We start from the raw sequence: 57,671 nt of genomic DNA on the forward strand, positions 1-57,671 counted from the left end.
TATATTTGGCGCGATGAATGATAGAGTTAAAATTATTGAATGCCCTAGAGATGCAATGCAAGGAATTAAGAGTCATTTTATTTCTACAGATTCTAAGGCAAAATATATAAACTCTTTACTTAAAGTAGGTTTTGACACTATTGATTTTGGTAGTTTTGTTTCACCTAAGGCAATACCACAAATGCGTGATACTGCTGATGTTTTATCAAAATTAAATCTAGCAGATACAGAAAGTAAATTGCTAGCTATTGTTGCTAATGTTAGAGGAGCTAATGATGCATCATGTTTTGACGAAATTGATTACTTAGGATACCCTTTTTCTATATCTGAAAATTTTCAAATGCGTAATACGCACAAAACAATTGAACAATCTATAGATACATTAAAAGAAGTTTTGTCAATTGCCACAAGAACGAATAAAGAAGTAGTTGCTTATTTATCAATGGGGTTTGGGAATCCTTATGGAGATCCTTGGGATGTTGATATTGTTGGAGAATGGACAGAAAAACTTTGTAATTTAGGAGTGAAAGTGTTATCTTTATCTGACACAATAGGTAGCTCAACCCCACAAGTAATTGAGTATCTGTTTACTAATTTAATTCCTCAATACCCTGAAATAGAATTTGGAGCACATTTACATACAACTCCTGACACTTGGTTTGAAAAAGTTGATAGTGCATACAGGTCTGGTTGTAAACGTTTTGATGGAGCTATAAAAGGTTATGGTGGTTGTCCTATGGCTAAAGATGATTTAACAGGTAATATGCCAACAGAGAAATTGTTGTCTTATTTTACCTCTAATAAAGTTAATACCAATATTAAACCAATGAGTTTTGAAAGTGCATATAACAAGGCACTAGAAGTTTTTTAGAATTATGAAGTTTATAGTTGTTACTTTTTTTATTACTTTTTCTTTTTTTCATTATTCTTCAGATGATGAAAACATAGGGACGTGGAATATAAGGAATGGTAGATTTATTAAAAACTATTCTAAAAATGACAAGTTAGCTGCTCTTCATTGGCAAACTTTTTACGAGATTTTCCCTAAATCAATCACAAAAAAATACATTAAAAAATTAGTGCTTATTTCTGATGGTTTAGATGAAAAAACTGGTGCATTGGGAGCTTTAAGTTCTAAAAATGATAAATGGCAATTAGTTATTGATACTTTAGATGTTAATTTTAAATCAAAAAACAAAAAAAGACTACAAGAATCAGTTTATACTTTAGTTCATGAGTTTGGGCATTTATTAACACTTAACAATACTCAGATAAAACCAACCAACAAAATACTTCAAGATGAGGGAGGTTTATATCTTACTTTAGAAGGTGAAGCGTACAAAAATAGTTATTTAAATAGGTTTGTGTCTTTGTTTTGGAAGGGGAGATTGTTAGAGAAATGGGATGTTATAAAGGAAAGGCATTGTTTTACAGAAGAAAGTTGTGTAGAAAAATTAAATGGACTGTATTTTGATAATCTTGCAGATTTTGTTACAGATTATGCAGCAGAAAGTCCTGAAGAAGATATAGTTGAAAGTTGGACATATTTTGTTTTAAAGAAAAAAGTAAAAAATCCAAAAACAATCGCACAAAAGAAAATAAATTTCTTCTACCAATTTCCAGAATTAGTCGCTTACAGAAAATTAATACGATATAATACACGTTATTATGTTCATTAATATTGTAATTTTGGCTTTTTAAAATTAGCCTTAATGAAACTTAAAAAGCAATTATTTTTCTTTTTACCATTACTACTACTTTATTTTAGTTGTAGTACACAAAATAAAGCATCTAAAGCTTTACTAAAACAATCAAACTACTCATTTAAAAAAGCACCAAACAAAACTTATTTTTCAATAGTACAACTCAATGACGTATATGAAATAGCTCCAATTCAAAATGGAAAATTTGGAGGTATGGCAAGAGTTGAAACTATTCATCAAGAAGTGCTAAAAGAGAATAAAAATTCAATGTTAGTTCTAGCTGGTGATTTTTTAAATCCTTCTTTACTTGGTACATTAAAAATAAATGGAGAACGTGTTAGAGGTAAGCAAATGGTTGAAGTAATGAATGCTATGAATTTTGATTTAGTAGCTTTTGGTAACCATGAATTTGATTTAAGTTATACTAATTTACAAAAAAGGTTAAACGAAAGTAATTTTGATTGGATTTCTGCAAATGTTCTTCATAAAGAAGTTGAAAGTAAAAAGTATTTTTATAAAATTAAAAATCAAAAAAAACAAATACTTAAAGATTCTTATATAAAAGAATTTAAAAACTCAGATGGATCTATTTTAAGAGTTGGTTTTATTAGTGTTTGTATACCTTCTAACCCTAAAAACTATGTTTTTTATGGTGATATGTTTGAAGAAATAAAGAGGGCTTATAATGAAATTAAACCCAAAGTTGATATTGTTTTAGGTTTAACACATGTAAAAGTTGAACAGGATAGAATAATTGCAAAATTACTACCTGATTTAGCATTAATAATGGGAGGGCATGAACATACTAATAGTTATGAGAATATAAATAATGTTATAATAGCGAAAGCTGATGCAAATGCGAAAACAGTTTATATTCATAGATTTGAATATGATAGATTAACAAAAAAAGTAAAAGTTAAATCTGAATTAAAAGAAGTCAATAAATCAATTATTCCAAATAAAAAAATAGAAAATATTGTTAGTAAGTGGGAAGGGATTTTAAACACTAAAATTAAAGAAGTAGTAGCAAGCCCTAATGAAGTTATTTTTAATACAAAAGAACCTTTAGAAGCTCGTGATACACCTGTACGCAGTATTCAAACTAATATGGGTAATATGATAACTAAAGCTATGAGTTATGCTTATAATGATAAAGTAGACTGTGCTTTGGTTAATGGAGGTTCAATTAGAATTGATGATGTACTTGAAGGGAAAATTACTGCTGTAGATGTTTTTAGAGTGTTGCCATATGGTGGGGCAATATTGAAAGTTGAAATAAAAGGAAGTTTGCTTAAAAAAGTTTTAGATTTTGGATTATCAGCTTCCGGAACAGGTGCATTTTTACAACGTTTTAATGTATCAAAGAAATCTGGTAATTGGTATGTAAAGGCTAAAAAAATTGATGAAAATAAAGTATATAAAGTAGCTTTTTCTGATTACCTTTTAAAAGGGTTTGATATTCCTTTTTTATCAAATAAAAACCCTGAAGTTTTATCTATCTATAAGCCAAAATCCATAGAAAAAGCATTTGATATTAGAAAGGCTATTATTGATTATATGAAAAAACTATAATTTTTTTACTAAAAAAAGAAGATAAAGTAAATTTAGTTATTTAAAATAAGCTTTTGATTTTTCCCAGTAAACATCCATTTCACTTAAAGTCATGTCAGATAATTCTTTGCCTTCTTTTTTTACTGCCTTTTCTAAAAACTGGAATCTATTTATAAATTTTTTATTAGTTTTTTCAAGAGCATTTTCAGGGTTAACACCAATAAAACGAGCGTAATTTATCATTGAAAATAATACATCACCAAACTCTTTTTCAGTTTTTTCTTGGTTCTTATTTTTAATTTCTTCATTAAGTTCAGATATTTCTTCCTGTACCTTTTCCCAAACTTGATGTGGTTCTTCCCAGTCAAAACCAACTCCAGCAACTTTATCCTGAATTCTACTTGCTTTTATTAAGGCAGGTAAACTTTTAGGAACTCCTTCTAACACAGAGTTTTTACCTTCTTTAAGCTTAAGTTTTTCCCAATTTTGCTTTACTTCTTCTTCATTGTTAACCTTAATATCACCATAAATATGAGGATGTCTATTAATTAACTTGTCAGAAATAGAATTTGCTATATCTGCAATATCAAAAGCACCTTTTTCACTTCCTATTTTAGCATAAAAAACGATGTGCAAAAGCACATCGCCTAATTCTTTTTTTATCTCTTCTAAATCATTATCTAAAATAGCATCAGCTAACTCATAGGTTTCTTCAATAGTTAAATGACGTAAACTTTCTAAGGTTTGTTTTTTATCCCATGGACACTTCTCTCGAAGTTCATCCATAATATCTAACAAACGATTAAAAGCTTCTAATTGATTTTTTCGAGTATACATGTTTTATTCTTCTTCTTCAGAAACTACTTCTTTTTCAATTAAAGAACTAAAATCAAATCCAGCTTTAACTAAAGAATTATACCATTGAATTACTTTCTTAATGTTTGAAGCATACACACGTTCTTCATCAAAGTTTGGTAAAACTTCACTAAAATAAGCAACTAGTTTATTAGAACTTTCTTTGTGAGAAATTGTTTCTTTTCCGTCTTCTTTATCGGCTATGTTTTTTATAACTTTAGCTAATGGAACCTCTTCTTCATATGTATAAATAGCAATATTCTCTAATAAACTTACGTTATGAGTAGCTGTAATAGGAAAACGTTTACCGTCAGTAATTGACTTAACAATCACACCAGTTTTTGTTTGTGATAAGATTTCAAATAAACCAGGTTTTCCAGTTACAGATATAATTTTGTTAAACTCCATATATTTATATTATTAATGTCTTGTTTTTTATTTTCTCTTAGCATTAGGAAAACGCATTCTATAATCAGCGTTTACCTTTCCTTTTGAAATGTTTTCTAATTTTTTCTTAATTAATCGTTTTTTTAATGATGATAATTTATCAGTAAATAAAACTCCTTCAATATGATCATATTCATGTTGAAAAACTCTTGCAGCCAACCCACTTAGTACTTCAGTATGCTTTTTGAAGTTTTCATCTTGATATTCTATTGTAATTGTTTCTTGTCTCCACACATCTTCATTTACTGACGGAATACTTAAACAACCTTCATTAAAAGCCCATTCATCTCCTTCTTCTTTTATAATTTTAGCATTGATAAAAACACGATTAAAATTACCTAAAATTTCACGTTCCTCTTCATCAAGTTCTTCATTATCTTTAAAAGGAGATGCATCAATAAGAAACAAACGAATATCTTTTCCAATTTGTGGAGCAGCTAAACCTAAACCATTAGCGTTATACATAGTTTCCTTCATATTAGTAATTAATTTACTTAATTCAGGATAGTCAGCATCAATATCTTTTCCTACTTTACGTAAAACAGGATCACCGTATGCAACAATTGGTAAAATCATTTATTTATTTTTTAGTGTCGGCAAAAATACAAAGAAAGGAGTTTGTATAAAATTATTTATTGTATAAATAAGATTGAAGAATGATTGTAGCACTAATTTCATCAACTAAAGCTTTATTTTGGCGTTGCTTCTTCTTAAGTCCGCTATCAATCATTGTTTGAAAAGCCATTTTTGAAGTAAATCGTTCATCAATACGTTTTATTGGAATATTAGGGATTGCTTTCGAAATTTTCTCTAGAAAAGGAGTAATTAAAACTTCACTTTCGCTATCAGTATTATTTAACTGTTTTGGTTTACCAACAAGAAACAAATCAACAGTTTCTTTAGTGATATAATCTTTTAAAAAAGAAATCAGATTATTAGTATCAATAGTAGTTAAACCAGAAGCTATAATTTGCAGCTCATCTGTTACTGCAATACCAGTTCTTTTCTTTCCAAAATCAATAGCTAAAACACGGCCCATACTTTCTGTTTTAGGCAAAAGTAATGATTTTTAACAAGAGTAAATTATCTGTTTAAAAAATGTATCTTCGTGCTTAATTCATGAACACAAATTATATTTGTAGCAAATTAATTAAAGATGACAGAGTTACAATCTATTATAGAAAAAGCTTGGGATAACCGAGATTTATTAAAGGAAGAAGAAACAATAAGTGCTATTAGAAAAGTAGTTGATTTATTGGATGCAGGTGATTTAAGAGTAGCCGAACCAATAGAAAATGGTTGGCAAGTAAATGAATGGGTAAAAAAGGCTGTAGTATTATATTTCCCTATTCAAAAAATGGAAACATTAGAAGCAGGTATTTTTGAATATCATGATAAAATTCCATTAAAGAGAAATTATAAAGAAAGAGGAATTAGAGTTGTTCCTAATGCAGTAGCTCGTCATGGAGCATATATTTCTTCAGGAACAATCTTAATGCCAAGTTATGTAAATATTGGTGCTTATGTTGATGAAGGAACAATGGTAGATACATGGGCAACTGTTGGTTCATGTGCACAAATAGGTAAAAATGTTCATTTATCAGGAGGAGTTGGTATAGGTGGTGTTTTAGAGCCTTTACAAGCTGCACCAGTAATTATTGAAGATGGTGCTTTTATAGGATCTCGCTGTATTGTAGTTGAAGGTGTAAAAGTAGAAAAAGAAGCTGTTTTAGGAGCCAATGTTGTATTAACAATGAGCACAAAAATTATCGATGTTACAGGAAATGAGCCAATTGAAATGAAAGGTGTAGTTCCTGCTCGTTCTGTTGTAATTCCTGGAAGTTATACTAAAAAGTTTGCAGCTGGTGAATATCAAGTACCTTGTGCATTAATTATAGGTAAACGTAAAGAAAGTACTAATAAAAAAACATCATTAAATGATGCTTTACGTGAGTATGATGTTGCAGTTTAGAAATAAATTTCAGTATTTGGGAAATATATATGCTATATCTAAGTTTTTAAAATAATATATTTGACAAAAAATAGATAATTGACCAAATTAACAGTAATAATACCTACATTAAATGAAGAATCCAACATTCAAAGAGCGTTGGATTCTGTTTTTTTTGCAGATGAAATTATTGTAATTGATTCATATAGTTCAGATAAAACAGTTACCATTGTTAAAAAGAACAATGTAACTTTACTTCAAAGGAAGTTTGATGATTTTTCATCACAAAAAAATTATGCAATACAAAAAGCTTCAAACGATTGGGTTTTGATTGTTGATGCTGATGAGGAAGTTACAGATGAGTTGAGCAAAGAAATTAAAGAGATATTTTCTAAGGAGTTAAACTATGTAGGCTTTTATATAAGAAGAAACAGCTACGTTGAGAATAAAAGACTTCAGTTTGGAGGCTATTCTAGTAAAATAGTTCGTCTTTTTAACAAAAAATATTGTTTTTACGAAGGAATTGTACATGAAACAATAAAAACAACAGGGAAATTAGAAAATTTAGTAGGTAGATTAAATCATTATACGTACAAAGATTATACACACTTTAAGAAAAAAATGAATTATTATGCAAAACTTAGAGCACAGGAGTTATTTGCTAAAGAAAAAAAAGTAACAATATTCCATTTATATATAAAGCCTTTTATTAGATTTTTAATTCATTACATTTTTAAATTAGGCTTTTTAGATGGGAAAGAGGGAATTATATTTTCATACTTAATGGCGTATGGAGTTGCAAAAAGATATAAAGAATTAACACTATTAAATAATAAATAAATGAAGATAGGGTTTGATGCTAAACGTGTTTTTCATAATACTACTGGTTTAGGGAATTATAGCAGAGATTTGATAAGAATTTTAGCAAAATTTTATCCTAAGAGTACTTATTATTTATACAACCCAAAGCCAAAAAAAGTATATAGATTAGAACTAACTCAATCAATGCATGAGGTTTTACCAAATACAAAATTCTGGAAAAAGTATTCTTCTTTATGGCGTCAAACAGCTGTATTAAAACAAATTAAAAGTGATGGAGTAGATGTGTTTCATGGCTTATCTGGGGAAATACCAAGAGGATTAACAAAAAATAAAATTAAATCGGTAGTAACAATTCATGATTTAATATTTATGCGTTATCCTAAATTATATTCATTTTTTGATAGAAAAATTCATTTTAAAAAGTTTAAATATGCTGCGAAAAATGCCAATAAAGTAATTGCGATTAGCGAGCAAACTAAAAAAGATATTATTACTTTTTTAAAAATTGATCCGTCAAAAATTGAAGTTGTCTATCAAGGCTGTAACAACGTTTTTAAAGAGGAAAGAAGTGTTATAGAAAAAAAAGAGTTTCTTGATAAATATAAGATACCTGATACCTTTTTATTAAATGTAGGAACAATTGAAGAAAGAAAAAATGCGTTGAGTATTGTAAAAGCTGTAAAAGAAATTGATATTCCTTTAGTTATTGTAGGAAGAAAAACAAAATATTACACTCAAATTGAAAATTATATTCAGAAAAATAATTTAGAAAACAAAATCTATTTTCTAGAAGGATTAACGTTAAAAGAACTATCTACAGTATATCAATTAGCCGAAGTTTTTATTTATCCAAGTATTTTTGAAGGATTCGGTATTCCTATAATAGAGGCTTTATTTTCAAAAACGCCAGTTATAACATCAAAAGAGGGAGTGTTTCCAGAAGCAGGTGGACCAAACTCTTTATATGTTGATCCTTATAATATAAAGGAAATGATAGAAGCTATAGAATTATTATTAAAATCAAAAAATAAAAAGGAAGAGATGGTGAATAAAGGGTTTGATTTTGTACAACAATTTAATGACGAAATTATAGCAAAGAAAATTAAAGCAATATATAAAGAGCTATAATCTATATATAGTATATTTGTTGGTAATAAGGTTAAATTAATCTATGAAAACAAATTTTAAAACGTCTTTAATAATAGCTACTTATAATTGGCCAGAAGCGTTAACACTTACTTTAAATAGTGTATTATTACAAAAGGAGTTACCTGATGAAATATTAATAGCTGATGATGGTTCAAAAGAAGAAACTAGAGTTTTAATAGAAGAATATAAACGAAGAATTAAAGTCCCTTTTATTCATGTTTGGCATGAAGATAAAGGTTTTCGATTAGCTGAAATTAGAAATAAAGCAATAGCTAAAGCTACAGGAGATTATATAGTACAAATTGATGGAGATGTAATAATGCATCCTTACTTCATTAAAGATCATAATAGGTTTGCAAAAAGAAATACATTCGTAAGAGCAAGTAGAATTTATTTAGATACTGAACTTTCAAAAAAAAAGTTAGATACTAAAGATGCTTCAATAAATATTTTCGCCAAAGGAGTAAGTAATTTTTTTAGTTCATTTAGATTTCCATTGGTTTGGAAATATTTCGAAAAAAACTATAAAGTTAATGGGGATGAAAGATGGGAAATTCATGGATGTAATATGGCATTTTGGAGAGCAGATGCCATTAAAGTTAATGGGTATAATGAATCGTTTTATGGTTGGGGGCCTGAAGACAAGGAATTTGTTGCTCGCCTTTTGAATTCAGGAGTAGAGAAAAGGTTTTTAAAACTTGGTGGTGTTATTTTTCATATAGATCATCCAATTAACGAAAAAGAATTTTTAGGAGAGAATTTAGCAGTATTTGAAAGCACAAAAACTGATGGAGTTAAGTTTTGTGAAAAAGGAATTAATAAGTATTTATAGAAAATGGATATAGCGTTATTGATTTCAACATATAATTGGCCTAAAGCGCTTCATATGGTTTTAAGTACAGTACATAATCAAACAGTACTACCAAATGAAATATTAATAGCGGACGATGGATCTACTGAAGATACCAAAAAAGTAATAGAAGAATGGAAAGAAAAATTAACTATTCCAATTAAGCACCTATGGCATGAGGATAAAGGGTTTCGAAAGACTATAATAATGAACAAAGCTGTAGCTTCCTCTTCTTCTGATTATATTGTTCAAATAGATGGAGATATATTATTAGAAAAACACTTTATACAAGATCATATAAAAAATGCTAAAAAGGGATTCTTTATTAAAGGAAGTCGAGCTTTAATATTAAAAGACAGAACAGAAAACATATTAAATAACCAGATTTTTGTTTTAAAAGAAGAAGTAAAGTATGTAAAAAATACAATTAATGCTACTAGGATGCCACTTTTTGCTCCTATTTTTAGAAAGGATAAATTTAAATCGAATAACGTAAAAGGATGTAATTTTGCTTTTTGGAAAAAAGATTTTATAGCTGTGAATGGTTACGATAATGATATGGATGGGTGGGGACATGAAGATATTGAACTTGCAGCTAGACTAACAAATCTAGGGATAAAACAACGACAACTAAAAATGGTTGCTATTTGCTTTCATTTACACCATAAGTTTAATGACAGAGGTAATGAAAATATTAATTATAGTAAATATTTAGATGTTGTTAAAAATGGGGTTGTAAGATGTAAAAATGGATTTAATTAATAGTTTATATGAAACATGTTTTTTGGATACATAGTCACATAACTTTTTTAGTTTCTGAAATGGTAATAAGTCAATTAAAATTAAAAAAAGAAGACTTAGTTTTTTTGACTTATAGAAATTATAAATTACCTAGACCAATTGAGGGGGTAACTTTATATGAAATACCTACTTATGATCCAATTTTAAAAGAATCAGAAGATGGTATAAAAATAAAGTGGTCAGAAATTTTAAATTTTGATTTTGAATTTTATATTCCTCAATCAAGAGAAAAATTAATACACTTAATCCTTAGTATTGATAATTGTAAATCTTATAATTATATAGAAGAAGGATTGTTAGCGTATAATTATAAAGACAGTAAATTTAAAATAGCATCACATGTCCTTTTAAGAAGAACAGGGTTACGTAAAAGAATGAGAATGCTAGATTATACAAATAAGAAGTTTAAAAAAGCTTTTTGTATTAATGATAAAGCATTCAAAAACTGTAAAGAAAAAAAAGTTTTACAAGCCTCTTATACTAAACCAAATTATGAAGATAAAGACTTGTTTGGTACTTGTATAATATTAGTTTTTGATGCTATTGTTCCTTATAATATGGTTTCTCAAGAGGAAAGCATAAAATTATTAGAAATAATTATTAAACATTTAATAATTACTAATCAAACTAAGGTGTTTTTTAAATTTCATCCTGAGCAATTAAGAATTAAAAATCAAGCAGAAATTTTAGAAATAAAGAATGTATTTTCTAAAAATAGTGATATAGAATTTAAAGAGTTAGGTAGTAATGTAATTTTAGAAGAGTTGTTGTTCTTTAATAAAAACATTACGATATATAATTATGTTTCATCAACAGGTTTATATGCAAATTTACTTGGAAATGAAGTAGTTTCAGTTAGTGATAGAATAGATGTTAAAATAGCAAACTCAATAAAGAAAGATTGGAAACAAATATAGAGTACACATATATTAATAAAGTAAGTGAAATTCTTTTAGAAGGAAAAACTATTTTATATCCAACTGATACTGTTTGGGGGTTAGGTTGTGATGCAACAAATGACAAAGCAGTAAGTGAAATTTATAAAATAAAAAAAAGAAAAGAATCTAAGAGTTTAATAGTACTTGTCAATTCTTTAGAAATGTTAAAAGAGTATGTTTTTGTTCCTGAGGAAGTTATAAAAATTATAAAAAATTCTACAAAACCAACAACTATAATTTATCAGGATTCAAAAGGAATTTCAGAGAAGATAATTAACAAAGAAGATAACTCAGTAGCTATAAGAATTGTAAAAGATGAATTTTGCCATAAGTTAATTAGTCAATTTGGTAAACCAATTGTATCTACTTCAGCTAATATTAGTGGAGAAAATACACCTAAAGTTTTCAAAGATATTTCTGAAGAGGTTAAACTAAAAACTGATTTTATAGTTAGCCATTTATATGAGAAACAAAAGGATACCAAACCATCTACTATTTTAAAAATAGGAAAAGATGGTTCGGTAATAACTTTAAGAGCTTAGTTTTTTTCTATATGGTTTAGATCTAAAGGAGTTCCCTTTTCAAGATCGAATAAAAGTTTTTTTCCTAAAATATCATTATAGTATTTTGGATGTAGTCCAAAACCAGGTCGAATAGACCTTACGTTTTCTTCAGAAATAAATTCTCCCTTTTTAACATCTTTACAAATATATAATGAACGAGAAAACTCTCTACCATTTTTCATTTTTTCTGTTAATTGGTAACTTATTTTTCCACTAGCTTTTTCAGCAGCTCTAACAGCACTTACCATTTGAGTAAACTCTGTTTCATCTAAAGAAAATGAAGCATCAGGACCTCCAATTTCTTTGTTTAAAATAAAATGTTTTTCAATAACCGTAGCACCTAAAGTTACAGCAACTACAGGAGTAACAATACCCATTGTATGATCAGAAAGCCCAGATTTTACATTAAAACGTTTTTTTAAATTTTTAATCATTACAAGATTAGCTTCTTCAATAGGAGCTGGATAAGATGATGTACATTTTAATAAGGTAATATCATTATTTCCAACATCTCTACATGTTTTAACAGCTAGTTCAATATCTTCATCTGTTGCTATTCCAGTTGAAATAATGATAGGCTTCATTGTTTTTGCACAATATTCAATTAATGGAATATCAGTAATTTCAAAAGAAGCAATTTTATAAATAGGATTATCTAAAGACTCTAATAAATCAACTGCTGTTTTATCAAAAGGAGACGAAAAGACTATCAAACCTTCTTCTCTAGCAACTTTGTATAGATCTTCAAACCATTCCCATGGAGTATAGGCTTGTTTATATAAATCATGTAAAAACATTCCGTCCCAAATGGTTCCTTGTTTTAATTTGAAATCATCTTTTTTAGAATTTAAAGTAATTGTATCTGCTGTATAAGTTTGAAACTTAATAGCATCTGCACCAGTTCTTTTAGCTGCTCTAATAGTTTCTATTGCAATTTCTTTACTACCATTATGGTTTGCTGATAATTCAGCAATTATAAAACATTTATCTGATGGAATCATTTTTTTCTAATTTATATATAAAACTATTTATTCCGTTATATTGTTCTTCTTTATAAGATTTATAACCAGATTTTTCAAAAGATTTAACGGAAGCAATATTTTCTTTTTTTATGTGAGCAAGAATAGGTTTTTTTAATACTTTGAAGTACTCTTTAGCCGATTTTTTTAAAAATAAATGAGCTAGTTTTTTCCCTCTATATTTTTTTGCTATTGTAATTCCTACAACTGTGTATTCTTCTTTAACTTCATATCGAACCATACCAGCAGGAGAGGAGTTGTATTCTATAATATGGAAGATGTTATTCTTATCATTTATTTTAGATTCGAACCATTTTTCATGATTTTCTAAAGTTATAGGATTAGAATTATAAGAGTTTTTTCTTACTAATGGATCATTTGACCAATTATAAACATTTAGCTTATCATCTTTTGAAGCTTTTCTAGTTGATATTTGAACATAGTTTAATAATTCAAAAAAGCGGTTACTAATTTTACTGTCAAATAATTTTTGTTGAATTTTTAAGGAAGAATTATAATCATTAGTTTTAAGAATTTTTTCAATAGCTTTAAAAAAGTTTTCTTCTTCATATTTTGAAAAATCTCCTCCAGGATATACCGCTTTTTTATTAGTAAATGAATTATAAATATTTAATTGATTATCTACAAAATAACCTGATAAAATTGGCATTTGAATAGCACATAATTCATATAAAGTTGTACTTGCTGGAGCAATAGCTAAATTACACTTCTCCATTATTAATATAATTTCTTTTTCTTGTAAGTTTTGGTAAATATGAATATTTGAATGCTTCTTTTGTAAATTAAATATTTGATTATGCTTATAGGCACCACCTAATAAAACATGTATTTCTTTTAATTTATTAAATTTTAATAACGCCTTTGTAGCTTTATAGCTTAAATCATACATATCAGCACCTCCAAAACATACAAAAACGGTATTTATGGTATTAATAATTCTTTTATTTTTTGTTGCTTCTAAAAAAGAAGGTCTTAATATAGCATATTTAGTACCTAAAGCTAATTCAGTATAGTTTTCAGTAATATATTTCTTAGATTCTATGCCTTCAGAGTGATTTATAACTACATCTGCATATTGATGATTTGTAATTAAATCATCAATATATATAATAATATATCCTAATGATTTTAATTTTCTTTGATATTCAGATGTAAATTGATACCCATCTATTATAACTATATATTCTTTAGGAGAGTATTTTGTTGACAAAATATATGGTTCTTCAATTAAATCAATAGTATTAGAAATGGTTTCAATTGAATAGTCTTTAGGAATTACTTTTAAAGTAGAACTCTCTTTAGTTATAAAGATAAAATCATTTTTCTCTTTATAAAGTTCAACTAAGGCAAAAAGTCGATATAAATGACCTAACCCAATTATTGAGTTACCATCAGCTCTAAAAAGAAGTTTTTTTTGATTCATTTTTAATTTAACCTTTTAAAACCACCATGACAAATTGGACTTTCTAATAAGTTGTCAATTTTTAAAGCTCCTTTCTCACATTTTTCAATGGTTTGAAAAACAGTATTTAATTCATCTAAGTATGCATTTATAACAGGTTTAGTATGCGCAGTACAACTGTACAAAACAGTTGAAGCTAAGTATCCTTTTTTTAATAATTCTTGCGTAATAAAAGTTTTATATTTTAAAGTATCTTTAGAAGTAAAAGAAAACCCAGCTAAGGCTGGTATACCAAAAGTATTTATTTCTAAATCATTGTTAGAAGCTATACTATTCCATTGCTCTTTTATATAGTTTCCCATTTCAGTAATATAGTCCCAAGGCTGTTCTTTTTCCATAATCTCTAATGTTTTTAAAGCAGCAGCAGGACCTATTCTTTCTGTCCAAAAAGTAGAACTGATAAACGTATTTTGTGCGGCTTCCATTACTTCTCTTTTACCCACTACAGCAGTTAATGCATATCCATTAGCTATTGTTTTACCAAAGACAGTCATATCAGGTTCAACTCCATATTTTTTGAAAATAGGACCATAAGTTTCTCTAAATCCTGAAGTGCATTCATCAAAAATTAGAACAATATTATGGTCGGTAGCTAGTTTCCGTACCTTTTGAAGGTAACCTTCTTTTGGTGCATGATTACGTTGTACTTCCATTTTAATAACTCCTATATCATGGTTTTTTACCAAGTTTTCAAGCTCTTCGTAGTTATTGTATAAAAAAGGTAAAGTACTTCCTTTTAAATGATTTGGAACACCGGCAGGATCTAATCCAGGTAATAAATGTTGATCTAAACCTTCATCATTTCCTAAATTTGTAGATAAATACCAATCATGCCATCCATGATAACCACATATAGCAACTTTGTCTTTACCACTAGCAGCACGAGCAATTCTAATTGCAATAGCATTAGCTTCTCCTCCTGAACGTGCAAAACGTACCATATCAGCCCAAGGGTTCATTTCAATAAGCTTTTCAGCTAAATAAACTTCTTCAGGACAATTAAAAGTAGACATGTTTCCAGTTTTAACTACATTAGAAACAACTTCATCTATTTCTTTATTACCATACCCTAAAATATTTGTTCCAATACCCATAATTGAAACATCAGTATATTTATTATTATCTAAATCCCATACATTACAACCTTTGGCTTTAGAATAATAAGAAGGCCATTTTTCCGGTAAGAACATTTCTGGCCTTTTAGAAAGTAACATAGTACCCCCAGGGATTAATTTCTTAGCTTTTTTGTATAAATTTTGACCTGTATTCATTTTAATCTTTTTTTAATGATTTTTTATACCCTTCATTTCTATTAATGGTACTGTTTAAATCAGATATGTTAGTATCATTTAAATATAATTCTGCATATTCTTTCCAACCTTTATCAATTCCTAAAGAGTTGATTAAGCTACTAACAACTTCATAGTCTTTAGGTTCATCTACAGTCATTCTAACATTTTTATATTTTAAATGGCTTGAGGAATAATTATAAGCAGTAAATAGTTCTTGATTAAAAAAAGAAGAGTTATTTCTTATATAAGGAGTAACATGTTCTCTTTCGGATATTAATTTAGCATTTTTCCATGCTAGTTCTAATGCTTTATAAGTGAAAACTTCAATATCCTGCCCATCAGGGAAAGTTTCTTCTTGAACATTAGAACAATAATCAACCTTCTTATCTATTGTAGTTTTTATAACTGTATCTATTAATTGAGGGTCGAGTAGAGGACAATCAGAAGTTACACGGACAATATAGTCTGGGTTCAATTTTTTTACAGCTTGATAAAAACGATCTAACACATCGTCTTCAGACCCTCTTGAACAAATTACATTCTTTTTTTTTGACTCTTCTTCAATTAAATTGTCTTCTATTTTATTGGTTGTTGCAACAATAATATGTGTAGCTAATTTACTTTGTAATATTCTTTCTAGATGAATTTCTAACAATGTTTTATTTGCTATTTTTTTTAAAACTTTGTTAGGTAGCCTTGTTGAACCAGTTCTAGCTTGCGTTATAATAACTATTTTCATAATTTCCAATTTGAAGGATTCAGCAATTCATTTTGTTCTACATTAATATTGTTTATTTCTTCAATTCTGTCGCTTGAGATTTCTTTTTTAATTGAAGATAAATTATCTAATAATTGATCAACTGTATCAACACCAATTAAAACTTTGTCAATTTTTTCTTGGCTATGTACATAGTTTAATGCTAAGTCATTCATCTTATAATTATCTGAACAAAGATTATGTAGTTTATCAAAATTTTTGTTTAATGGCTTTAAATTACCACTTAAATCAGTTGTTTTTTTAAAAAACAAACCTTGTAAAAAAACAGATCTTGTATGAATTTCTATCCCTTTTTTTACAGCTTTACTTAAAATTTCGCCTCTTTTTGTTGTGTTATCTAACAAATTAAAGGGTAATTGAATTAAATCTATATCATCAAATTCTAAAACTTTTTCAAACTCTTCATTTGTATATAATGAAACCCCTATTTTTTTTATAATTCCTTCTTTTTTTAGAGAAGATAAATCTTTTTGGAAAGGTTTAAAATAGGAGTCAAAATCTTTAAAAGAATGAAACATATAGCAGTATAAATTGTTTACTTGTAAAGTTGCTATATTTTTTTTAATGCGTTCCGTAATATTAAAAGGTAAGTTTTTAACAGTAGCACTAAACTTAGTGATTATTTCAAATTTATTAGAAGAATTTAGATGGTACTCTCCAATCTTCTCTTGAGAATCACCATAAGCCTCAGCAGTATCTAATAAATATATACCATTATTATAAGCAGTATCTAAAATATTTTTAATATTTTCTGATGATGGTTTTCCTTTGGTGTTGTTTACACCATAATTTAATCCAAATTGAACAGTACCTAATATTAGTTTTTTTTTAGTCAAAGGTTAATACTCTTTATTTACGAATTCTAATACTTTTTTAATTACATGATTTTGTTCTTCATCGCTTAAGCTAGGATACATTGGTAGACTAAAACAGTTTTTATAATAATTCTCAGCATTTTTTAAATCTGCGTTTTCATAGCCTATACTTTTATAATATGGAAGTGTATGAAGAGGTATGTAGTGTATTTGAGGAACTATTCCTTCTTTTACTAAAAACTCGAAAAATTTTTTCCTTTTTTTTACTTCAACAACAAATAAATGATAAGCATTTAAATAGCCTGAAGGAGTATGCTGAAATTTCACTTTTCCATTGAAGGCTTTTATATATTTATTAGCAATTTGATTTCGTTTTATTATTCTTTTATCATTTTTTGCTAATTGTGTAATTCCCAAAGACGCATGGATATCTGTCAGTCTATAATTAAACCCTAAAGTTTGCATTTCATAATACCAATTACCATGATTCTCTTTCATATTATTTTTAGTAATTCCATGTGTACGAAGTAACATGACCCTATCATAGATTTCTTTAGAGTTAGTCGTAATCATTCCTCCTTCACCACAAGCAATATGCTTAACTGGGTGAAAAGAAAATACAGATATATCTGCGTAGTTTCCATTTCCACAGTATTGATCTTGCTTTTTAGAATTAGTAAAGTTACCACCAGGTGAATGACATGAATCTTCAATAATCCATAAATCATATTCATCAGCTAATTTTTTGAAATCTTCTAAATTAACAGGTAATCCCCCAAAGTTTACAGGAATAATTCCTTTAAAAAAACCTTTAGGTTTAGATTTTAATAATTCTCTGGTTTTGTCTATATCAATTAAATACGTTTCAGGATTAATATCAGCAAACCAAACTTCAGCATCAACAAATCTTGCACAATTTGCAGAAGAAGCAAAAGTTATTGGGGTAGTAATTATACGATCACCTTTTTTTAAATTTAAAGACAATACAGCAAGGTGAAGTCCAGCTGTAGCATTACACATAGCAACAGCATATTTAGCACCTACATATTTGGCAAATTTATGCTCAAATTCTTCTACTTTTGGACCTTGGGTTAATAGATCCGATTGTAATGTTTTTACAACAGAATCAATATCGTCTTGTTCTATATTGTGTCTCCCGTAAGGAATATTGAATTTAGTCATTTAAGAAAATTAAATAGTTTTCTCGTTATTGAAAATAACAAGCATTTTGTTCTTTGTTCAGTTAAACAGTTTGTAAAAATACGTATTTTCTAAGTTTAAAGCTTAACTCTTAATACAAATCATAAAATTTAGATTTAAATTTACTATATAAATAGTAGATTTGCATTAATTAAGATTACAGTAAAAGTACCTATTATAATAAATCGATTAAGGTAATGTAATTGTAATAAGAGAATAATTTTATGCAAAAACAATACTATAAAGAGGCAATTTCTGCCGAAATATTTCATTATATATCAAAAGCTGCTAAGGAGTTAGGATTAGAAAGTTATGTAATTGGTGGGTTTGTTCGTGACCATATTTTACAAAGAGGAACAGCTAAAGATATTGATATTGTAGCTATTGGTAGTGGTATTGAATTAGCAGAAAAAGTAGCATCTTTATTGCCTACTAAACCAAAAGTTCAGGTTTTTAAAACCTACGGAACTGCTATGTTACGATTTCAAGATGTAGAAATTGAGTTCGTTGGAGCAAGAAAAGAATCATACACTGAAGAAAGTAGGAATCCAACAATATCGAAAGGTACTTTAGTAGATGATCAAAATAGAAGAGATTTTACAATAAATGCCTTAGCATTAAGTTTAAATGAAGATAGTTTTGGATTGTTATTAGATCCTTTTAATGGAATAGATGATTTACAAAATAAAATAATTAAAACACCATTAAGTCCTGATATTACGTATTCAGATGATCCATTAAGAATGATGAGGGCGGTTAGGTTTGCAAGTCAATTAGGATTTAAAATAGAAGAAAAGTCGTTAGATGCGATTACAAATAACGCTGACAGAATAGATATTATTACTCGTGAAAGAATTATAGTGGAGTTAAATAAAATTCTAGAATCGTATAAACCATCTATTGGTTTTTTATTATTAGAAAAAACGAAATTACTTAAGCGTATTATTCCTGAATTAATTGATCTTAAAGGGGTTGAGGAAGTGGAAGGACAGAAGCATAAAGATAATTTTTATCACACATTAGAAGTGGTGGACAATATTTCATTAAAAACGAATGACGTTTGGTTGCGTTGGGCAGCTTTATTGCATGATATAGGAAAAGCTCCTACAAAAAAATATCATCCGAGAATAGGTTGGACATTTCATTCTCATGAATTTGTTGGTTCAAAGATGGTGTATAAATTATTTAAGCGCTTGAGAATGCCATTAAACAACAAAATGAAATTTGTGCAAAAAATGGTGTTATTAAGCTCAAGGCCTATAGTACTTGCCTCTGAAGTAACAGATTCAGCTGTTCGTCGTTTAGTTTTTGATTCAGGAGAAGATGTTGATAGTTTAATGACTCTTTGTGAGGCAGATATAACAACGAAAAACCCAAAAAAATTTAAACGTTATCATAAAAATTTTGAAATTGTTCGTAAAAAAATAAAAGAAGTTGAAGAACGAGATAGAGTTCGTAATTTTCAACCTCCAATAACAGGAGAAGAGATTATGAAAACCTTTAATTTAAAACCGTGTAGAGAGATTGGTCAAATAAAAGAAGCTATAAAAGAAGCTATTTTAGAAGGTGAAATACCTAATGAATATGAAGCTTGTTATGAGTTTATGATCGAAAAAGGTAAAAAACTAGGGCTAGAATTAATCTAATTCTAGCTAGTTTGTTTAAAATAATTATTTAAAACTAATAAAGAAAGTTGTTTTTCTGAAGTAGGGTTTTCAAATTTTTTTACCCAATCATTTGCATTTTTTATAATATTTAAAGCTTCATTTACATTATTTAGATAATAATCTCTTTTTTCTAAGAGATCAGAATAATCATCTTTAATATGTACATAATGATGGTTAGGTATTAATTTACCTTCCATATACCAAGTTTCAAATATGGGAGTAGGCATGAAGCAAAGTGAATTAGAAGACATAATCCACTTTAAGTTTGTAGCAACATCAATACCTTCTATAGATAAAATGAATTTATAATCTAATTGCTGGTTTATACTTAAATACTCTTTTTTCCATGCTAAAGGATAATGTTCATTCTTACTAACTTCTCCAATGTTACATAATGAATGATTATGGAATTTCTCAACTAATAACCGTCTGTTTTCTTTATGAATTTCACCTCTCCAAACAACCACATCATTTTTTTCATGAAACTGCTTATTATCAGTAATAAAATGAAAGTGTCTTAAAGAATCCAATTTCATTAAAACAGAATTACCATTATGATTTATAGGACGACTTTTAACAATTGTTGGTTGATCAAAATTCTCAGTAACATCTCCGAATTTAAATTTTATTTTATTTTTTACTGAAAAATACTTTGTAAACTTTACCAAATCAAAAAAATATAAACTCCCTTTTTTAGGAAGTTTAAAATCTTTTAATGATGTCCATTCGTTTTTATTAGTAGAAGAAGTAACTGAGGGAGATATGTAATATTCTAAACGCTTTTTTAGTTCATCATTTTCAACTTTCAACCATTTATTTAATTGAAATCTAAAAATAAAATTTGGAGTTATGTATCTAAAAATATTTGTTATATAATAATAAAATTTTTGACGCTTAATATTTTTAAGAAATCCCATTTTACTGAAATGATTGCATGGTTATTAATTTAAAGTATTCACCTTTTTTAGCTAGCAATTCCTCATGATTTCCTTGCTCCATTATTTTACCTTTTTTCATCACCACTATTAAATCAGCGTTTTGAATAGTAGATAATCTGTGAGCAACAACAATAGAAGTTCTGTTTTTCATCATATTATCTAGATCATCTTGTACTAACTTTTCTGACTCTGTATCTAAAGCAGAAGTAGCTTCATCTAAAATCATTATTGGAGGGTTTTTCAAAACCGCCCTAGCTATTGATAAACGTTGCTTTTGACCACCAGATAAGTTACCACCTCCATCACCAATATTGGTGTTATATTGCTCGGGTAAATCTTTTATAAACTCGTGAGCGTTGGCAATTTTTGAAGCTTTTTGTATTTCTTCTGGAGTTGCATCTGGGCTACCTAAAGAGATGTTATTTGCAACGCTGTCATTGAATAATATTGAATCTTGAGTAACGATACCTATTAAACTACGTAAAGAATTTTTTGTGACATCTTTAATGTTTAAGCCATCTACAGTAATACTTCCTTTATCAATGTCATAAAAACGAGGAATAATATTTGTTAAAGTAGATTTTCCACTTCCTGATTGTCCAACTAAAGCTACAGTTTTTCCTTTAGGAATAGTTAAAGAAAAATCTTTTAAAACATAATCATTTTTATATTTAAAGGAAATATTGTCAATTTTAATTTCAGAATTGAAATCATCCTTAGTGATTGCATCTTTTTTATCAGTTATTGGATTTTTCTTATTTAATATTTCTAATATTCTATCTATTGAAGCTCCGGCTCTTTTAATGCTGTACATAGCATTTGATATGTTTTTTGCAGGAGTTAAAATATTATAAGCTAAAGCCATGAATCCAATAAAAGTTCCACCTGTCATTGACTTATCTATTAATACCATTTTACCTCCATACCATAAAACTACAACTATAACAGTAATACCCAATACTTCACTAAGTGGAGTCGCCAAATTTTGTCTAAACATTAATTTATTTGAATGTTTAAAAATTTTATCAGAAGTTTTAAAAAACCTATTTTTAAAAATAGATTCAGCAACAAATCCTTTTATTATTTTTAAACCAGATAATGTTTCTTCAACATGTGATAAAAACTGACCGTTTTCTCTTTGCACTTGATCAGAAGAAGCTCTTAGTTTTTTACCAATGAAGGCAATTATTAACCCTGATAAAGGAATGAAAATAAAAATAAATAATGTTAGTTGAGGACTTATCGCAAACATCATTGATAAAGTGAAAATAATAATTAAAGGTTGTTTAACAAGCATTTCTAAAACACTTAAAAATGACCATTGAACTTCTCCTACATCATTTGTTATTCTAGACATCACATCACCTTTTCTTTTTTCAGTAAAAAAAGAAATAGGTAAGCTAATTACTTTTAAATAAACTTCATTTCTCATGTCTTTAATTACACCATTTCTAATAATAGCCATGAAGTATAAAGAAGCATAGTTTGCAATATTTTTTAAAAGAAAAAGAAAAATTATTATTATACACACGTACCCTAAAACAACAATTTCACCATTATTACCATTTTCGATTTGTTGCGTAACAAAATAATTTAAACTGTTTTCTAAATATAATTTAAAATTATTTGTTAATCCTTCATATACAGGTTTAACATAGACTCTTTTATTACTTTTAAATAAAATATCCAACATTGGTATAAAAGCAACAAAACTTAATGTACTAAAAAGAGCATAAAAGACATTGCAGATAATATTTAATATTAGAAGTCTTTTATAAGGGAAAATAAATCGTATGACTTTTTTTAAATCATTCATATATAGTTAACTAATTATTCAAACCAATCTAAAAACTTTTTGGTTTGAATATTTTTTATTTTTGGTTTTTGAGTATGTAAAAGATTACCATTAGCTACTTTATGATATACTTCTATATATGATAAAGCCATTTTTTTGGCATTAAAATTCTCAATAGCATACTCATTACAACTCTTTTGAGAATAATTACCAATATTTTTAATAGCATGAGTTAGTTCTTTACGATTATTAGAAAGGTATCCTACATCCTTATTTATTAACTCATTTAAAGATCCGTAAGGAGTTGCAAAAACTGGGCAACCATAATATAAACTTTCAATAATAGCTAAACCAAAAGGTTCATGCCAAAGAACAGGGAATATTAATCCTTTAGATTTATTAAGTAGTTGATTTTTTTCTTTACCACCTACCATTCCATAAAATGAAGCTTTAGGAGTAAGAGTAAATCGCATTCCCATTTTAAAGTTGAAACGATCACCGCCCAAAACTTTTAAATGTTCATTCTTAGCTTTTTTTACAACGTTTATTGCTCCTTTTACATTTTTTATTCTCCAAGCTGCTTTAGCTAAAAAATGAAAATAATTTTCTTTAGAGAAAGTAGGATTTAGATAATCGTCCCAATCCAATCCATTATAAACATACGTACTTGCACTATATCTTTCAGCATGGTTTTTTGAAACAAAAACTGTATTATTATCAATAAAAGCATCTTTGTTTGCATTACCATGCATAGTAACAACATAAGGATGTTTTGCCCTTTCAATATCTCCTGGTTGATGTTGAAAATGAATAACATCAGTGTTTTCAGGAATTTGAGCCCAAATATTTACACTATGATCAATATTTTTTATTGTAGCAAAATTACATTGAGAACCTTTTTCTACTAAATAGGTTACATTATGCCCTAATAAGCTAAGTTCTTTACCTAGATACCAGATAACCCTTTCAGTACCTCCATAATGAGTTACAGGAATAATATTATAATGTACAATAGTTATATTCATCTATAACTTTAAATCTTTAATAATTCGTTTAATTTTTTCATCTAAAGTAGCTTCTGTGTTTTTCGCATCTTCAATTTTAGATAAACCTATTTTTACACTAATGTAAAATTTAATTTTAGGTTCAGTTCCACTTGGTCTAGCGGCAATTTTTGAACCATCTATGGTTTCATAGATTAAAACATTTGACTTAGGTATCTCAATTTTAGTTTCTTCACCAGTAATTATGTTTTTCTGTATTGAAGTATGATAGTCAAATAAATATTTTACTTGTACTCCATCTATTTCAGTTAATGGGTTGTTGCGTAAATCAACCATCATTTGTTTGATTTGCTGAGCACCATCCATTCCTTTTTTAACTAAAGAAATTAAATGTTCTTTATAAAAATGATGTTTAGTGTAAAGTTGAAGTAATTCATTATAAAATGAGCTACCATTATTTTTTGCTTCACTGGCAATTTCACATGCAAGTAGGGCGGAGGTTACTGCATCTTTATCTCTAACAAAATCACCTACCATGTAACCAAAACTTTCTTCACCACCACCAATAAATTCTTGATTAGGGTGATCTTTAATCATTTTTGCAATCCATTTAAAACCAGTTAACCCAACTTTGGTTTCAACACCATAACTATCAGCAATTTCATTAACTAAATTTGTTGATACAATTGTAGAACCTACAAATTGTTTTCCATTTAATTTACCTTGTTTTTTCCAATCATTGATTAAAAAATCAGTCATTACACTCATGGTTTGATTACCATTTAGTAATTTCATGTTCCCTTCTAAATAACGAACAGCTATACCAATTCTATCAGAATCTGGATCGGTACCTAAAACAATATCAGCATCTATTTTGTTAGCTAAATTTACAGCTAACTGTAAAGCTTCTGGCTCTTCTGGGTTAGGTGATTTAACAGTAGGAAAGCTTCCATCTGGTTCAGCCTGTTCTTCAACAATATGGACCTGCGTGTATCCAGCTCTTTTTAAAACTTCAGGGATTAATTTAATAGAAGTACCATGTAAAGAAGTAAAAACTATTTTTAAATCTTTTCTTCCTTTTACATTAAAAGTACCATTTTGTAATGAGGCTTGCCAAAAAGCTTCGTCAACTTCTTTTCCTATTGTAGTTATTAAATTTTCTTTCGCATTAAAATTAATGTCAGAATAATTTAATGAATTAACATTGTCAATGATTCCGTGATCTTGAGGAGGCACTATTTGGCCACCATCGGTCCAATATACTTTATAACCATTGTATTCAGGTGGATTATGAGAAGCAGTAAGTACAATTCCTACATCACATCCTAAATGATTTACAGCAAAAGATAATTCTGGAGTAGGGCGTAAGTCTTCAAAAATGAAAACCTGTATATTATTAGCAGATAATACATCAGCAACAACTTTTGCTAACCATTTACTATCATGCCTACAGTCATACCCAATTGCTACCTTTAATTCTTTTTTAGAAGTAGTTTTATGTAAATAATTACTTAACCCTTGGGTAGCTTTACCTAAGGTATATTTATTAATTCTATTTGTGCCGGCACCAACAATTCCTCGCATTCCTCCAGTTCCAAACTCTAAGTTTTTATAAAAACGATCAGATAAATCTTCAGAATTAGTAGTTATTAATTCTTGAATTTCTTGTCTTGTTTCTGCATCGAAAATCTCAGAAAGCCACATTTTGGCTTTATTTATTATATCTTCCATAGATAAATTTAAAAAGTTTACAAAGCTACAACTTTAAAGATTTAGCTGTTCTTTTATCGTATAATGTTTTTGATGTTCACCACTTTTTATAATAAGTTCACCAAGGAAACCTGCTAAAAATAATAAGGTACCTAAAACCATAGATGTTAAAGCAATATAAAACCAAGGATTACTTGTGACTAAAATTGTTTTTATACCAGCAGAAACTCTATATAATTTCATAGCTCCAATGAAAAAAGCAGATAAAAAACCAAATAAAAACATTAATGTACCCCATAGGCCAAAGAAATGCATAGGTCTTTTTCCAAATTTAGAAAGAAAAGAGATAGTAATCAAATCTAAAAAACCGTTAACAAAACGATCTATTCCAAATTTTGTAACTCCATATTTTCTTGCCTGATGTTGAACTACTTTTTCACCAATATTAGAAAAACCTTCATTTTTTGCTAAAACAGGAATGTATCGATGCATTTCACCACTAACTTTAACCGTTTTTACAACTTCATTTTTGTAAGCTTTTAGGCCACAATTAAAATCATGAAGTTTTAAGCCTGAGGTTTTACGAGCAGCCCAATTAAATAATTTTGAAGGAATGTTTTTGGTTATAATATTATCATAACGTTTCTTTTTCCAGCCAGAAACTAAATCATATTTTTCATTGGTAATTAAGTTGTATAAGCCAGGGATCTCATCAGGACTATCTTGTAAGTCAGCGTCCATTGTAATTACAACTTCACCTTGCGCTATATTAAAACCAGCGTCTAATGCTTGTGATTTTCCGTAGTTTCGTTGAAAACGAATTCCTTTAACAGATTTATTTTTTAATGATAACTCTTCAATTACTTTCCAAGATGTATCAGTACTTCCATCATCAATAAAAATAATTTCATACAAAAATTGATTGGATTGCATGGTGTTTGCAATCCAATCATGTAATTCTTGTAAAGACTCTTCTTCGTTAAGAAGTGGTATTACTACCGATATATTCATGCTTTTTAAATACAAAATTTATTAAGTTGTAAAGTTACAAAGTAAGTAGCAATTTATTACTCACAATAACTGTTAATTTGTATTTAAAAATTAACAAGTATTAATATTCGTTTTCTTCTGTTTTTTTCATTATAGCTCCTGCTATTGCAGAAATTATAAATCCAAGAACAGCTGAACCTATGATTCCCATAGCTGCACCAATTAAAGGAGAACTAAGTTTTTGACTCATTTCATTCGCAGCTTCAATTTGCTCCTCAGACATTCCTCCGTCTAACATTTTTTGATTTTGAACTTCCATCATTTGAGTCATAAAATCAGGTTCAATGAAAGAAACAAAAATATAGTTATAAATAACACTTACTAATGCTGCTAATACAGTTATACCAACACCGATCTTTACAGACTGTCCCCATGTAATTAGGTCGTTGTTGATAGCTCTATATTTTTTTATCCCTAAAACAATTAATGTAATGGTTATAAGCATAGAAACTATAGATAGTGACCAGTGTGGATTTAAATGTTTTCCTAAGGCATACATAGTTAAACTTAATAAAACACTAGATGCTCCTAGAATTAAACCATTGTTGATGATAATACTTTTACTGTTTGCTTGATTTTCCATTGTGTGAATTTAGTTAGTTATACAAATATATTATTTTCTTATACACTTTAATACTATGTGTTTTAAAAGTAAAAAAGTATAGTAACAATTCATTAGTATTCAAAACCTTAGAAATGTTACATAAATTTTATGCAAATTTTATTATTTTTTATAAAAAAAAGGATGTAGATTTGCCTCGGCAAGTCCTACACAACTAGCTCCCTTTGAATCCCCCAGGGCGGGAACGCAGCAAGGGTATTAGGTTGAGCAGTGTGATGTAGGTAGCTTGCCTTTTTTTATGCTCTTATTTTTCCTTACTCTTTAGTATTTAAATTACTTCTTGGATGATGTAGGGTAACCACTTCTTTTAGATATTCTCTATCAACATGTACATAAATTTCTGTAGTAGTAATACTTTCATGCCCCAATAGTTGTTGTATAACTCTTAAATCTGCTCCATTTTGTAGTAAATAAGTAGCAAATGAATGGCGTAAGGTATGTGGGCCTATTTTCTTTTTAAGGTTTATTTTAGTAGCTAAATTTTTTAAAATTATAAATATCATTTGACGAGTTAATCGTTTTCCACGTCTGTTTAAAAAAATGATGTCCTCATCTTCTTTTTTAGGGAGTATGCTTGAACGTATTTCATTGATGTAAAGTTCTATTCTTTTTATAGTAGTATTATGTATAGGTACAAAACGATATTTATTACCTTTTCCTAAAATTCTAATGTAATTTTCTTCAAAAAATAAATCCGACAATTGTAAATTAATAACTTCACTAACACGAAGACCACAACTATAAATTGTTTCAATTATAGTTTTATTTCGTTCTCCTTGAGGATGACTTAAATCTATAGCAGAAATAATAGAATCTACTTCATCTTTTGAAATAGTGTCGGGAAGCTTTCTCCCTATGTTTGGGCTTTCAATTAAATCAGTAGGATTGTCTTTTCTATAATCTTCAAAAACTAAATAATCAAAAAAACCTCTAAGGCTTGATATTAATCTAGCCTGACTTCTAGCATTTATAGTTTTACTAACATCATAAATAAATTCTTTGATTATGTTAGAAGAAATGTAAATAGGGGAGTAGTGTTCTTTTAATAAGTCAATAAATAAAATAAGTTTTTTTATATCTCTTTGATAACTTTCAATGGAGTTTTTAGCTAAACCACGTTCAATTTTTAGGTAACTTACATAATCTGATAAAGCTTGTTGCCAATTCATTAATCTGTATTAATTTTATGGAAAGATAGTAGAAATATTAAATATAAATATATCAACAATAATTAGAAATAAGAAAAGATAGTGTGTTGAAAATAAAAAAACTCCCTACAATTTAATTGTAAGGAGAAGTTTCTATATATATTTAAGAGCTTATTTATGTATTCTACAAGTTTAAGAATACATTTTAGTTCTTAGTTCTTTTACTTTTGGATCACTTAAGTATTCATCAAAAGTAGCGTATTTATCAATAACCCCTTTTGGTGTTATTTCTATAATTCTATTAGCTACTGTTTGTGCAAACTCATGATCATGTGTTGTAAACAATATTGTTCCTTTAAAGTTGATTAACGAGTTGTTTAATGATTGTATAGATTCTAAATCGAGGTGATTTGTTGGTTCGTCAACTAGTAAAATATTCGCTCTAGTCATCATCATTCTAGATAACATGCAACGTACTTTTTCACCTCCAGATAGAACATTGCTTTTCTTTAAGGCTTCTTCACCAGAGAAAATCATTTTCCCTAAAAAACCTCTTAAAAAAACTTCTTCTCTTTCTTCTTCAGTTTTTGCATATTGACGTAACCAGTCAACTAAATTTAATTCACCATTTTGAAAAAATGCAGAGTTATCAGAAGGAAGATATGATTGTGTGGTAGTAACTCCCCAGCTACATTTACCATTATCAGCCTTATCATTATCTGTGATGGCTTGATAGAATGCAGTTGTTGCTTTAGAGTTTTTAGATATTATAGCTACTTTGTCACCTCTATTTAAGTTAATATCTATATTAGAAAATAATAATTCTCCTTCAGCATCAGTTTTAGAAAGCCCCTCAATGTTTAAAATTTGATCACCAGCCTCTCTGTCTCTTTCAAAAATAATGGCAGGATATCTACGACTTGAAGGTTTAATATCTTCTACATTAAGTTTTTCAATCATCTTTTTACGAGAAGTAGCTTGTTTTGATTTAGCTACGTTTGCAGAAAAACGACGAATAAACTCCTCTAACTCTTTCTTTTTATCTTCAGCCTTTTTGTTTTGTTGTGCTCTTTGCTTAGCCGCTAATTGACTAGATTCGTACCAAAAAGTATAATTACCAGAGAAATGATTAATTTTTGAAAAATCAATATCTGAAATGTGCGTACATACAGCATCTAAAAAGTGACGGTCATGCGACACAACAATAACTGTATTGTCATAATTCGCTAAGAAGTTTTCTAACCAAGAAATAGTTTCAAAATCTAAATCATTGGTAGGCTCATCCATTATCAATACATCAGGACTACCAAATAAAGCTTGTGCTAATAACACACGTACTTTTTGTTTACCATCTAAATCTTTCATTAAAGAATAATGGTATTCTTCTTTAATACCTAAGTTAGATAGCATTGAAGCTGCATCAGAATCTGCATTCCAACCATTCATTTCTTCAAATTTTACTTGAAGTTCACCTATTTTCTCAGCATTTTCATCAGTATAATCGGCATATAATGCATCAATTTCCTTTTTTATGGCAAATAAGTCTTTATTTCCCATAATAACAGCTTCTAAAACTGGTACTTCATCAAAGGCGTAATGGTTTTGAGAAAGAACAGACATTCTTTTTCCTGCTTCTAGATGAACTTGCCCTGAAGTAGGATCTAAATCTCCAGATAAAATCTTCAAAAAAGTAGATTTTCCTGCTCCATTTGCTCCAATAATACCATAACAATTACCTTGAGTAAATTTTGTATTTACCTCATCAAATAAAATTCTTTTACCAAACTGAACTGATAAATTAGAAACTGATAACATTTATAAAATTTTAAATTCCGGTGCAAAAGTATAAAATATAAAGAGTTTAAAAGAATTTGGATAGAAAATTTTAAGATTATAAATTTGGAAAATTTTAAATTCTTTTAACAACGAATTAACAAGGTTATTCTTAATTGATATTTATTTTTGGATGTTGCTTTAATGCATACACATAAAACAGTATGACAAAATATTTAATTCCCTTCTTACTTTTAACAACAATTATTGGTTGTAATACTCCAAATAAAACTAAGTACACTTATTTTGGAGGTAAAATTATAAATCCAAAAGGTTGTTATGTTATTTTATCTGATCACAAAAACTTTAGAGATACCATTATGCTTTCTAAAGACAATACTTTTATGGGTAAGTATGAAAATTTTAAAGAAGGATTATATATTTTTGATCATGGACCTGAATATCAATATGTGTATATTCAACCTTCTGATAGTTTACTTTTTAGATTGAATACATGGGATTTTGATGAGTCTTTAGTTTTTAGTGGTAAAAATGCTGAAAGAAATAATCTTTTAATAGAAACTTTTTTGAAACATGAAGAAGATAAAAGAAGGTTATTTGATAACAAAAAGCTTGAGAAATTCAAATTTATTTCAAAAATTGATTCCTTATTACTAAGTAAACAAAGTATTCTAAAAAAATATAAAAAAGAACATAGCGAAGAACCTTTAGAATTTTTAGATATATTAAATATATCATTAACATATCCTGTTTATTCAAATTTAGAAACATATTCAATAGATAATATTGAAAATGAAGAGCCATTAGATAGTAATTATTTTAGCTATAGAGATAAAATAGAATTAGGTAGAGATTCTTTAATGTTTTATGGTCCTTATTATAGGTATGTAATTAACAAAATTTATAATGAAGCTTATTTAAAAGGTTCAGATGAGAAATCTCAAATCTTTGTAAAAAGTCTATTAAATAATATTAATCAGGAACTAACTGATGAGAAAATAAAAGATAGATTTTTATATAGTACTGTAGTTTATCATTTTAATAAAAGAACTAAAAGTAATTCATATAAAGATGTATTTCATAGATACTTTGAATTAAGTAGAGATATAGAAAATAAGAAAAAAATTCAACGTCTTATTAATGATATCAAACAGATAAAAATTGATAAAAGAATTCCAGATTTTAAATTAGAGGCTCCAACAGGTAACTGGGTAGATGTTTCAAAAATTATAAGAAATAAAAAAACGGTTATTTTCTTTAAAAGTCAAAAAGTTAATTCACGAGAAAGAATAGCCTCAAGAGTTAATTATTTTATTAAAAAATATCCAGAAATTAATTTTATACTAGTTAATTCTAGAGTTAAAGGTAAATTTACAAAGAATGTACCTATTAGGTATCAATATAAGATACCTGAAAATAGTAAAGCTTTTAATTTCTTAACTAGTGAGTTTTCTCGTTTAGTAATAGTAGATGAAAATGGAATTGTAAAGAATGATTACACAAGTACTTCTGCTTATGATATAGAGCAACAATTTAAAGAATTACAAAAAAAATAACTCTCTGCACCTTATATTAATAAATTAGCGTACTTTTGCGCCGTCCAAAATCTCACTACAGAGATAATTAAAAATAAAAAGAATTCATAGGTGGGCATCTGTGGGTTCGTTTAAATTCACAGTATGTCAACATTTTTAGAATTAGGCTTGAAAGAGCCTATAAGCAAAGCATTAATTGATTTAGGGTATGAAACGCCAACCGTAATTCAACAAAAAGCAATTCCACAAATAATAGGATCTGACCAAGATTTAAAAGCTTTTGCTCAAACAGGAACTGGTAAAACAGCAGCATTTAGCTTACCTATTATTGAGTTAATTAACGAGAAAGATAATAATACTCAAGCTATTATTTTATCACCAACTAGAGAATTAGCTGTACAAATTGGTAAAAACATTGAAAGTTTTTCAAAATATATACCTGAATTAAAGGTAGCAACAGTATATGGTGGTGCTAACATAGATCAACAAATAAAGCAACTTAAAAGAGGTGCCCAAATAGTTATTGGAACTCCTGGTAGAACAGTAGATTTAATAAAAAGAAGAGCATTAAAGTTAGGTAATGTTAAGTGGTTAGTTTTAGATGAAGCTGATGAAATGCTTAATATGGGCTTTAAAGATGAGTTAGATAAGGTATTAGAAGCTACCCCTGAAACAAAACAAACATTATTGTTTTCTGCAACTTTTCCAAGAGAAGTTGAAGCAATTGCTAGAAATTATATGAGCAATCCTGCTGAGATTACTTCTGGACAGAAAAATCAAGGATCAGAAAATGTAAGCCATGAATATTATTTGGTAACGGAAAGAACACGTTATCCTGCACTTAAAAGAGTGGCAGATGTAAACCCTAATATTTATGCGATTGTATTTTGTAGAACACGTAGGGAAACTCAAGAAGTAGCTGACTTTTTAATTAGAGATGGTTATAGTGCTGATGCATTGCATGGTGATTTATCACAAGCACAGCGTGATAGCGTTATGGAAAAATTTCGTAAGAAAAATATTCAAATGTTAGTAGCTACTGATGTTGCTGCACGTGGTTTAGATGTTGATAGTCTTACACATGTTATTAACCATAAGTTACCTGACCAAATTGAAAATTACAACCATAGAAGTGGTAGAACAGGTAGAGCAGGAAATAAAGGAATTTCTATTGCTTTAGTAACTAAGAAAGAACGTGGACGTTTAAATCCAATAGAAAGAATTTTAAAGAAAAAATTTGTTCATACACCTGTACCTACTGGGAAAGAGATATGTGAGAAACAATTATTTCATTTAATAGATAAAGTAGAGAATACTGAAGTAAAAGAAAATGAAATAGCAAGTTTTTTACCAAGTATTTATGAAAAATTAGAAAATTTAACTAGAGAAGAATTAATTCAAAAGTTTGTTTCTATAGAGTTTAATAGCTTTTTATCATACTATGAGAAGGCACCAGATTTAAACGATTTATCTTCAAGAGATAATTCTAGAGGAAGATCAGTAAATGAAGATATGACTCGTTTTTTCATTAATTTAGGAAGAAAAGATCGTTTAAATCCAGCAAAGTTAATAGGACTTATTAATGAGCAAAACATATCGGATAAAGTTGAGATAGGAGCTATCGATATTTTAGATACTTTTTCATTTTTTGAAATAGATAAAAACTTTGAAAGCGAAACTCTTGCTTCTTTTGAAAAGAATAGACCAGATTTTGAAGGACGTACTGTAAACATAGAAATCACTAAGAGTGATAGAGGTGGTGGAAGTAGAGGTAGAGGTCGTAGCCGTGGTAATAATAGCGGTGGTGGATTTAGAGGTAAGCGAAGAAGTAGTAATGATTCAGGAAGCTCATCTAACAAGAGTTTTGGAAGAAGAAGAAGCAGTGGTGGTGGAGATTCATCTCCTAGAAAATCAAATTCTGGTTTTGGTAGAAAACGAAGAAGAGATTAAATAAAATCATTTACAATAAAAAAACACTATAGTAACTATAGTGTTTTTTTATTACCTAAATATTAATTTTTTAGCTTACTTTTTGTAATGTTATAATTATCGTTTTTGAAGTAGGTGTGTGACTAATATCAGCTTTACTTTTTATTGGAACTAGAACGTTTGCTTCAGGAAAATAAGTAGCTGTACATTGATTAGGAATACTATATGGAATTACTAAAAAACCTTTTGCATGTCTTTCTTGTCCCTGAAAATGACTTGTTAAATCAACTTTGTCTAATTTTTGTACTCCAATCTTTTTCATGTCATTTGGATTCATGAAAATAACACGACGTTCATTTAATACACCTCTATATCTATCATCTAAACCATATATAGTAGTGTTATATTGATCATGAGTACGTATTGTCATCATAATAAATTGATCATCTTCTAGCTTAATTTCTGATGGTTTATTAGTGGTGAAATTTGCTTTTTTAGTTTTAGTGGGTTTAAAATCATTATCACGTGCATTATTAGGTAAATAAAAACCACCTTTAATACGAACACGTTCATTATAGTTATCAAAACCATTTATAGTAGCTTCAATTTTATCTCTTATGAAATCATAATTAGTAATTAATTCACTCCAGTTTACTTTGGAGTTTTTTAAAGTAGCATTTGCTAGTCCTGCAACAATTGCAGGTTCACTAAGCAGGTGTTTTGATAAAGGATTTAAATGTCCTTGTGATTGATGTACAACTCCCATAGAGTTTTCTACAGTTACAAATTGATCTCCTGATTCTTGATTATCTTTTTCTGAACGACCTAGACAAGGAAGGATAAGTGCTTGCCTTCCATGTATTAAGTGACTCCTATTTAGTTTTGTAGAAACATGAACTGTTAAATTACAATTTTGCAATGCTTTGGCAGTAAATTCAGTATCTGGAGTAGCAGAAATAAAATTACCCCCCATTCCTATAAAAACTTTAGCCTCTTTTTTGTGCATTGCTTCAATAGCAGCTACAACATCATAGCCATGTTTTCTAGGAGCATTAAAAGAAAATTCTTTCTCTAATTTATTTAAAAAACCTTCTTTAGGTTTTTCCCATATTCCCATTGTACGGTCTCCTTGAACATTTGAGTGACCTCTAACAGGGCAAGTACCTGCTCCTTTTTTTCCAATACTTCCTTTTAATAATAAAAGGTTTACAACTTCACGAATATTATCAACAGAGTTTTTATGTTGAGTTAACCCCATAGCCCAGCAAATAATTATTTTGTCATTGTTAATGATTAATTCACTAGCATCTTTAATTTGTTTTAAAGTAAGTCCTGTTTGTGGTAATAAACTCTCTATTGAGTAATTGTCTAAATCCTCTAAAAACTCATCAATACCTGATGTTTTTTCTTTTATAAATTTATGATTGAATACAGAATTAGGTTGCTCTAATTCTTTTTCTTTCATTATTTTTAATATTATTTTTAATAAAGCAACATCACCATTTATCTTAACCTGTAAAAATAAGTCAGTTAAATCCTGACCTTTACCAATCCACTTTAAAGGATTTTGTGGATCTTTATAGTTAAGTAACCCCACTTCTGGTAGTGGATTTACTGTAATTATTTTACCTCCATTTTTTTTAGTCTCGCTAAGTGCGGTTAACATCCTAGGATGATTTGTTCCAGGGTTTTGACCCATTACAATTACTAAATCAGCATGATTAAAATCATTTAAAGTAACTGACCCTTTACCAATACCAAGAGTTTCAGAAAGTGCAGCACCACTACTTTCATGACACATATTTGAGCAATCTGGTAAATTATTTGTTCCGAATTGGCGTACGAAAAGTTGATAAAGAAAAGCAGCTTCGTTACTAGTTCTACCTGAGGTATAAAAAATTGCCTCATCTGGAGATTTTAGATTGTTCAATTCTTTCCCAACTAAACTAAAAGCATCGTTCCAAGATATTTCTTCATAATAATCAGACCCTTCTTTTAAAATCATAGGGTGAGTTATTCTACCACTTTTACCGATTTCATAATCGGATAACTTAGAAAGTTCTTGAATTGAGTGTGTAGAAAAAAACATTGGAGAAACTCTATTTTTAGTTGCTTCTTCAGCAATTGCTTTCGCACCATTTTCACAATATTCAGCTAAAAAGGCGCGTTTTTCATCCGGATCAGGCCAGGCACAACCCGGACAATCAAATCCATCTTTTTGATTTATTTTAGACAGTAACCCAATTCCTTTTATCAATCCAACTTCTTCATTAACATGGGTTAAAGCTGATGCAATTGCTTTAGCTCCTACCGCAGATGAAGGTATATTAGTTAATTTAATTCCAGTTAATTCTTCAGGAGGTTGAGCATGAATTTTTTTAGTACTCATAGGTTTAAGGTCTGCATTTTTTTTCTTAGTAAGTCAAAGATACTGAAAACATACTGGATATAATTAATTAAAAAATCTCATTAATTTAGTAGTGTAGTATTGAAAACAGTTTACAGGGTAGTGTTTAATTAGTTCCTTTTACGTCTCCCATACTTAAAATTCTATTCTTTCCGAAAGTATGACTTGTTGGGAGTAAAGTTCCACTATTAGTAGTTATCCAGTTGTCCCATGTTGCATCAACTCCGTTCATTTTCATGCTAGGAACATACATTTTATAGCTTTTAGGAACATAATTAGAATCTAAAAACCAAAGATAAGAGTCACCAGGTGTTGTTCCACCAGTTGTGTATTTTACTAATAAAGCATCTTTACTATTTATTTTTTTAATGGTTCTAATAATTCCATCTTCAAATAGTTTATGAGGGGCTATCAACCAAAAACTATCATTATTAAAAAGATCATTCGCTTTTTGAATGATTTTAAAATTAGGGTTTTTCTGTAAAACATCATTATAAGAAACGGTACTTTTATTTAATTTATTTGGATATAAATTTACTTGAATTGTATCCCAACTAACATAAACATTATGTTGTTCTTTATTCCATTTATAATGTCTTTTTCCTGCAAAACTCCACTCTAAAAATTTAGTTTTTTTATAAGCTTCATGTTTTATTGCTTTCAATACCTTTTTAGCTAATATGTTAGCATTGTTATTATAAGCTTTAACTTCTCCCATGTTTAATTCAACGCCAAATAAAGAAAGTTTATGTTTGGTAGGTAGCTGTATACCAGCTTCAGTTTTTTTCCAATCAGACCAAGTTGCTGAAACACCGCCAATAGGAATAATACTTGTCCACATTTTATAAGATATAGGGTAGTAGTTATCATCTAGTATCCATAAATAAGAATCTCCTGGAGTCGATCCACCGGAAGTGTAAGTAATTAAAAGAGCATCTTTATTATTATGTTTAACGATACTTCTTTTTGTGCCTTTATCAAAAATTTTATAAGGAGCAACTAACCAAAAAGAATCATTATTAAAAAAATTATGTGCTTGTTGAAATATTTTTGAGTCTGGATTTTTTATTTTTACTTTTTCTTTATTAAACAGTATATTTTTTTGTGGTTGATTAGGAAATAAGTGTACGATATAATTATCCCATTCAATAATTACATATCCTTCTCTTTTCATCCACTTATAAAAGTGTTTTCCTCTAAAGCTCCATTCTATTACTTCAGTATTTTCAAAAGCCTCATGATGTAATGAATTAATTACTTTTATTGCTAAAGCATCAGCTTCTTTTCCTTCCTTTCCTTTAGGAAGTGGCTCATTATTTATAAAATAAAAAACACCAATAGCTAAAACAAAAAACAATAAAATAATTCCTATAAACTTAAAAAGCTTCTTCATTTTTATGATAGTTAAAAAATCAGAAGCTAAAATATTAATTTTTAAAGAAAGAAGCTATTTGTTCGCTTCATAATAATCTATTATATGCTTAGGTATTTCCATGTTTTCAGGTTTACCTTTATCAGGAATCGGGTATTCAGCAATTTGTTTTATAGGAACAATGCCTGCCCATATAGGTAATTCGTAATCTTCAGGTTCATCTGCAACACCAACATCTCTTACTTTAGCTGAAGCTGTTTTAATAGTCATTTCTACAACTAATGTTCTGTCTAATTCTTTTTGATACATTGGCCTTAATGAATCCCAATGGTTTGGTACCATTTGATTAACTATCCATTCTAGTATATCAGTTTTATCTGAGTCTTTTTCAATTTTTTTTAAGCTTCCAAAAAGAGTTACAGATCTGTAATTTACTGAATGATGAAGCCCTGAACGGGCTAATACCAAACCGTCTAAATGCACTACTGTTATTGATGTTTCTTCACTTTCTAAAATTGATAAAAGCATTCTGTTGGCTGTAGAACCATGGATGTAAACTTTATCTCCCTTTCTACAATATGCCATTGGGATAGTAATAGGTTTACCATCATATATGTAACCTACATAACATAAAAAACCTGCATCTAAAATAGTATTGATTTTTTCAACATCATAAATAGCTCTATTGGCACCTCTTTTTACCCTGTTTAGTTTTGATTTTGTATATTCATTCATCAGTTTAGTTGTTTTAAATACGCTCTATTTTTTTTGAAAAAACTGTATTTTCATATTCAGTTTCATCTACTTTAAATTGTAAACTTCCAATTTTTTTGAAATTGTTTTTTAGATAAAATTGTATGGCTCTATTGTTTTTTATGTAAACAGAAAGCCAAATACAGTCAAAATTTAAAGAGATAGCTTTGTTTATAAGAATATCATATAATTGCTGACCAATTTTTAATGGTAGAAACTCATTAAGAATATAAATTCGTTCCAGTCGACATGAATTTTCAGGTGTTTCATTATTAAAAGTAGCTCTTAAAACTAGTTTAGCATATCCAACGGGTAAATTGTTTATATAGACTAGGTAGAATAGATTATTAGTATCACTTAAAGATTCTTTTATTTTTTTTAAGGAAAAAGCCTCATTGTTATAATTTAACAGGTGTTTTTTATTGTCAATGTATTCTCCATGAGATTCAGAATAAGTAATTCTACCTAATAAGGCAAGAATTTCAGCATCAGAAGTAGTTGCTGTTCTAATGGTAATCATAATTTTTAATTTTATTGTTTTAGTAAAAATTACCTTTTTATCGGTAGAATATTTTTGTAAGTTTCTGTATTTTGTTTTGTTAAGTTTTTATTTTTTGGGATAAAAACTCGTTCTTTTGATACGGGATATTTTTTTAAATGAAAAGAGGGTCTAATTGGACGTTGAATAAAATTACCACTACAACTAGGACATACATTCTCAAAAAGCTCTAAAGCACATTCTTTACAGTAAGTGCATTCAAATGAGCATATCATTGCTTCTTCAGAATTATAGGGTAAATCTTTATTGCAATGTTCACAATTAGGTCTAATCTCTAACATTATAAGTACCTTTCTTTGATTACTTCTATATGCCAAACACTATGGCCTAATAATATAAAAGCACAAGCTCTAGCTGATATAGTTGAATCACTAGCTGTACCTATGTTTTTTAAATTTTTATCAGAAATACTTTCAATTAAGTTTATAGAATAAGAACGAGTACTATTAAATTCATTAATTAACTCTTCTAAAGACTTGTTGTTAGCCATAGAGGGATCAATGTATATATCTTGATCAAAACCAGCTAAAGCCGTTTTGTCATTTCTACTGATTCGAAGAAAGCGGTAAATAAATATTCTTTCAGTATCAATAATATGTTGAAGTAATTCTTTGATTGTCCATTTTTCAGGCTGGTATCGATATTCAAGTTTGTTTTCAGGAACTGATGAGAAAAAGTCAACAACCATTTTTCTATCATCTTCAAAGCCTTTTATTAAGCTAGTGTCTTTTGATACTTTATTTATATATCTTGAATAATATTCATTATATTCTGCTTGTTGTAAATCTTGTACTGTCATATCTTCCTTTTAATGGCTTAGTTAATGTAATGATGTGTTTGTTTTGTATAATCAAAAGTATTACATTTATGGACTATAATATTAGTCCAGAATTAAAATAATTAATAGTCCAGATGTTTCCTTATAAAACTAGCTTTAAATTTGATAAAAGTTGTAACCAACCTATTTATTTACAATTAGCAAATCAATTAATTGCATTTATAAAAAGTGGAGTATTACCAGCAAATACTAAATTATTAGGAACAAGAACTTTAGCGGAATTGTTAAAAGTACATAGAAAGACTATAGTAGCGTGTTATGAAGAACTTGATTTGCAAGGTTGGGTAGAGTCAATTCCTAAAAAAGGAACATTTGTTAAGGCAGATTTACCATTATTACAACTTCGTGTATTTGATAAAACTACGAGTAACAATAAAAACACAGTTAGCGGATTTTCGTTTTATAAAAATGAGTTGTTAAGTGTTAAAACAAATCAAAAAGAAAAAGAAAAAATATACCTAAATGATGGTGTTTCAGATAGCAGACTTACACCAACAGTTGAGCTAGCTAGAGTTTATAGAAAAATAGCAGGGAAGAAAGACGTTTTTGAACATTTATCGTATGGTTCTACGTATGGAAATGATAGATTACGAGAAGTTTTAGTTACTTATTTGAATGAAACAAGAGGTTTACAAATAACAAAAAACAATATATTAATAACTAGAGGAAGTCAAATGGGAATATGGCTTAGTACACAGTTATTATTAAAAAAAGAGGATGTAATTGTTGTTGGTGCAACAAATTATTCATCGGCAGATACTACTTTTTTGCAACATGAAGCAACATTAGTTCGTATTCGGGTTGATAATGATGGTTTGTGTATTACTGAGCTAGAAGAAATATGTAAAAAGAAAAAAATTAAGGCTGTGTATGTAACTTCTCATCATCATCATCCTACTACAGTAACCTTATCTGCTGAAAGAAGAATTCATTTATTGAATTTAGCAAAACAACATCAATTTGCAATCATTGAAGATGATTATGATTATGACTTTAATTATAATCATGCACCAATTTTACCATTGGCAAGTCATGACATTCATGGAAACGTAATATACATCGGATCTATTTGTAAAACAGTAGCGCCAGTTTTCAGGATAGGTTACTTGATAGCTTCTAAAGAGTTTGTAGATGAAGCATCTAGTTGTAGAAGGTATATAGATAGGCAAGGAGATGCTTTATTAGAGTTGACTTTTGCGGATTTTATAAAATCGGGAGATTTAGATAGACATATTAGAAAGGTTTTGAAAATATATAAACAGCGTAGAGATTTGTTTTGTAAATTATTAAAAGAAAAACTTTCAGAATTTTTAGAATTTGATATTCCAAAAGGAGGAATGGCTATTTGGGTTGTTTTAAATAAAAAGTACTCTTGGAAGGTAGTTGAAGAGAAGGCTTTGAAGTATAATTTAATAATTGGAGATTGGAAACGATATGATCTTGGAAATAACAATCATAATTCATTGCGAATAGGTTTTGCTAGTTATAACGAAGTAGAAATTTATGACTTAATAAGTTGTTTAGAGAAAATAATGAAAGAAGTAAAAGCTATAAGTTTGCTTTAATCATTCTATTGTTTCCAAACAAATCTTTACGAAGTTCAATGTTTTTAAATCCTTTTTGATGAAGCATTCCAACAGTTTGGCTTCCTAAATATTGATTTATTTCAAAGAAAAGAAAACCGTCAGAAGAAAGATGTTTTTTTGCTAAATCTGCTATTTTAGTATAAAAAATTAAAGGATTGTCATCTTCAACAAATAAGGCTAAATGAGGTTCATTTTGTAAAACATTATTTTTAATTTCTATTTTTTCTAAGTTCCTTACATATGGGGGATTAGAAACAATAATGTTAAACTTAATGATTTCATCAGATGTTGTTTTTTTCGTAAAAACATTTAAAGAATCTGCTTTTAATATATCTAAATTTAAAAATTGGACAAGAGAATTATTTAAATCTGAATTATGCTTAGCTATTTTTAAAGCTTCTTCAGAAACATCAATAGCACAAATCGTAGAATTATCAATATTAACTTTTAAACTTATAGGGATGCATCCCGAACCTGTACCGATATCTAGGATAGATAAAGATTTTGTTTGATTATTTGTTCTGATTTCTTTTACTTCAGAAATAATCCACTCAACTAACTCTTCTGTTTCTGGACGAGGAATTAATGTGTGTCTATTTACATGAAAAGGTAATCCATAAAACTCAGTTTTACCTAAAATATATTGTATGGGTTCTTCTTTTTTTAATCGTGCTAAAGCTTTATTTAAAAGAGTTTCATTTTCAGAAGAAATTTCAAAATTAGGCTGTAAAGTAATATCTATACGTTGTAAATTTAAATACTCTTCTATTAAATAAAAGAAAAAGGTATCTATTTCAGTTTGTGGATAAACTGGTGATAGTTGATAAATGAAATTATTTTTAAACTCTTTAATTGTCATTGTATAAAGTCTTCAGTTTTATAATTCTTTAATCATCCATACATTGCAGGAAAAATGTCCAGTATCTCCCATAGGTTTATCTAAGTTAACAAAACCATTTTTTTTATATAAAGCTCTAGCAGCATCCATATAGGGCATAGTTTCTAAATAGCAGTGTTCAAAGCCTTGTTTTTTGGCTTCTTTTAAAGAAAAATCAATAAGCTTACTTCCAAGTCCTTTTCCTCTAGCTATAGGTAAAAAATACATCTTTTGAAACTCACAAACATTACCTTCAAAATTATTGAGTTTAGAAAAACCAGCACCTCCAACTATTTTATTTTTGTGTTCAATAATATAATAACCAGCATTCTCTTCTTGATAAGTTTCATACATTTCATCAGTAGCACTGTCTTCATAAGCAGTACCAACTTTAGGTACACCAAACTCAATTAAAACATTACGAATAACGGTAGCAATTTGCTTATTATCCTCAGGTTTAATTTCTCTTATAATAAAATCAGATGGTATCATAGGAATGTAGTATTTTTGTACGTACAAAATTACTTAAAATTAAATACAAAAATGATGAAAAGATTCACCTATTTTTCAATACTATTTTTATTTATAACAAGTTGTTCTGTTAAAAAGAAACCAATTTTTTTAAAATTAGATGATATTAAAATTGTGTCTTTTAAAATGGATACCATTCGTTTAAAAGCCATGGCATATTTTAAAAATGAAAATGATATTGGAGGTAAGATTTCTACAGACAAAGTAAAGGTAATTATTAACGGAAGTGAAGTAGCTGAAGTATTTTCTGAACAATTTAAAGTACCAGCAAATAAAGAGTTTTCTATTCCTTTAAAAGTTATAATTCCATCAAAAAAAGTATTTGAAAATAATAAAGGAGGCATTTTAGGTGGAATTCTAAATTCAGTATTAAATAAAAGCTTAGATGTTACTTTTAAAGGAAACATAAAGTATAAAGTTCTAGGGTTTTCTAGTACGTATCCAATTGATAAAACAGAGAAAATAAAATTTTAGATTATTTTGAATCACGAAAAGTATATGGGCCGCTGTTTACAATTGGCTAAAAAAGGAATTGGAACAGTTAGACCTAACCCTTCAGTAGGAGCAGTTATTGTATTAAATAATAAAATAATAGGAGAGGGGTTTACTTCTCCTTATGGTGGTAATCATGCTGAAGTAAATGCTATTCATTCAGTAAATAATAAAGAGTTATTAAAAAATGCGACAATATATGTAACCTTGGAGCCATGTTCACATTATGGAAAAACGCCACCATGTGCTGATTTAATAATAAAAATGAAAATTCCTAATGTTGTAATTGGTTGTTTAGATACAAATAGTTTAGTTGCGGGAAAAGGTATTGAACGTTTAAAAAAAGAAGGTTGTAGTGTTACGGTAGGGGTGTTAGAAAAAGAATGTTTTGAGCATCATAAACGTTTTTTTACTGTTCAAAATAAAAAACGTCCTTACATTATTTTAAAATGGGCTGAAACACTTGATGGTTTTATAGCACCTTTAACTAAGAGTGAACAAAGACCAATATGGATTTCAAATTCATATTCACAACAGTTAGTGCACAAGTGGCGAAGTGAAGAGCATGCTATTTTAGTCGGCACAAATACTGTTATAGCTGATAATCCAAAGTTAAATGTAAGAAGTTGGTCAGGAAATAATCCTGTAAGAATTGTTATTGATAAAAACTTAAGAATTCCATTAGAAACTAATATTTTTGATGAATCTATTAAAACAATAATAATAATTGATTCAAGTACAAATAAAAATGGATCAGTAGATAAAATTAGTGGATTTAAATATCACATAGAGCAAATTGATTTTTCAATAGAAATAGCTCAACAAATTTGTGAAGTATTACATAAACATCAAATACAATCAGTTATTGTTGAAGGTGGAAAACAAACTCTACAAACATTTATTGATGCAAATTTATGGGATGAAGCTAAAATTTTTATTGGTGATAATAAATTTCAAGAAGGAGTAAGAAATCCAAATTTTAAAGGAACATTGATTTCCGAAGAAAAATTAAGTAACGATATATTAAGAACCTATATAAATGATTAAAAATATCATTTTTGATTTTGGTGATGTATTCATCAATTTAGATAAGCAGGCAACATACAAGGAATTAGCAAAGTTAGGAGTAACAGAAGTTTCTGAAGAGATGATGCAAGTATATTACAGATATGAAATGGGGTTAATTACTACCAAAGAGTTTGTTGATTTTTACCATAAAAAATTTAATATAGCTAAAAAGGATTTGATTAATGCTTGGAATGCCATTTTATTAAATTTTCCATTACACCGGTTAGAGTTTTTAAAAGAGCTTGAAAAATCAAGTAAGTATCGTTTATTTTTATTGAGTAATACTAATGAATTGCATATTTCTTGGATTCAAAATGATTGGGGAAATAACTTGTACCAGGAGTTTAAAAATTGTTTTGAGCAATTTTATTTATCGCATGAAATTAATTTACGTAAACCTAATGAGAATATTTATGAGTTTGTATTAGGAGAAAATAATTTATTAGCCTCAGAAACAATTTTTATTGATGATACAAAAGAAAATACAGATATAGCAAAAAATATGGGAATCCATGTATGGAATATAAATCCAGAAACTGAAGATGTAGTTAATTTATTAAATAGAAAAGAGTTTTTATAGGATGATATATTTAGTGTTAAGCGTTGTGTTTTCAACGTCTTTATTTGTAATATTTAAGTATTTTAATATTTATAAAGTAAATACTTTACAAGCTATTGTTGTAAATTATGTAGTAGCCTTTACTCTAGGTATGTTTTCAGCAAATGCTTTTAGTGAATTAGCAACAATAAATTTGCAACCTTGGTTTTATGGAGCAGTTTCATTAGGCTTGTTGTTTGTTTCAATTTTCTTTGTAATGGCTATGACAGCTCAATATAACGGTGTTTCAGTTGCTTCGATTGCTGGAAAAATGTCAGTAGTTGTGCCTATTGTTTTTGGTATTATTTTATATAATGAAAGCGTAACAGTTTTAAAGGTAATAGGTATATTAGTAGCTTTGATAGCTGTATATTTATCTTCAATTAAAGAAAAAAAATCAACAACAAAAGCAGGTTTGTTATTTCCAGTTTTATTGTTTTTAGGTTCTGGAGTTATAGATACAACTTTAAAATATGTAGAAACTAATTTTGTAACTATTGATGGTGTTGATTTTTTCTCGGGTAGTTTATTTGGTTTTGCTGCTTTTTTTGGAATAGTAATTTTGATAGTAAAGCAATTGATTTCAAGAGAAAAAATAGAAAAGAAAAGTATAATAGCTGGTGTTATATTAGGGATTCCTAATTATTATTCAATTGTTTTTTTAATTAAAGCTTTGCAAAATAAAAACTTTGAAAGCTCAACATTATTTACAGTAAATAATGTAGGAATTGTTATTGCATCTACTTTGGTTGGATTACTGTTATTTAAAGAGAATTTTAGTTTAAAAAATAAAATAGGAGTAGTTTTGGCTATTTTAGGAATTATTATAGTAACTATAGCTTAATGAGTGAAATAAAAGATACATATAAAACAATAACAAAACCTTCAGAAGAAACCCTGTTTAAAGATAGGAATAGCAAGTTTTTTGGTTATGCATTTCCCGTTTTTAATGAAGATGATGTGAAAAAAGCTTTAGAAGGCTTGAAAAAACAACATCATTCCGCACGTCATTTTTGTTATGCTTGGCAGTTAGGAACCGAAAAAATAAGGTTTAGAGCTAATGATGATGGAGAGCCAAGTAATTCTGCAGGGCAACCTATTTATGGGCAAATTCAGGCTTTTGATGTAACCAATGTTTTAATAGTTTCCGTTCGTTATTTTGGAGGAACTAAATTAGGAGTAGGTGGTTTAATTAATGCGTATAGATCTTCTGCTCAATTAGCTTTAGAAGCTTCAGATATTATTGAGAAAACTATTGATATACATTATAAGTTAACTTTCGGTTACGATATGATGAACAAAGTGCAACGTATTGTAAAAGAACGTAGTATTAAAATTATTAATCAAAAATTAGAGTTAGCATGCGAGTATACAATTTCAGTTCGTAAAAAAGAAGCACAGGTTGTTTTTAATATATTCACTAACTTATTTAAAGTAGAAATTAAAGAATTGTAATTTGAATTTCAATTCATTTTAACTAAATTAGCTATGTGTAAGCTTAATTAATTAAACTAAAAATATAATGGAAAACTTCTTAACTTTTTTAACAGAACATTCCAGTGGCATTATAATACTTATTTTGCTTATGTTTTCTTGTTTAATAATGATAAACTGGCTTGCAAAAATTTTTAATTGGGGTAAGTACAAAAACCCCGAAGTTAATAGTAAAGACTATGGTAATTTAATTTATGTAACAACGCAATTTTTTGCTAATTTAATAAATGATTTTAAGCACTTTTTAGCTTTAGTTATCATAATAATTTTTGCTGGTTTAATAGTGTATTCTATGGCAGCTACTCCAGATTTTAATAATAAAATGAAAGCGTTACAACTTGTAATAGCTTCATTAGGAGGTATAGTTGGTACAGTCATAGGATATTATTTTGGAGAATCTGCAGCAAGAACGAATTCATCTAGAATAACAACAACAAATGAGGTTACTCAATTAGACACTATTGAAAATAATTCAATAGAAGAAGAAATTCAACAAGCTCCTGAAATTGAAGAAAATTAAGAGGTTATGAATAGTAGAGTAAAAACATATGATATAAAAGTACGTGACTCGATTTTTAGCCCGAATAAAAAAGGGGTAAATAAAGAGTTGATTGCTCATTATAAAAAAAATACATCTAGAAGTAGTAAAACACTATATAAAGTATATTTATTTATAGAGGGTAAAGATTTGCCTTTTATTAAAAAAGTTAAATATACACTACATAAAACCTTTAGAAACCCAGTTAAAACCATTGAAAGAAAATCTGATAATACAAATTGTTCATTAGTAATTTGGACATGGGGCCTTTTTAATATAAAAGTTGAATTAGAAGATATTAATGGTGAAATAATACATATGAATCATTACCTAAATTACGGTAGTGAAGTAAAAACTAAAGGAGTAAATTGGATTTCTACTACTTAATATTTTAATCTACAATTAACTTATTTCACTTAATAAATTGGATTACAATCTTTAATTTAATAGTTTTTAATATATCTATTATTAGAGCTTTTCATTTATATTATATTTCTTTAATACATTTAATTCACAGTGTGTCAGTTTTTTGTTTAAAAACAGGTATTTGTGTTTTGTTAAATTTCTTTAATAATTTTATTTAGTTAGGAATCCTTACTATATTTGTAATAGCAATATTGCTAAAAATTTTAAACACAGAAAAATGAGTAAATCAATTTTTTATCACGCAGGTTGTTCAGTATGTATAAGTGCTGAACATGAAATTGTTAAGTTAATAGGTAAGGACAATATTGAAATTGTAAATATTGGAGAAAACAGGTCTAGAATTGAAGAAGCAGAATTGGTAGGAGTAAAATCTGTACCAGCATTATTAACTCCAACTAATAATGTTTTGCATCTTAATTTTGGTGCTTCTATGGCAGATGTAAAAGGTTAAAATAGTAAAGTTAAGTAGTGAACAACTAATTGTTCACTACTTAATTAATAATAATCTAATCAATTTATTAAATAATTGAATTCAGTGTTAAAATAGGTTATAAGATATAACTAAGAATAAAAACTAGTGATTTTTAATTAGGATTGCTAACTTTGTGCTATTAAACATAATAAACTAATGGCTATACTACCTAACTTAATTTTAAAGTCAAGAGATACATCTTTAATTGAATTAAGCAATATTCACTTTAGTAAAAGCAATAAGGACATATTAAGTCAATTACTCAAAGAATTTAAGTATATAAATATTCTAGGTGAATATCAATTACCAGTAGATAATAAAATTCTTTTATATGGGCACACTGGTTGTGGAAAAACCACTACAGCTAAGGCGATAGCTCATAAATTAGATAAGGAAATATTAATTTTGAATTTAGGAGAAATTATTTCTTCGAAGTTAGGTGAAACAGCTAAAAATATTACAAGTGTATTTAAGAAAGCTTCACGAGAAAATTCAGTTCTTTTTTTAGATGAATTTGATTATATAGGCAAAGCTCGTGATTACGATACTAAAGACTCTGGAGAAATGAAGCGGTTAGTGAATACTCTTATTCAACAAATTGATCAACTACCCAATACTACTTTATTAATAGCAGCAACAAATCATTCAAGTATTATTGATTCAGCATTATTAAGACGTTTTCAATTAAGGCTAAAGTTTGAAATACCAAATAAAAATGAATTAAATAAGTATTATGATTCATTATTATTAAAATTTCCTAAAGAATTTAGAAACTTTGAGAGAAGTTATTCTATTTCTTATGCAGAGGCAAGAGATATTACTTATAGAAATGTTAAAAATAAAATTATAGAGGTAGAAGAAGCTAAAGAAATAACAACTGTTTATTAGTATGGAAGCTGGAGTAGTAAATAGAAAAATAACCCAAGGTTTAGAACGTATTTCTAAAGCATTTAGAGTATTACTCTGGGAAGAAAGTAAGCTGTATAAAATTAGTCCAATTCAAATACAATTGCTGATTTTTTGTGATACACATAAAAAAGAAAACTTAAAGGTAGGTTTTTTGGCTACTGAATTTGATTTAACAAAAGCAACTGTTAGTGATTCAATAAAAGTTTTATTAAAAAAAGAGTTACTCGTTAAAAAGGTAAATCCGAAAGACTCTAGAAGTTTTTTAGTTGAATTAACAGCAAAAGGAAAAAAGATTGTTAAAAAAGCAAGTCTTTTTACAAGCGCTCTAAATGAGTCAATAGATTATTTATCTGAAATAGAAAAGGGAGTTTTCTTAAAGCAATTAATGCAATTAATTTATCAATTAAATCAAAAGAATATAATTTCTACTCAACGCATGTGTTTAACATGTTACCACTATAAAAAAGAAGGGAATAACCATTATTGTAATCTAATTCAAAAAGAATTAAAAAACACTGAATTGCAAATAGATTGTTTAGAGCATAAAGAACTCTAAATTAAAATGAATAATATTTTAAATAATTTAAATGTCATTCACCATAGAATGATAAAAGCATGTAAAAAAGCTAACAGAGCAAAAGAGGAAGTACGTTTATTATTGGCTACAAAAACAGTAGACCCAAACTGTATTAATTTTGCTTTAGAACAAGGAGAAACACTTATTGGAGAGAATAAAGTACAAGAACTTAAGCAAAAATGTAATTCAGTAAAAAAAAATAAACTAGAAGTTCATTTTATTGGACATTTACAAAGTAATAAAATTAAGGAAGTGCTTAAATGGGTAACTTGTATTGAATCTATTGATAGATTATCTGTTGCTGAGAAATTACAAAATAAATTAGCACAAGAAAACAAACAAATAGATATATTCATTCAAGTAAATACTTCTTTTGAAAAAAGTAAGTTTGGGGTTGCCCCAAATGAAACAATTGAGCTAATAAAAAATATAGCTAAATTTAAAAACATTCATATTAAAGGATTAATGACTATAGGTTTGTTAAGTTCAAAATCGAATGAAATAAGAAAGTGTTTTCAACTTTTAAAGAAAATACAAAAGGAGGTTATAGCACTTAATATACCGAATGTAGAGATGAGTGAATTATCAATGGGTATGAGTAAAGATTTAGAAATTGCAATAGAGGAAGGAGCTACAATTATCCGAGTAGGAACAGCAATTTTTGGAGATCGAATTTATCCCGATAGTTATTATTGGAATGAACTTGATAAAAGTTAATTTGTTAAATAATTACTAGAAAAGGTGGTGTATACTCTTTTTTAGGTACTTAAAGTAATATCTATTTAGGTTACTTAAAAAATAATCCGTAAATTTGCACGCCTTTTTACAAGAACAGGATTGAAAAGGTAAGAAAAATATATTTATAAGTTTAATATCTCTTTGCATTAATATTGATAATATCCTGATTAATAAAAAGATACAAAATTATTCTCAGACATGTCTGAAGAAACAAAAACAACAACTGCAGAAGCAGTTAACCCAGCAGAATTTTTAGCAACATTTAATTGGCATAAATACGAAGAAGGTATTGATGAAGTTGATGAGTCTAAATTAAAAGAATTTGAACAAGCTTTAGAAGGAACAGTAGGTTTCGTAAATGAACGTGATGTTATTGAAGGAAAAGTTGTTCGTATTACTGATCGTGATGCAATTATTGATATTAACTCTAAATCTGAAGGAGTTATTTCATTAAATGAATTTCGTTACAATCCTAGTTTAGCTGTTGGAGATACAGTAGAAGTATTAGTTGATAAAAGAGAAGATTCTTCTGGTCAATTAGTATTATCTCATAAAAAAGCACGTGTAATCAAAGCTTGGGATCGTGTTAATAATGCACATGAAACTGGAGAAATCGTTAACGGTTTTGTTAAGTGTAGAACTCGTGGAGGTATGATCGTTGATGTATTTGGTATTGAAGCTTTCTTACCAGGTTCTCAAATTGATGTTAAACCTATCCGTGATTACGATCAATATGTTGAAAAAACTATGGAATTCAAAGTTGTTAAAATCAACCACGAATTTAAGAATGTTGTAGTTTCTCATAAAGCGTTAATCGAAGCTGATTTAGAAGATCAAAAACGTGAAATCATCGGTCAATTAGAAAAAGGACAAGTATTAGAAGGTGTTGTTAAAAACGTTACTTCTTATGGTGTGTTTGTTGACTTAGGTGGTGTTGACGGATTAGTACATATTACTGATTTATCTTGGTCTCGTATCAACCATCCAAATGAGGTTGTTGAGTTAGATCAAAAATTAAACGTTGTAATTTTAGACTTTGATGATAACAAGTCAAGAATTCAATTAGGATTAAAACAATTATCTGCTCACCCATGGGAAGCACTTAACTCTGATTTAAAAGTTGGAGATACTGTAAAAGGTAAAGTAGTTGTTTTAGCTGATTATGGTGCATTTGTTGAAGTAGAAGATGGTGTTGAAGGTTTAATTCACGTATCTGAAATGTCTTGGTCAACTCACTTACGTTCTGCACAAGATTTCGTAACTGTTGGTGATGAAGTAGAAGCTCAAATCTTAACATTAGACCGCGAAGAGCGTAAAATGTCTTTAGGTATGAAGCAATTACACCCAGATCCTTGGACTGATATTACTACTAAATATCCTGTAGGTTCTAAACATTCAGGTACTGTACGTAACTACACTAACTTTGGTGTGTTTGTAGAGTTAGAAGAAGGTATTGATGGATTAGTTTATATTTCTGATTTATCTTGGACTAAGAAAATTAAGCATCCATCAGATTTCGTAACTGTTGGTGATAAATTAGAAGTTCAAGTGTTAGAATTAGATGTAGAAAACCGTAAATTAAACTTAGGTCATAAACAAACTCAAGATAATCCTTGGGATGGTCATGAAGCTACGTATTCAATCGGATCTACTCATGAAGGAACTATCAAAGATAAAAACGATAAAGGAGCTACTGTAGCTTTTGCTGATGGAGTTGAAGCATTTGCACCTTCTCGTTATTTAGATAAAGAAGATGGTGGTAAATTAGCTAAAGGTGATACTGTTCAATTTCAAGTAATTGAATTCAGTAAAGAATACCGTAGAATAGTTGTTTCTCATACTTCTATCTTTAGAGCTGAAGAGCAAAAGAATGTTAAAGCAGCTGCTAAAAAAGCGCAAGAAACTGAAAAAACTACTTTAGGTGATATCGGTGGATTAGCTGAATTAAAGAAAAAAATGGAAGGAAAATAAATTTCCTAAAACCATAAATTTTTAAAAGCCGTTACATCATGTAACGGCTTTTTTTATTCCTTGTATTTAAAAGTTACTTTTCAAAAGTGTTGTTTTTTTTAAAAAAAAGTGTTAAATTTATAAGGTCCTGTGAATCAATTGATAATTTGATTCATCAATAATTATAGTGAATGTACTAGTGTACTATAATTATTTTTCAAGTAATTCTTATTTGGCATTTTAGCTCCAAACAACTACTACCAAATTACTACTACAAATATTTCTACTACTAGCATTGTCAGATATAGAAAGGTGTTTTTATACCCCCCTTAAAACGAACCTAATTCTAAAAAATGTTATTACTAATGAGAAAAACTAGAAATTTATGTATTGTATTATTATTGTTGTTATTTAGTATTAAAAGTTCAGCACAAAAAGATATGTTGAACAAATTGTATAAAAAAACTTTAAAATTAAGTGAAGTAGAAAATTATATGGAGCTTAATAACATTCCTCCTGCCCAATGTGTCGATTCTAAACAAGTATTAAATAATGATTTGGATGAAAGTGATAATATTAGGTATAGTAACCGACGACCTTCATATGAAATAAAGGTTTTTAATGTGTTTTTTCATGTTGTTAATGAAAATAATGGAAACCGTGCTGTGCCAATAAGTGAAAATGATTTAATTGAGGCTGTAGCAATTTTGAATAAAACATTTAATCAGTTTAAAATTTTCTTTAAATATAAAGGGCATGATCAAATTAATAGCACATGGAGGTCTGTATTATATATTGGAGGAAACAGAACTTTTAGTCAGTTAGTAGAATACTCAAAAAGTATAGGTAAATATCAAAATAACAGTTTTAATGTATATATCGTTTCTACGATACGTTATAGTCAATACGATTCTAGAAAAATAGCTGGTTTATCAAATAAACCAGGAATAAACAGTGTAATAGATGATGAGTATTTATTAACATCTACTTTACCTCATGAAATTGGTCATAATTTCTCATTAGAACATACATATAGAAACTGGAATAATTCGAATTGTAATTTGGTAGCTCAAAATGATTATATAGACGATACATTACCTTCAATGGCTTATGAGAATTCAGAAATTGATTCAGATTGTTCAACATATATAGGTGATAAAGATAAAAATAAATGCGGAATTGATTTTACTCAAGTTCCAGCAACTAATTTTATGAGTTCAAATGTTTTACCCTGTAGGTCTTTAGAAAATGCAAGTTTTACTTCTGGTCAAGGCAAGCGAATGATGTTAACAATTCAGAATAAATGGAATACAATATATAAAAAAGTTGAAAATTCAATTGAAAGTTTATATGAGCCTTATCAGGGAAGTTATGTTCAAGGAATATATCAAGATCCAAATAATGTTACTGGAAAAGAGATGAAATTTCAAAAAGGTTTTGACTATCAATTTGTAGACTGTAAGAAAACTACTTTTGTTAAAAAAAGTTATTCTAAAAATGACGTTCCAAAGGAGCATCCATACTTTACAGCAATAAAGATTCTTCAGGTTTCAAGTTCTGAAGCTCGTAAATGCAATATCCCCAGACCATCAGTATATCAAGGAGGAACTATAATTAGTTTTGGAAATATAATAGATAATAATTATGAGGTTAAAAAATTGGATAGTGAAGAAATTCAAAACCCTAAATTAGTAGAAACATTGCCTTTTGGATATAGTATTATAAATAAAGAATTGAAAAACGGAGATAAATATCAAAAAACTATATATAAAGCAAGAAACTAATTTTTCTTAATTGTTACCGTTAAGTATAGATTTAACGGATCTTTTATATCTGTATAGTGTAACAATTGTTACATTTAAAGATGCCTATATGTAAGCTTTAATTTCTGAAATACCGTTATATTTGTTATCAAATTAAATAACAATATGACTTTAATTAAATCTATTTCAGGTATTAGAGGTACTATAGGGGGAGCTATAGGTGATAATTTAACGCCTATTGATGCAGTAAAATTTGCTGCAGCTTACGGTACATTTATAAAGAAACAGAATCAAGAAAAAGAAAAAATAAAAATAGTAATAGGAAGAGATGCCCGTATTTCTGGTAAGATGATTACTAGTTTAGTTGCAAATACTTTAGTAGGCTTAGGAATAGATGTATTGGATTTAGGTTTATCTACCACGCCAACTGTTGAAATAGCAGTTCCTATTGAAAAAGCAGATGGAGGTATAATTTTAACAGCATCACATAATCCTAAACAATGGAATGCTTTAAAATTATTAAATGAAAAAGGTGAATTTATAGATGGAGCAGATGGAGCAGAAGTTTTAGCTTTAGCTGAAAGCAATAATTTGCAATTTGCTGAAGTAGATGATTTAGGTAACTATAAGAAGAAAAAGAACTATATAAAAAAACATATTAAGGAAGTTTTAAAACTTGACTTAGTTGATAAAAAAGCAATTAAAAAAGCTAAATTTAAAGCTGTAGTTGATGGAGTAAATTCAACAGGAGGTATAGCTATTCCAATGCTTTTAAAAGAACTAGGAGTTAAATGTATAGAACTATATTGTGAGCCTAATGGACATTTTCCTCACAACCCTGAGCCTTTAAAAGAAAACTTAACAGATATATCTAAATTAGTTGTAAAAAAGAAAGCAGATTTAGGAATTGTAGTTGATCCTGATGTTGATCGATTAGCATTAATATCTGAAGATGGTTCAATGTTTGGTGAAGAATATACTTTAGTGGCTTGTGCTGACTATGTATTAGGAAAAAACAAAGGGGGTAATACAGTTTCAAACCTGTCTTCTTCTAGAGCTTTAAGAGATGTCACTGAGAAACACGGAGGAACTTACACCGCTAGTGCAGTAGGTGAGGTAAATGTAGTAAAGAAAATGAAAGAAACTAATACTGTTATTGGTGGAGAAGGGAATGGTGGTATTATTTATCCAGATTCACATTATGGACGTGATTCTTTAGTTGGTGTAGCTTTATTTTTATCTCATTTAGCTAATAAAAAAGTATCGTGTAAAGAGCTAAGAGATAGCTATCCTAGTTATTTTATGAGTAAAAATAAAATACAATTAACTCCAAAAATTAATGTAGATGATATTTTAACAAAAATGGCTTCTAAATATAAAGATGAAGAGGTTAACACAATAGATGGAGTTAAAATAGATTTTGCAGAGGAATGGGTACACTTAAGAAAATCTAATACAGAACCTATTATTCGTATTTATACAGAAGCTATATCTCAAGCGAAAGCTGATGCATTAGCTGAAAGATTTATTAAAGAAATAGAAGAAATAATAGCGTAAGTTTTGAATACTAAATATTTAGCAATAGCATTGTTCCTTTTTTCCTTATCTATGAACGCACAAGATAATAAGGTTAAAAAGGTAACTAATAAAGGAAAGTTTTTTGTTTATTGGGGGTGGAATTGGGCAAGTTATTCTGATTCGGATATACATTTTAAAGGAAATAATTATGATTTTACCTTAAAAAATGTAAAAGCTACAGATAGACCTACAAAATTTTCTTTTAGAGATTATTTTAATCCGGGAAGGGTAACAATACCTCAAACTAATTTTAGAATAGGATATTTTTTTAAAGAAAACTATACTATTTCAATTGGAGTAGATCATATGAAATATGTAATGGTACCAAATCAAGATGTGAAAATTGATGGTACTATTAATGTTGGTAATCCAAAGTATGATGGAGTTTATAATAACTCTGATATAAATTTAGCCAGTGATTTCTTACGATTTGAGCATACAGATGGTTTAAATTACGTAAATATTCAGTTATATAGATTCGATGATATAAGTAAGTGGTTTGGGTTAGAACTTGAAAATCTTCAAATTAATTTAACAGAAGGTGTTGGTGTTGGTGTTCTTGTTCCTAGAACAAATACAACATTATTAAATAATGAAAGGCATGATGATTTTCATTTTTCTGGATATGGAGCGTCAGTAGGAGGTGGGTTAAATATTACATTTTTAAAACACTTTTTTATACAAGCTGATATCAAAGGAGGATATATTTATATGCCAAATATAAGAACAACTGTAAATGCTTCTGATACTGCATCACAAGGGTTTTACTTTTTTCAAAACAATATTTTAATAGGAGGTAAATTTAGAATTTAGTTATGAGTTTAGAACTGTACTTTGAAGAATTTAAAAATAATATAGTTGGTATAAACCAAACATTTAAAACACCTTATGGTGAAAAAAAACTTATTTATACAGATTGGACAGCTAGTGGTAGGTTGTATAGACCAATTGAAGAGAAATTATTAAATGAGTTTGGTCCTTTTGTAGCTAATACACATACAGAAACATCTACTTCTGGTGCTGCTATGACTTTAGCATACACTAAAGCTAGAAATATAATTAAAGATCATGTAAATGCTAATAAAGATGATGTTTTAATAACTGAAGGTTCTGGAATGACTGGGGTAGTTAATAAATTTCAGCGTATTCTTGGTTTAAAAGTTTCTGAAAATTTAAAAGAGTATACTCAAATACCTGATGAGAAACGTCCAATAGTTTTTGTGAGTCATATGGAACATCATTCTAATCAAACATCTTGGTATGAAACAATAGCGGATGTAGAAGTTGTACCTTGTGATGATGCTGGATTAGTATGTTTAGAAAAGTTTGAAGAAGTAGTAAAAAAATATAACGATAGACCTATAAAAATAGCATCAGTTATTGCTGGATCTAACGTAACAGGGATTAAAACTGATTATCATAAAATTGCAGCATTAATTCATAAATATAATGGATTGTGTTTTGTAGATTTTGCATGTTCTGCACCATATGTAGATATTAATATGCATCCAGATAATGAAAATGAACATTTAGATGCAATTTTCTTTTCCCCACATAAGTTTTTAGGAGGTCCAGGAAGTTCAGGTGTATTGTTGTTTAATAAAAAACTTTATAAAAATACGATTCCTGATAACCCAGGAGGAGGTACGGTAACATATACTAATCCTTGGGGAGAACACGATTATATTGATGATGTTGAAACGAGAGAAGATGGTGGTACACCTGCTTTTTTACAAACAATTCGTATTGCTTTATCAATACAATTAAAGAATAAAATGGGAACGGAGAGCATGAAAAAAAGAGAGGATGAAATAAATCCTGTTATTTTTGATTGCTTAGAAAGTATAGATGGAGTAAGAATTTTAGCGCCACAACATAAAGATAGATTAAGTATTTTCTCTTTTTATTTTGAAAAATATCATTTTAATTTAGTCGTTAAATTATTAAATGATCATTTTGGAATTCAAACAAGAGGTGGGTGTTCATGTGCTGGTACTTATGGACATTTTTTATTAAATGTAGACCAAAATACTTCTCATAAAATTAAAGATAAAATTTTAGAAGGCTGTAGTACAGATAAACCAGGTTGGGTTCGATTATCAATACATCCAACAATTACTAATGAAGAAGTAAATTATATTTGTGATTCATTAAAGTTATTAGCTAAAAATATTGAGGAATGGTCAAAAGATTATCATTATAGTTTAGCTAAAAATGATTATGTACATAATTCAGTTGAATCAATAGAAAAACAATTAGTTTCTGAATGGTTTGCTATTTAATTTAAGAAATGGAAATATTAGACATTGATTCTTTAGAAAAAGAATATCTCATTATAAAAGAAGATAGACTTAAAGGTAGGTGGATCACTTTTAAAGATATTGAAAGTTTATATTCAAAATTACCTAATTATATTGAATCAAAAATTATAGGTACTTCAGAAAAAGGCACTCCTATTTATAAACTTAAATTAGGAAGAGGAAAGAAAAAAGTTTTCATGTGGAGTCAAATGCACGGAAATGAAAGTACTGGAACAAAAGCGGTTTTTGATTTTTTAAACTTTATAAATGAAAATTCTTCAAAAAGCATAATTAAAACTATTTTAAGTAATATTGAAATTCATATTATTCCAATGCTAAATCCTGATGGAGCTCATGCTTATACAAGAGTTAATGCAAATAATATTGATTTAAATAGAGATGCTGTTGATTTAATAGCTAAAGAAAGCAAGCTTTT

The 57,671-nt window shown here is 28.3% G+C and carries 57 protein-coding genes and 1 other RNA gene (1 of these 58 only partly in view); 32 read left to right on the plus strand and 26 right to left on the minus strand.

All coding sequences use genetic code 11. From position 1 onward, the window contains the following. Positions 1–13: 13 nt before the first annotated feature. The 3 genes from BLV71_RS13275 to BLV71_RS13285 are packed head-to-tail and all read left to right on the plus strand — an operon-like array spanning position 14 to position 3,275. On the plus strand, positions 14–871 hold the full coding sequence (locus tag BLV71_RS13275; protein ID WP_093871019.1) for a hydroxymethylglutaryl-CoA lyase: 858 nt from the start codon (positions 14–16) through the stop codon (positions 869–871). Positions 872–875: 4 nt separating this feature from the next. Then, positions 876–1,679, plus strand: a complete 804-nt coding sequence (locus BLV71_RS13280) for a hypothetical protein (RefSeq protein WP_093871020.1) — start codon at positions 876–878, stop codon at positions 1,677–1,679. A 33-nt stretch (positions 1,680–1,712) separates the two neighbouring features. Then, positions 1,713–3,275, plus strand: coding sequence for a bifunctional metallophosphatase/5'-nucleotidase (locus BLV71_RS13285; protein WP_093871021.1), 1,563 nt, complete (start codon positions 1,713–1,715; stop codon positions 3,273–3,275). Positions 3,276–3,311: 36 nt separating this feature from the next. Here the strand turns inward: BLV71_RS13285 and mazG are convergent, their stop codons facing one another. The 4 genes from mazG to ruvX are packed head-to-tail and all read right to left on the minus strand — an operon-like array spanning position 3,312 to position 5,595. Then, positions 3,312–4,091 carry a nucleoside triphosphate pyrophosphohydrolase gene (gene mazG, locus BLV71_RS13290; protein ID WP_093871022.1) on the minus strand — a complete coding sequence of 260 codons (780 nt, stop codon included), beginning with the start codon at positions 4,089–4,091 and terminating at the stop codon, positions 3,312–3,314. 3 nt (positions 4,092–4,094) lie between these two features. Then, on the minus strand, positions 4,095–4,517 hold the full coding sequence (locus BLV71_RS13295; RefSeq protein WP_093871023.1) for a DUF5606 family protein: 423 nt from the start codon (positions 4,515–4,517) through the stop codon (positions 4,095–4,097). Positions 4,518–4,544: 27 nt separating this feature from the next. Beyond that, positions 4,545–5,132 carry a peptide deformylase gene (gene def / locus BLV71_RS13300; RefSeq protein ID WP_093871024.1) on the minus strand — a complete coding sequence of 196 codons (588 nt, stop codon included), beginning with the start codon at positions 5,130–5,132 and terminating at the stop codon, positions 4,545–4,547. 52 nt (positions 5,133–5,184) lie between these two features. Next, entirely contained in the window at positions 5,185–5,595 is a 411-nt protein-coding gene (gene ruvX / locus BLV71_RS13305) for a Holliday junction resolvase RuvX (RefSeq protein ID WP_093871025.1), read from the minus strand. Positions 5,596–5,712: 117 nt separating this feature from the next. Here ruvX and BLV71_RS13310 point away from each other — a divergent pair, with 117 nt between their 5' ends. The 7 genes from BLV71_RS13310 to BLV71_RS13340 all read left to right on the plus strand — a co-directional run bounded on the left by BLV71_RS13310 (position 5,713) and on the right by BLV71_RS13340 (position 11,609). Next, positions 5,713–6,528: a 2,3,4,5-tetrahydropyridine-2,6-dicarboxylate N-succinyltransferase gene (locus BLV71_RS13310; protein ID WP_093871026.1), complete on the plus strand. Its 816-nt coding sequence runs from the start codon at positions 5,713–5,715 to the stop codon at positions 6,526–6,528. 78 nt (positions 6,529–6,606) lie between these two features. After that, the gene (locus tag BLV71_RS13315; protein ID WP_093871027.1) at positions 6,607–7,347 is read left to right on the plus strand and encodes a glycosyltransferase family 2 protein; all 741 of its coding nucleotides are present in this window, start codon (positions 6,607–6,609) and stop codon (positions 7,345–7,347) included. Beyond that, positions 7,348–8,457, plus strand: a complete 1,110-nt coding sequence (locus BLV71_RS13320) for a glycosyltransferase family 4 protein (protein WP_093871028.1) — start codon at positions 7,348–7,350, stop codon at positions 8,455–8,457. A 43-nt stretch (positions 8,458–8,500) separates the two neighbouring features. Beyond that, positions 8,501–9,310, plus strand: a complete 810-nt coding sequence (locus BLV71_RS13325; protein ID WP_093871029.1) for a glycosyltransferase family 2 protein — start codon at positions 8,501–8,503, stop codon at positions 9,308–9,310. A 3-nt stretch (positions 9,311–9,313) separates the two neighbouring features. Continuing rightward, positions 9,314–10,090: a glycosyltransferase family 2 protein gene (locus BLV71_RS13330; protein WP_093871030.1), complete on the plus strand. Its 777-nt coding sequence runs from the start codon at positions 9,314–9,316 to the stop codon at positions 10,088–10,090. An 8-nt stretch (positions 10,091–10,098) separates the two neighbouring features. After that, entirely contained in the window at positions 10,099–11,046 is a 948-nt protein-coding gene (locus tag BLV71_RS13335) for a polysialyltransferase family glycosyltransferase (protein ID WP_093871031.1), read from the plus strand. Then, positions 11,031–11,609 (plus strand): L-threonylcarbamoyladenylate synthase, encoded by a 579-nt coding sequence (locus BLV71_RS13340; RefSeq protein WP_233487157.1) that lies wholly within the window; start codon positions 11,031–11,033, stop codon positions 11,607–11,609. Before BLV71_RS13335 ends, BLV71_RS13340 begins: the two co-directional genes overlap by 16 nt. Here the strand turns inward: BLV71_RS13340 and pseI are convergent. The 6 genes from pseI to pseC are packed head-to-tail and all read right to left on the minus strand — an operon-like array spanning position 11,606 to position 18,199. Then, complete coding sequence (gene pseI / locus BLV71_RS13345) at positions 11,606–12,631, minus strand: pseudaminic acid synthase (RefSeq protein ID WP_093871032.1); 1,026 nt, start codon at positions 12,629–12,631, stop codon at positions 11,606–11,608. The two genes, BLV71_RS13340 and pseI, sit on opposite strands and share 4 nt — an antisense overlap. Continuing rightward, on the minus strand, positions 12,615–14,093 hold the full coding sequence (gene pseG, locus BLV71_RS13350) for a UDP-2,4-diacetamido-2,4,6-trideoxy-beta-L-altropyranose hydrolase (protein WP_093871033.1): 1,479 nt from the start codon (positions 14,091–14,093) through the stop codon (positions 12,615–12,617). Before pseG ends, pseI begins: the two co-directional genes overlap by 17 nt. Positions 14,094–14,095: 2 nt before the next feature. Further along, positions 14,096–15,403, minus strand: coding sequence for an aminotransferase class III-fold pyridoxal phosphate-dependent enzyme (locus BLV71_RS18745; RefSeq protein ID WP_218131771.1), 1,308 nt, complete (start codon positions 15,401–15,403; stop codon positions 14,096–14,098). A gap of 1 nt (position 15,404) precedes the next feature. Beyond that, the gene (locus BLV71_RS18750; RefSeq protein WP_218131772.1) at positions 15,405–16,163 is read right to left on the minus strand and encodes a cytidylyltransferase domain-containing protein; all 759 of its coding nucleotides are present in this window, start codon (positions 16,161–16,163) and stop codon (positions 15,405–15,407) included. Further along, positions 16,160–17,038 (minus strand): aldo/keto reductase, encoded by an 879-nt coding sequence (locus BLV71_RS13360; protein ID WP_093871034.1) that lies wholly within the window; start codon positions 17,036–17,038, stop codon positions 16,160–16,162. The genes BLV71_RS18750 and BLV71_RS13360 overlap by 4 nt, the downstream gene beginning before the upstream one ends. Positions 17,039–17,041: 3 nt before the next feature. Then, positions 17,042–18,199 carry a UDP-4-amino-4,6-dideoxy-N-acetyl-beta-L-altrosamine transaminase gene (gene pseC / locus BLV71_RS13365; RefSeq protein ID WP_093871035.1) on the minus strand — a complete coding sequence of 386 codons (1,158 nt, stop codon included), beginning with the start codon at positions 18,197–18,199 and terminating at the stop codon, positions 17,042–17,044. Between the two features lie 242 nt (positions 18,200–18,441). On the opposite strand from pseC, the gene BLV71_RS13370 reads away from it, so the two are divergent. Beyond that, positions 18,442–19,863 (plus strand): CCA tRNA nucleotidyltransferase, encoded by a 1,422-nt coding sequence (locus BLV71_RS13370; protein ID WP_093871036.1) that lies wholly within the window; start codon positions 18,442–18,444, stop codon positions 19,861–19,863. 2 nt (positions 19,864–19,865) lie between these two features. Here the strand turns inward: BLV71_RS13370 and BLV71_RS13375 are convergent, their stop codons facing one another. From BLV71_RS13375 to BLV71_RS13400, 6 genes are all read right to left on the minus strand, one after another. Further along, the gene (locus BLV71_RS13375; RefSeq protein ID WP_093871037.1) at positions 19,866–20,801 is read right to left on the minus strand and encodes a glycosyl transferase family 90; all 936 of its coding nucleotides are present in this window, start codon (positions 20,799–20,801) and stop codon (positions 19,866–19,868) included. A gap of 1 nt (position 20,802) precedes the next feature. Further along, positions 20,803–22,638 carry an ABC transporter ATP-binding protein gene (locus BLV71_RS13380; protein WP_093871038.1) on the minus strand — a complete coding sequence of 612 codons (1,836 nt, stop codon included), beginning with the start codon at positions 22,636–22,638 and terminating at the stop codon, positions 20,803–20,805. A gap of 14 nt (positions 22,639–22,652) precedes the next feature. Beyond that, a complete protein-coding gene (locus tag BLV71_RS13385) occupies positions 22,653–23,642 on the minus strand; it encodes a glycosyltransferase (RefSeq protein WP_093871039.1) in 990 nt (329 codons plus the stop codon). Next, complete coding sequence (locus tag BLV71_RS13390) at positions 23,643–25,352, minus strand: phospho-sugar mutase (protein ID WP_093871040.1); 1,710 nt, start codon at positions 25,350–25,352, stop codon at positions 23,643–23,645. A 33-nt stretch (positions 25,353–25,385) separates the two neighbouring features. After that, positions 25,386–26,342, minus strand: coding sequence for a glycosyltransferase family 2 protein (locus tag BLV71_RS13395; protein ID WP_093871041.1), 957 nt, complete (start codon positions 26,340–26,342; stop codon positions 25,386–25,388). Positions 26,343–26,442: 100 nt separating this feature from the next. Next, a complete protein-coding gene (locus BLV71_RS13400) occupies positions 26,443–26,964 on the minus strand; it encodes a DUF4199 domain-containing protein (RefSeq protein ID WP_093871042.1) in 522 nt (173 codons plus the stop codon). Between the two features lie 176 nt (positions 26,965–27,140). On the opposite strand from BLV71_RS13400, the gene ffs reads away from it, so the two are divergent. After that, positions 27,141–27,238: signal recognition particle sRNA small type (ffs, locus tag BLV71_RS13405), an RNA gene on the plus strand. A gap of 19 nt (positions 27,239–27,257) precedes the next feature. On the opposite strand, the gene BLV71_RS13410 is transcribed toward ffs, so the two are convergent. Together BLV71_RS13410 and BLV71_RS13415 are read right to left on the minus strand one after the other, a co-directional pair. Beyond that, complete coding sequence (locus BLV71_RS13410) at positions 27,258–28,172, minus strand: tyrosine recombinase (RefSeq protein WP_093871043.1); 915 nt, start codon at positions 28,170–28,172, stop codon at positions 27,258–27,260. A gap of 171 nt (positions 28,173–28,343) precedes the next feature. Further along, complete coding sequence (locus tag BLV71_RS13415) at positions 28,344–29,966, minus strand: ABC-F family ATP-binding cassette domain-containing protein (protein ID WP_093871044.1); 1,623 nt, start codon at positions 29,964–29,966, stop codon at positions 28,344–28,346. A 182-nt stretch (positions 29,967–30,148) separates the two neighbouring features. Here BLV71_RS13415 and BLV71_RS13420 point away from each other — a divergent pair, with 182 nt between their 5' ends. Next, entirely contained in the window at positions 30,149–31,501 is a 1,353-nt protein-coding gene (locus BLV71_RS13420; protein ID WP_093871045.1) for a hypothetical protein, read from the plus strand. Between the two features lie 123 nt (positions 31,502–31,624). After that, complete coding sequence (locus tag BLV71_RS13425; protein WP_093871046.1) at positions 31,625–33,430, plus strand: DEAD/DEAH box helicase; 1,806 nt, start codon at positions 31,625–31,627, stop codon at positions 33,428–33,430. 70 nt (positions 33,431–33,500) lie between these two features. Here BLV71_RS13425 and BLV71_RS13430 read toward each other — a convergent pair whose 3' ends face one another. The 6 genes from BLV71_RS13430 to BLV71_RS13455 form a co-directional block, all read right to left on the minus strand. Next, a complete protein-coding gene (locus BLV71_RS13430; protein ID WP_093871047.1) occupies positions 33,501–35,798 on the minus strand; it encodes an FdhF/YdeP family oxidoreductase in 2,298 nt (765 codons plus the stop codon). A 124-nt stretch (positions 35,799–35,922) separates the two neighbouring features. Then, on the minus strand, positions 35,923–37,209 hold the full coding sequence (locus BLV71_RS13435; protein ID WP_093871048.1) for a hypothetical protein: 1,287 nt from the start codon (positions 37,207–37,209) through the stop codon (positions 35,923–35,925). A gap of 54 nt (positions 37,210–37,263) precedes the next feature. Continuing rightward, positions 37,264–37,923, minus strand: a complete 660-nt coding sequence (locus BLV71_RS13440) for a pyridoxamine 5'-phosphate oxidase family protein (protein ID WP_093871049.1) — start codon at positions 37,921–37,923, stop codon at positions 37,264–37,266. Positions 37,924–37,936: 13 nt separating this feature from the next. After that, positions 37,937–38,461, minus strand: a complete 525-nt coding sequence (locus tag BLV71_RS13445; RefSeq protein WP_093871050.1) for a GNAT family N-acetyltransferase — start codon at positions 38,459–38,461, stop codon at positions 37,937–37,939. Positions 38,462–38,490: 29 nt separating this feature from the next. After that, entirely contained in the window at positions 38,491–38,781 is a 291-nt protein-coding gene (locus BLV71_RS13450; protein ID WP_093871051.1) for a DUF1272 domain-containing protein, read from the minus strand. Continuing rightward, positions 38,781–39,299, minus strand: coding sequence for a DinB family protein (locus BLV71_RS13455; protein WP_093871052.1), 519 nt, complete (start codon positions 39,297–39,299; stop codon positions 38,781–38,783). Before BLV71_RS13455 ends, BLV71_RS13450 begins: the two co-directional genes overlap by 1 nt. Positions 39,300–39,412: 113 nt before the next feature. Here BLV71_RS13455 and BLV71_RS13460 point away from each other — a divergent pair, with 113 nt between their 5' ends. Continuing rightward, positions 39,413–40,903: a MocR-like pyridoxine biosynthesis transcription factor PdxR gene (locus BLV71_RS13460; protein WP_093871053.1), complete on the plus strand. Its 1,491-nt coding sequence runs from the start codon at positions 39,413–39,415 to the stop codon at positions 40,901–40,903. On the opposite strand, the gene prmC is transcribed toward BLV71_RS13460, so the two are convergent. Together prmC and BLV71_RS13470 are read right to left on the minus strand one after the other, a co-directional pair. Further along, positions 40,887–41,783, minus strand: a complete 897-nt coding sequence (gene prmC, locus BLV71_RS13465; RefSeq protein ID WP_093871054.1) for a peptide chain release factor N(5)-glutamine methyltransferase — start codon at positions 41,781–41,783, stop codon at positions 40,887–40,889. The two genes, BLV71_RS13460 and prmC, sit on opposite strands and share 17 nt — an antisense overlap. A gap of 18 nt (positions 41,784–41,801) precedes the next feature. Next, positions 41,802–42,293 (minus strand): GNAT family N-acetyltransferase, encoded by a 492-nt coding sequence (locus tag BLV71_RS13470; RefSeq protein WP_093871055.1) that lies wholly within the window; start codon positions 42,291–42,293, stop codon positions 41,802–41,804. Positions 42,294–42,344: 51 nt separating this feature from the next. Here BLV71_RS13470 and BLV71_RS13475 point away from each other — a divergent pair, with 51 nt between their 5' ends. From BLV71_RS13475 to BLV71_RS13555, 17 genes are all read left to right on the plus strand, one after another. Then, positions 42,345–42,806 carry an LEA type 2 family protein gene (locus BLV71_RS13475; protein ID WP_233487158.1) on the plus strand — a complete coding sequence of 154 codons (462 nt, stop codon included), beginning with the start codon at positions 42,345–42,347 and terminating at the stop codon, positions 42,804–42,806. A 24-nt stretch (positions 42,807–42,830) separates the two neighbouring features. Continuing rightward, the gene (ribD, locus tag BLV71_RS13480) at positions 42,831–43,871 is read left to right on the plus strand and encodes a bifunctional diaminohydroxyphosphoribosylaminopyrimidine deaminase/5-amino-6-(5-phosphoribosylamino)uracil reductase RibD (RefSeq protein ID WP_369813916.1); all 1,041 of its coding nucleotides are present in this window, start codon (positions 42,831–42,833) and stop codon (positions 43,869–43,871) included. Continuing rightward, positions 43,864–44,472, plus strand: coding sequence for an HAD family hydrolase (locus BLV71_RS13485; protein WP_093871057.1), 609 nt, complete (start codon positions 43,864–43,866; stop codon positions 44,470–44,472). The genes ribD and BLV71_RS13485 overlap by 8 nt, the downstream gene beginning before the upstream one ends. A 1-nt stretch (position 44,473) precedes the next feature. Beyond that, a complete protein-coding gene (locus BLV71_RS13490; protein WP_093871058.1) occupies positions 44,474–45,334 on the plus strand; it encodes a GRP family sugar transporter in 861 nt (286 codons plus the stop codon). Then, on the plus strand, positions 45,334–45,945 hold the full coding sequence (locus BLV71_RS13495; protein WP_093871059.1) for an IMPACT family protein: 612 nt from the start codon (positions 45,334–45,336) through the stop codon (positions 45,943–45,945). Before BLV71_RS13490 ends, BLV71_RS13495 begins: the two co-directional genes overlap by 1 nt. A 148-nt stretch (positions 45,946–46,093) precedes the next feature. Beyond that, positions 46,094–46,504, plus strand: a complete 411-nt coding sequence (locus BLV71_RS13500; protein WP_093871060.1) for a hypothetical protein — start codon at positions 46,094–46,096, stop codon at positions 46,502–46,504. A gap of 6 nt (positions 46,505–46,510) precedes the next feature. After that, on the plus strand, positions 46,511–46,909 hold the full coding sequence (locus BLV71_RS13505) for a pYEATS domain-containing protein (RefSeq protein WP_093871061.1): 399 nt from the start codon (positions 46,511–46,513) through the stop codon (positions 46,907–46,909). A gap of 256 nt (positions 46,910–47,165) precedes the next feature. Beyond that, entirely contained in the window at positions 47,166–47,399 is a 234-nt protein-coding gene (locus tag BLV71_RS13510) for a thioredoxin family protein (RefSeq protein ID WP_093871062.1), read from the plus strand. Between the two features lie 177 nt (positions 47,400–47,576). Continuing rightward, the gene (locus BLV71_RS13515; protein WP_093871063.1) at positions 47,577–48,308 is read left to right on the plus strand and encodes an AAA family ATPase; all 732 of its coding nucleotides are present in this window, start codon (positions 47,577–47,579) and stop codon (positions 48,306–48,308) included. Between the two features lies 1 nt (position 48,309). Next, positions 48,310–48,885, plus strand: a complete 576-nt coding sequence (locus BLV71_RS13520; RefSeq protein WP_093871064.1) for a MarR family winged helix-turn-helix transcriptional regulator — start codon at positions 48,310–48,312, stop codon at positions 48,883–48,885. Positions 48,886–48,891: 6 nt separating this feature from the next. Continuing rightward, positions 48,892–49,623 carry a YggS family pyridoxal phosphate-dependent enzyme gene (locus BLV71_RS13525; protein ID WP_093871065.1) on the plus strand — a complete coding sequence of 244 codons (732 nt, stop codon included), beginning with the start codon at positions 48,892–48,894 and terminating at the stop codon, positions 49,621–49,623. A 219-nt stretch (positions 49,624–49,842) separates the two neighbouring features. Continuing rightward, entirely contained in the window at positions 49,843–51,615 is a 1,773-nt protein-coding gene (rpsA, locus tag BLV71_RS13530) for a 30S ribosomal protein S1 (protein WP_093871066.1), read from the plus strand. Positions 51,616–51,959: 344 nt separating this feature from the next. Beyond that, the gene (locus BLV71_RS13535; protein ID WP_143032792.1) at positions 51,960–53,378 is read left to right on the plus strand and encodes a zinc metalloprotease; all 1,419 of its coding nucleotides are present in this window, start codon (positions 51,960–51,962) and stop codon (positions 53,376–53,378) included. A gap of 144 nt (positions 53,379–53,522) precedes the next feature. Continuing rightward, the gene (glmM, locus tag BLV71_RS13540; RefSeq protein ID WP_093871068.1) at positions 53,523–54,914 is read left to right on the plus strand and encodes a phosphoglucosamine mutase; all 1,392 of its coding nucleotides are present in this window, start codon (positions 53,523–53,525) and stop codon (positions 54,912–54,914) included. 51 nt (positions 54,915–54,965) lie between these two features. Further along, on the plus strand, positions 54,966–55,748 hold the full coding sequence (locus BLV71_RS13545; protein WP_093871069.1) for a hypothetical protein: 783 nt from the start codon (positions 54,966–54,968) through the stop codon (positions 55,746–55,748). Positions 55,749–55,750: 2 nt separating this feature from the next. Continuing rightward, entirely contained in the window at positions 55,751–57,217 is a 1,467-nt protein-coding gene (locus tag BLV71_RS13550; RefSeq protein ID WP_093871070.1) for an aminotransferase class V-fold PLP-dependent enzyme, read from the plus strand. A gap of 8 nt (positions 57,218–57,225) precedes the next feature. Further along, positions 57,226–57,671, plus strand: the beginning of a protein-coding gene (locus BLV71_RS13555) for a M14 family zinc carboxypeptidase (RefSeq protein ID WP_093871071.1). The gene runs 607 nt beyond the window's last position; 446 of the gene's 1,053 nt are visible here — the first part of the coding sequence; it begins with the start codon at positions 57,226–57,228; the stop codon falls past the right edge of the window.

This window comes from Tenacibaculum sp. MAR_2010_89, assembly GCF_900105985.1.
Lineage (GTDB): Bacteria > Bacteroidota > Bacteroidia > Flavobacteriales > Flavobacteriaceae > Polaribacter > Polaribacter halocynthiae.

What these genes read in the sequence shown, in the direction of transcription:
- BLV71_RS13275 (WP_093871019.1), top strand. Translation starts at nt 14, where the DNA reads ATGAATGATAGAGTTAAAATTATTGAATGCCCTAGAGATGCAATGCAA.
- BLV71_RS13280 (WP_093871020.1), top strand. Translation starts at nt 876, where the DNA reads ATGAAGTTTATAGTTGTTACTTTTTTTATTACTTTTTCTTTTTTTCAT.
- BLV71_RS13285 (WP_093871021.1), top strand. Translation starts at nt 1,713, where the DNA reads ATGAAACTTAAAAAGCAATTATTTTTCTTTTTACCATTACTACTACTT.
- mazG (WP_093871022.1), bottom strand. Translation starts at nt 4,091, where the DNA reads ATGTATACTCGAAAAAATCAATTAGAAGCTTTTAATCGTTTGTTAGAT.
- BLV71_RS13295 (WP_093871023.1), bottom strand. Translation starts at nt 4,517, where the DNA reads ATGGAGTTTAACAAAATTATATCTGTAACTGGAAAACCTGGTTTATTT.
- def (WP_093871024.1), bottom strand. Translation starts at nt 5,132, where the DNA reads ATGATTTTACCAATTGTTGCATACGGTGATCCTGTTTTACGTAAAGTA.
- ruvX (WP_093871025.1), bottom strand. Translation starts at nt 5,595, where the DNA reads ATGGGCCGTGTTTTAGCTATTGATTTTGGAAAGAAAAGAACTGGTATT.
- BLV71_RS13310 (WP_093871026.1), top strand. Translation starts at nt 5,713, where the DNA reads ATGACAGAGTTACAATCTATTATAGAAAAAGCTTGGGATAACCGAGAT.
- BLV71_RS13320 (WP_093871028.1), top strand. Translation starts at nt 7,348, where the DNA reads ATGAAGATAGGGTTTGATGCTAAACGTGTTTTTCATAATACTACTGGT.
- BLV71_RS13325 (WP_093871029.1), top strand. Translation starts at nt 8,501, where the DNA reads ATGAAAACAAATTTTAAAACGTCTTTAATAATAGCTACTTATAATTGG.
- BLV71_RS13330 (WP_093871030.1), top strand. Translation starts at nt 9,314, where the DNA reads ATGGATATAGCGTTATTGATTTCAACATATAATTGGCCTAAAGCGCTT.
- BLV71_RS13335 (WP_093871031.1), top strand. Translation starts at nt 10,099, where the DNA reads ATGAAACATGTTTTTTGGATACATAGTCACATAACTTTTTTAGTTTCT.
- pseI (WP_093871032.1), bottom strand. Translation starts at nt 12,631, where the DNA reads ATGATTCCATCAGATAAATGTTTTATAATTGCTGAATTATCAGCAAAC.
- pseG (WP_093871033.1), bottom strand. Translation starts at nt 14,093, where the DNA reads ATGAATCAAAAAAAACTTCTTTTTAGAGCTGATGGTAACTCAATAATT.
- BLV71_RS18745 (WP_218131771.1), bottom strand. Translation starts at nt 15,403, where the DNA reads ATGAATACAGGTCAAAATTTATACAAAAAAGCTAAGAAATTAATCCCT.
- BLV71_RS18750 (WP_218131772.1), bottom strand. Translation starts at nt 16,163, where the DNA reads ATGAAAATAGTTATTATAACGCAAGCTAGAACTGGTTCAACAAGGCTA.
- pseC (WP_093871035.1), bottom strand. Translation starts at nt 18,199, where the DNA reads ATGACTAAATTCAATATTCCTTACGGGAGACACAATATAGAACAAGAC.
- BLV71_RS13370 (WP_093871036.1), top strand. Translation starts at nt 18,442, where the DNA reads ATGCAAAAACAATACTATAAAGAGGCAATTTCTGCCGAAATATTTCAT.
- BLV71_RS13375 (WP_093871037.1), bottom strand. Translation starts at nt 20,801, where the DNA reads ATGGGATTTCTTAAAAATATTAAGCGTCAAAAATTTTATTATTATATA.
- BLV71_RS13380 (WP_093871038.1), bottom strand. Translation starts at nt 22,638, where the DNA reads ATGAATGATTTAAAAAAAGTCATACGATTTATTTTCCCTTATAAAAGA.
- BLV71_RS13385 (WP_093871039.1), bottom strand. Translation starts at nt 23,642, where the DNA reads ATGAATATAACTATTGTACATTATAATATTATTCCTGTAACTCATTAT.
- BLV71_RS13390 (WP_093871040.1), bottom strand. Translation starts at nt 25,352, where the DNA reads ATGGAAGATATAATAAATAAAGCCAAAATGTGGCTTTCTGAGATTTTC.
- BLV71_RS13395 (WP_093871041.1), bottom strand. Translation starts at nt 26,342, where the DNA reads ATGAATATATCGGTAGTAATACCACTTCTTAACGAAGAAGAGTCTTTA.
- BLV71_RS13400 (WP_093871042.1), bottom strand. Translation starts at nt 26,964, where the DNA reads ATGGAAAATCAAGCAAACAGTAAAAGTATTATCATCAACAATGGTTTA.
- BLV71_RS13410 (WP_093871043.1), bottom strand. Translation starts at nt 28,172, where the DNA reads ATGAATTGGCAACAAGCTTTATCAGATTATGTAAGTTACCTAAAAATT.
- BLV71_RS13415 (WP_093871044.1), bottom strand. Translation starts at nt 29,966, where the DNA reads ATGTTATCAGTTTCTAATTTATCAGTTCAGTTTGGTAAAAGAATTTTA.
- BLV71_RS13420 (WP_093871045.1), top strand. Translation starts at nt 30,149, where the DNA reads ATGACAAAATATTTAATTCCCTTCTTACTTTTAACAACAATTATTGGT.
- BLV71_RS13425 (WP_093871046.1), top strand. Translation starts at nt 31,625, where the DNA reads ATGTCAACATTTTTAGAATTAGGCTTGAAAGAGCCTATAAGCAAAGCA.
- BLV71_RS13430 (WP_093871047.1), bottom strand. Translation starts at nt 35,798, where the DNA reads ATGAGTACTAAAAAAATTCATGCTCAACCTCCTGAAGAATTAACTGGA.
- BLV71_RS13435 (WP_093871048.1), bottom strand. Translation starts at nt 37,209, where the DNA reads ATGAAGAAGCTTTTTAAGTTTATAGGAATTATTTTATTGTTTTTTGTT.
- BLV71_RS13440 (WP_093871049.1), bottom strand. Translation starts at nt 37,923, where the DNA reads ATGAATGAATATACAAAATCAAAACTAAACAGGGTAAAAAGAGGTGCC.
- BLV71_RS13445 (WP_093871050.1), bottom strand. Translation starts at nt 38,461, where the DNA reads ATGATTACCATTAGAACAGCAACTACTTCTGATGCTGAAATTCTTGCC.
- BLV71_RS13450 (WP_093871051.1), bottom strand. Translation starts at nt 38,781, where the DNA reads ATGTTAGAGATTAGACCTAATTGTGAACATTGCAATAAAGATTTACCC.
- BLV71_RS13455 (WP_093871052.1), bottom strand. Translation starts at nt 39,299, where the DNA reads ATGACAGTACAAGATTTACAACAAGCAGAATATAATGAATATTATTCA.
- BLV71_RS13460 (WP_093871053.1), top strand. Translation starts at nt 39,413, where the DNA reads ATGTTTCCTTATAAAACTAGCTTTAAATTTGATAAAAGTTGTAACCAA.
- prmC (WP_093871054.1), bottom strand. Translation starts at nt 41,783, where the DNA reads ATGACAATTAAAGAGTTTAAAAATAATTTCATTTATCAACTATCACCA.
- BLV71_RS13470 (WP_093871055.1), bottom strand. Translation starts at nt 42,293, where the DNA reads ATGATACCATCTGATTTTATTATAAGAGAAATTAAACCTGAGGATAAT.
- BLV71_RS13475 (WP_233487158.1), top strand. Translation starts at nt 42,345, where the DNA reads ATGATGAAAAGATTCACCTATTTTTCAATACTATTTTTATTTATAACA.
- ribD (WP_369813916.1), top strand. Translation starts at nt 42,831, where the DNA reads ATGGGCCGCTGTTTACAATTGGCTAAAAAAGGAATTGGAACAGTTAGA.
- BLV71_RS13485 (WP_093871057.1), top strand. Translation starts at nt 43,864, where the DNA reads ATGATTAAAAATATCATTTTTGATTTTGGTGATGTATTCATCAATTTA.
- BLV71_RS13490 (WP_093871058.1), top strand. Translation starts at nt 44,474, where the DNA reads ATGATATATTTAGTGTTAAGCGTTGTGTTTTCAACGTCTTTATTTGTA.
- BLV71_RS13495 (WP_093871059.1), top strand. Translation starts at nt 45,334, where the DNA reads ATGAGTGAAATAAAAGATACATATAAAACAATAACAAAACCTTCAGAA.
- BLV71_RS13500 (WP_093871060.1), top strand. Translation starts at nt 46,094, where the DNA reads ATGATAAACTGGCTTGCAAAAATTTTTAATTGGGGTAAGTACAAAAAC.
- BLV71_RS13505 (WP_093871061.1), top strand. Translation starts at nt 46,511, where the DNA reads ATGAATAGTAGAGTAAAAACATATGATATAAAAGTACGTGACTCGATT.
- BLV71_RS13510 (WP_093871062.1), top strand. Translation starts at nt 47,166, where the DNA reads ATGAGTAAATCAATTTTTTATCACGCAGGTTGTTCAGTATGTATAAGT.
- BLV71_RS13515 (WP_093871063.1), top strand. Translation starts at nt 47,577, where the DNA reads ATGGCTATACTACCTAACTTAATTTTAAAGTCAAGAGATACATCTTTA.
- BLV71_RS13520 (WP_093871064.1), top strand. Translation starts at nt 48,310, where the DNA reads ATGGAAGCTGGAGTAGTAAATAGAAAAATAACCCAAGGTTTAGAACGT.
- BLV71_RS13525 (WP_093871065.1), top strand. Translation starts at nt 48,892, where the DNA reads ATGAATAATATTTTAAATAATTTAAATGTCATTCACCATAGAATGATA.
- rpsA (WP_093871066.1), top strand. Translation starts at nt 49,843, where the DNA reads ATGTCTGAAGAAACAAAAACAACAACTGCAGAAGCAGTTAACCCAGCA.
- BLV71_RS13535 (WP_143032792.1), top strand. Translation starts at nt 51,960, where the DNA reads ATGAGAAAAACTAGAAATTTATGTATTGTATTATTATTGTTGTTATTT.
- glmM (WP_093871068.1), top strand. Translation starts at nt 53,523, where the DNA reads ATGACTTTAATTAAATCTATTTCAGGTATTAGAGGTACTATAGGGGGA.
- BLV71_RS13545 (WP_093871069.1), top strand. Translation starts at nt 54,966, where the DNA reads ATGAACGCACAAGATAATAAGGTTAAAAAGGTAACTAATAAAGGAAAG.
- BLV71_RS13550 (WP_093871070.1), top strand. Translation starts at nt 55,751, where the DNA reads ATGAGTTTAGAACTGTACTTTGAAGAATTTAAAAATAATATAGTTGGT.